A 57,671-nucleotide genomic window follows, 5' to 3' on the forward strand; every position below is an offset into this window, starting at 1 on the left:
ATAAAATTCTTCGTTGAGTTTTATCGTGTTATATATTGATATATAAGATTAAATTTTATTTTACCGTGAGTGAATTTACGTATTATAGCGTAAATTAAAGATGAGTTTCTTTTGATTTAGATCAGTTTAAATATCGAAGTAAGTCAGTGTATAAAATAATACATATCGAAAGTATTTTTGATAATCATATCAATGATAGAAAGAAGGGCAGCCCTAATGGATAGAACTACCTTTTTGTTTTAAACTTTTTTTAATTTTTTGAATAGTGAGATTATCGCAACAAGGATTAGACCTGTTACTAGCCCAAAAAATAAATTAATTATAGTTGGTAGGATAAACTGCATAGTACTACCAATGATCGGTGTTAAGGTCGCAGTAAACGATATTTCTGTAATCCACTCTGAAATATAGCTAATTCCATGCGTTAGAATACCACCACCGACCATAAACATCGCGGCTGTTCCAACAACAGATAATGTTTTCATCAGATAAGGTGTTGAATAAATTAAGGTATTACCGATTTTCTTTAATAAAGAAGACGTTTTCTTTTGTAAATAAAAGCCTAAGTCATCTAATTTTACAATACCTGCAACTAAGCCATATACACCGATAGTCATCACAAGAGCAATGATTGAGAGTACAGCGACTTGGTTGATAAAAGTGGTAGTGGAAACTATGCCTAATGTGATGGCAATAATTTCAGCTGATAAAACAAAATCAGTACGAATCGCCCCTTTGATTTTTTTACTTTCAAACTCCTTCAGTTGTTCTGCTGATAATTCAAGTTGGTTTTGGGGGATAGAGCCTTCTACGTTAGTAAAGAATAGCTTATGAGTAATTTTTTCTGCGCCTTCAAAGCAAAGGTAGGCCCCACCAATCATGAGCAGTGGTGTGATAGCCCAAGGAATAAATGCACTAATTAGCAATGCTAAGGGCACGAGTATTAATTTATTGATAAATGACCCTTTAGCAACAGCCCAAACAACGGGAATTTCTCTATCCGCGCGAACACCAGTAACTTGCTGGGCGTTTAGTGCGAGGTCATCACCTAAAACTCCAGAGGTTTTTTTGGCGGCCATTTTTGTCATGACGGAAACATCGTCTAGTACAGCGGCAATATCATCAAGTAATGTGAGTAAGCTACTTCCAGCCACAAGAATATCCTCAATATTTTTAAGGTGTCATTAATGATTATTAGGCCAATTAATGGATAATTAGTTCATTACAATATAAACCATACTTACAAATAAGATGATTCCAATAAGATAATGTCATTGCTGTTGATAAACCTGAATTTTGAATTATTAAATTTTTATGACAATGGAACCAATATGTTTTTTTAGTTTCTAAATTATTAATTTTAGTAAAGTAACATACAGTTATCTACTATTTTATTTTATATTTTTTTTATTTATTTGGTTTAATTATTTGTTTTATGAATAATTTTTAATGGATTGGTATAGGGTTAATACATGTCTTCTCAGCCAGTTTTGAGTATTGTTGTTGCTGTATATAATGGTGAAAAATTTTTACCTCAGTTTTTTGATAGCTTAATCGCTCAAAAGTTAGAAAATTGGGAATTGATTGTTGTTAATGATGGCTCTAAAGATAAAAGTGAAGACATCATTAAGTCTTATGCGGATAAATTTGCACATTTGAAAGTGCTTTACCAAGAGAATCAAGGGGTTTCAGTCGCTCGTAATACGGGGATGGTTGAGGCTACTGGAAAATACATTACATTCCCTGATATTGATGATGAAATTAGTCCGCAAATGTACGGGCGTTTATTAGAAATCGCACTATCAAATGACCTCGATGTTGCAACCTGTAATGGGACTTATGTTTACACTAATGGTGATGCACCAAAAGCAATTTTTCCGCCGAATAAAGTTCCATCAACTGGGGTGATTTCAGGCCCTGAGTGGCTTGAAATTGGCTTAAGTTCACGCAAGTTTTTGCATGTAACTTGGTTGAATTTATATCGTTTAGACATGTTGCGCCAACACAATTTTTTCTTTGAGCCCAAATTGCATCACCAAGACATACCTTGGACGACTGAAGTGTTACTCGTGGCGAACCGCGTACAATTTATTAATGAACAATACTACCGATATTTAATCCATAACCAATCTGTTTCACACTCATTGAGTGGTGATGAACGCGCAGTCCGCAAGATAAAAACCTATCTGAAGATTATTGATATGCTGTTAAATATTTACCAGCGGTATCCTGAGCAAGTAAAACAAGCACCAGCTTGTCTATGGCAGGTAGGAAAAGAAGGCTTAGGGGTGATTCAAGCGCTATTAGCTATCAAATCACCAGATGTACAGAAGGAAATGGTACAACTATTTTTTGATAAGGGTTATTGGCAAATAGTGTGGGCACATGCAACAACAGTAAAATTAAAATGGCGATTAATTAGGCGCTATACGAAGCTAAAAGAAATTATCAAATCATAATTTACTGAAAAGGTAGCTATTTTTATAGGCTACCTTTTTTGTTTCTATTTTTCTAATTGCTTTAGAGAAGCAATGAACATGTCCCATAACAAAGGGTTATTTAACTTTGTAGCGACTTGTGTATGGCATTCTGGTTTAGCGGGGTGGCGGAAGTCAGTCACCGTCATACCCGTTGTTAAAGCGCCTTGCAGTTCGATATCAATCGGAGCTTTAATCGTTTCCATTATGGATGGGTCGATAACATAAGCAACGGCACATAGATCGTGAACAGGAGCATGGTCGGTATAGCCATTACGTCTGCGGTAACCTGCAGTGTAGTAATTTAGGGATTCAACAACAAAATCACTTACAGGTGTGCTTAACGCGGCAATTGTTTCCATTATTTGGTCGTCTGGCCTTGCTTGATGTGTAAGATCTAGTCCAATCATAGTGATAGGCCAAGTTTCATTAAACACAATATGAGCTGCCTCAGGGTCTATAAGGATATTAAATTCAGCGACTGCAGTGCGATTACCGGTATGGTAGCCTCCTCCCATTAATACCACTTCTTTGACTAACTCTACAATTTCAGGTGCTTTTCTTACTGCCAAAGCAATATTTGTAAGCCCTCCAATCGGTACGAGAGTCACCGTTTTAGGGGGGTGTGACTTGAGCGTATCAATAATTAAGTCAACAGCATGGCGTGGATCAATAGGTAGTTTGGGTTCGGGGAGGTGAGTGCCGTCAAGGCCTGTTGTCCCATGAACTTCTGGAGCAGTTTGAATTGTTCTCACAAGTGGTCGAGCGCAACCCGCAGCGATAGGAATATTATTTATACTCGCGAATTCTATAATTGCGCGTGCATTATGGGTGACTTTATCTAAAGTTTGGTTTCCGACGACAGTCGTTACTGCAAGTAATTCTATATTTGAATTGCCTAATGCTAAGAAAATTGCCATTGCATCATCATGGCCAGGGTCACAATCGATAATAATTTTATTTTTAGACATTATTTATCCTTTTCTTAAATTATTCTCCTTTAATTAACATAATATAGGGATAAATTTATTTTTATGTGATGTAAGTTCTATTTTTATGAATGTTAATGTAATGAAATTATTCATCAGGGTAACTAACGAGGAGTGATGTGATTAACATATTAATAACAATCGTGTTGAGTTTATAAAGATAATGTGTTCTTTATGTAGTTTTAAGCAATATAAATGAAACCGCCTAGATGGTTTTTATTAACAAGTTAATGATTGAGGAGGCAGAATGGAGAACTATCTAGAAAGATTACCTGATGTTATTGATTCTGTTGCAACTAATCAGTTTTACCCTAATTTATTATCATGGTTGTCTTCACTTATTGCATTTGATAATGCGATTGTTTACTCCTTTGAAAAAGGATCTCCTCCCCGATTTCTTTCCAAAGTAGAGCGCCGTAATAGCGATAGTATTAACAGAATCTATCAACGAGGTGCTTATTTAATGGACCCATTCTACCAAGAAATCCAAAGAGGGGGGGCTTCCAAAGTGTTAACACTAAAAGAACTCGCGCCTAAAGGATTTTATCATACAGATTATTATCTCAATTTTTATCGTAAAACAGGGTGGTGTGATGAGGCTGGGTTGCTATTAGATATTTCAGATGATAGCCAATTAGGTATTTTTTTTGGTAATGAAAATAGACCTTTTTTCTCGGAAAAATATATGCAGGCACCACTTAAAGATGCTTTCGATATCATTCGTAGTATGGTCAAACTTCATAAAGATGTTTCTCCTTCTTCGGTGTCGAATTACCACCAAAATACAGACATGCAAACACGATTTGGGCTAACACCGAGAGAGTGTGAAGTTGTCGAGTTAATCCTAGCGGGTAAAGGTTCACCACAAATAGCACAGGCACTTTTCATTAGTTTAGGGACAGTGAAAAATCACCGTAAGAATATCTATCAAAAATTGAGTATTAACTCACAGGTTGAATTGTTTAACTTATTAATGAATAGGCTAAGTTAAATGCAATTAATCAATAATATATTGATTTAATAAGGTTTTGTGGGCATTTTCTTTTTTGTTACTATGTTATTTCTTTTGATTTTGTCTAAATAGTTTTAGTGAACTAAAATTAATAAATACGATTGTTAATATAAGAATGATTTTTCAATCTGTTGATTTTTAATGTTTTTTATATTTTATTGTAAATTTTGTTATTATTTAAATATTCTACTTGGCTCACAGTTGTTAACTTTATGTTTCGAATGTCCCTAAAGGGATATGTAATTGTTAATGCAAGGTTAAGATAATCGAGTTATCCAAAGATACTAAATAGGGTATCCATAATGAATAACCAAGTAGAATCATTAACTTACTATGCTGCAACTAAGAAGTATGACTTACGTTTTCCGACGCTAAAGGAAGATCTTGATGTTGATGTGGTGATTATTGGTGGTGGGTTTTCTGGGATCCATACCGCACTAGAGCTGTGTGAGAAAGGGATCACTAATATCGCAATTTTGGAAGGGCGGTATCTTGGTTACGGTGGTTCAGGGCGTAATGGCGGGCAAGTCATGGCAGGCATTGGTCATGACATCGATGCAATTAAAAAATATGTCGGGCCAGAGGGTTTAGAAACGATTTTTAAACTCAGCAATATGGGCGCGGGGATCATGCGTGACCGTATCGCTAAATATGATATTGATGCAGACTTTTGCCGTGGCTACGCATACTTAGGAAGTAATAAGCGCCAAGAAAAGACCTTACGTAGCTGGTTAAAAGACTTCAAATCAGTTGATCCTGATGAGGAAATTGAATTTTACAGTGGTTCAGAACTAAAACAGATTATTGGTTCTGATGCTTATACCTGTGGGATCAAACACATGGGTGGCGGGCATGTTCATTCATTGAACTTATTATTAGGTGAAGCGAAAGCGATTAGTGAAATATATGGCGCTAAAATATTTGAAAATAGCCAAGTATTAAATGTGGAGTATGGTAATACCATCAAAGTTAGAACTGCGATGGGAACTGTTAAAGCACAGAAAATGCTGTGGGCTTGCGATTCATTTTTAAATGGCCTTGAGCCGACGATTTACCCTAAAACGATTAATACTTGCGCATATCAATTAATGACGGAAGAGCTGCCTGATGAATTAATCAAGCAAATTAGCCCAATCCGTGGTGCTTATAGTGATATTCGTCCTGTAATAGATTACTACCGGGTGACGAATGAGAATCGCCTATTATTTGGCAGTTCCACTCATTTTCTTGAATACATTCCATCTGACCTTAAAGCATGGAATCGTAACTTAATGCTAAAAGTCTTTCCTTACCTCAAAGATGTCAAAATTGAATTAGCTTGGGGTGGACCAATGGCATGTAGCGCAAATTTATTTCCACAAATTGGCTCATTACCACAACATAAAAATGTGTTTTATGCACAGGGCTATTCAGGTTTCGGTGTTACGCCTAGCCAAATTGTGTGCAAAGTCCTTGCAGAGGGGATGGTAGAAGGTTCTCATCGTTATGATTTAATGAGTTCCATTCCTCACGCCAATATTATCGGTAAAGATAGCATGCGTAATATAATTGTTTCACTGGCAAAAATAATGCATCAGACATCCGGTTATTGGCAAGGTCGTCGCTAATTCGTTATCCACCTAACTAGTTTATTTAAATCGATTAAAGGTAAAAATTATGATCAGTCCATTATTGTTAAACAAACCACTGCCAGAACTATTAAATATTGGTAGCGTGACAAATTTAGGCTCTGTGGTTGTTGAAGGCGATCCTCAAGCGAGTGTTGCGATGATCCACGGTGAACCAACGGATAATCTAACCTGTGGTATTTTTGCTTGCACTAAAGGTAAGTTCAAAATGGTGTATCCATTTGATGAAATGGCGACAGTCCATGAAGGTTCGGTGAAGTTAACGGATGTGAAAACCGGTGTGACGGTTGAATACCATAAAGGTGATACATGGTTTGCTGCGAAAGGTACCGAAGTTTTATGGGAAATTGATGCACCACGCTTCGTAAAACATTACCTAGCTTGTGTAAATGCCTAATTAGTTTCTATTGAGTGGAGTGATAACAATGAGTGAGTTAACCCTATTACCAGAAGTCAGTGAGTTTTTGAAGCGCCAGCACGGCCATTTTATCAATGGGTTACCGGTTTCTGGCAAGGGCGATACTTTTTTTGATGTTGTTAACCCTGCCACTGAACAGGTTATCGCAAAAGTAAAAGAAGGGACTTTAGCGGAAGTGGATGCCGCAATGGATGCGGCTCATACCGCATTTAAAGGGGTTTGGGCAAATACCACACCAATGGAAAGAGGGAATTGCTTAAACCGCCTTGCTGACCTACTCGAAAAACACCTTGAAGAATTAGCTCAGCTAGAGACGCTATGTTCGGGGAAAACTATTCAGTTATCTCGTTTTCTTGAAGTGGGGTCATCTGCGCAATTTTTACGTTATTTTGCTGGCTGGGCGACAAAAATCAGCGGAGAAACGTTGAATGTTTCATTGCCTTCTTTTAATGGTGAGAAATATTCTGCATTTACCCAGCGTGAACCTGTTGGTGTTGTCGCTGGTATCATTCCTTGGAACTTTTCTATCATGATTTCCATTTGGAAATTAGCCGCGGCTTTAACATGCGGTTGTACGATTGTGTTGAAACCAAGTGAATTTACGCCACTAACCATGCTCAGAGTGGTGGAATTAGCAAAAGAGGCAGGGATCCCTGACGGTGTCATTAATATCGTGAATGGTGGTGGTCGTGAGGTTGGGCCTGCACTGATCCATCATCCACTTTGTTCTAAAGTGACATTTACGGGGTCTGTACCGACTGGGCTGGCGGTAGGGCGCTCAGCGATGGAAGGTAAATTAACCCGAGTCACACTTGAACTTGGTGGGAAAAACGGCGCTGCATTCTTAGCTGACCTCCCGGTTGAAAAAATTGTTAATGGGATTATTGAAGCGGGATATCTAAATCAAGGGCAAATTTGCGCAGCTGCTGAACGGTTCTATATTCCCTCTAAATTAATGGATGAAGTATTAGCGCAACTCAAAACACGTTTGTCTGCGATGAAAGTGGGTTCTCCATTAGATGAAACAACCGAGATGGGGCCGTTGGCCAATAAAGCGCATTATGAAAAAATCTTAGATTTGTTTGAAAAAGCTCGCCTAGATGGCAGTGAAATTATTTATGGTGGCCAGCCAGTTGCAGGCGCTGGGTACTTTGTGCCTCCGACCATCATTCGTGCTAATAGCCCAGATGATGTATTGATGAAAGAAGAAACTTTTGGGCCAATAGGGACTTTCTTGGGCTACGATGATGAAGAAGAACTTATTGAGATGATGAATAGTACTCCGTTTGGTTTAGCGGCGAGTCTATGGACAAATGATCTCAGTAAAGCAATGCGTATGATTTCGCGCATTGAAGCGGGAACGGTATGGGTGAATATGCATACTTTCCTTGACCCCGCCGTGCCATTTGGTGGCGTTAAGTCATCCGGTATTGGTCGTGAATTTGGTAGTGCCTTTATTGAGTATTACACAGAGTTAAAATCTGTCATGGTGCGTTATTAGTGTTCGATTTATATTTAATTAATCCACATTTCCCGGCCATCGTGCCGGGTTTTTTGTATTTTATAGCTACCGTTGCTTATTCGTGGTGAATGATAAACCCTGATGAAACAAGTTCGGTTCGGTTAGTTACATTCGCTTTAGTGAAAATATTACGTAAGTGAGTTTTTACTGTTGATAGCGAAACCCCCAGTAATAATGCAATTCGCTTGTTGCTCGCGCCTTCTCGTACTAAGTGGATAATCTCTTGTTCTTTAGGGGTATAAGCCACTAACGAATCGGGGAGTACATCGAATGTCATTAGTTCAGCGACAGGCAAGATAGCATTTAATCGCATGATTTCTTGCTGGCTAAATGGGCTGTCTCGCAGCACCGAAATCCCCGCAATAATTTTATTTTTACGACGAATAAATATTTCTGCCATATCAGTTATGTCATTCGGCTGCATAAAATCATGGAAAAAAGCCTGATTTTGCTGGCGTATTTCAGGATCCATTCTCACTAAGCGTAAGTCATCACTGCGAAAATGCTCAGGGTGCAAGGGATCAAATTGATGAAAGTAAGCCAGATACTCTTCATGCATTTTGGCCGGGATCCCATGAAGAACATAGTTACCTGGCTGGCAATGATCATTCACGAGGTAATACACCAAAGCAGAAACTGGAATAATATGTGCAATAGTATTTAGGCAGCAATCAATTAATGTTTGTTGATGAGGCTCGAATAATGGTGAAGTCATCATATTCCCTTGTGTACTAATTGAAATATTATCATGCTCCTTAATGCGTTTAACATAAAATAAACATATTAATAACGTGAGGTTGATAACAGTATTTAAAATGGATAAAGACGACGCAAATATTGATTAGTGGCTTTTTGGTATCTTTAGAGTGTTATTTGTTAATATATTAATGAGCTGGTTATTCGCTACATGTTGATATTACATTAATTATTTTTCTTTTCTCTCAGTGTGTGGGTACTTTTCGCGAGTTGTATTTTATTTCCCCCTCCCTCTGGGTATCGTTCTTTAGAACGATAGCAGCCTTCTTAGGGTTATTTCTATAGTGACTATGCAGTTACTTGGTATTTACAAAACATTCACATTCATGGCTGGGTAGAGAGTGAGAGGGATGTAAAATGAATTTATCCTCAAAATTGTCGACACATTTAGAAAAAGGGAAAGTTGGCTTTCCGACCACACTGGCAAGTTCTGCCGGCTTGATTATGGCCAGCCCTGTTATTTTAACTGTTACGAGTGGATTCGGTATTGGTGGCGATACATTCGCCCTAGCGGTGTTATTCAGCTTTATTATGATGCAAGCTCAGCTCACCACGTTTTCGGAGGCTGCGGCTATTCTACCAACCTCAGGATCGGTATATGACTATATATCGTGTGGAATGGGGCGTTTTTGGGCGATAACTGGCGCGCTTTCGGCTTATTTGATTGTGCATGTGTTTGCAGGAACTGCCGAGACCATTCTTTCAGGGATCATGGCGCTCGTTAACTTTGAGCATCTCAATACAGTTCTAGAGACCAGTAATTCATCTTGGATGGTCGGTGTTGGGCTGGTTGTCACGTTTGGTATCTTAAATGCATTTGGTATTGAAGCCTTTGGTAAGGTTGAGGTGGTACTGACATTTGCCATGTGGTCAACATTAGTGATTTTTAGTGTGAGCGGTTTGATGTTGCCGTTTCATGTCGATATGGAAGGCTGGTTTGGGCAGCCACTCAATACCGACCCAACATTGATTCTCAGCTTTGTGGGTATGGCGATGTTCATGTTTGTTGGGTGCGAGTTAGTCACGCCAATGGCGCCTGAAATTAAAAATTCCGCTAAGGTGATCCCTCGCGCAATGACAACGGGCCTATTCTGTGTCGCGCTCTGTATGGTGTTATTCGGTGCAGCGCTAGCGAACCAAGTGGAAAATGTGGTGGTTGACCCGCAGACAGGCACACGTTTATTGGAAACCCCGATGGCAATCCCTGCATTTGCCGAAATTGTTATGGGCGAGTTTGGTAAATACTGGATAGGTATTGCGCTATTACTCGCGGGTGGGGCGACCATCAATACACTCATGGCAGCGGTTCCCCGTATTCTCTATGGAATGGCGCTTGATGGGGCATTACCACGCATCTTTGCTTATTTACATCCACGCTTCAAAACCCCTGTATTCGGCATTTTAGTGGCCGTGATGATCCCGTGTTTGCATGCTTATGCTATTCAAGGCGACCTTGACCGTATCATTCCTTTGGTATTGGCGGCGGTGTGTTCTTGGGGGACGGCTTACTTGCTGGTGACCATTTCAGTGGTTTTATTACGTATCCGCCGTCCTGACTTACATCGTGCCTATCGTTCGCCTTTTTTTCCTATACCGCAAATTATTTCGAGTGTCGGGATTATTTTAGCGATTGTGTACATTACACCACCGGGTATGAATAAGTCGGATGTCTATATTCCCTTTGCCATTATGTTAGGTTTAACAGCAGGATATGCATTAATTTGGACTGTGTTCGTACAGAAAGTTAACCCATTTAAACCTGTAGATGTTGAATCCGTTTTATCAAATTCCTTTGCTGATGAAGAAATGGAAGGAGGCCAACTTGAGCCATTACGTCACCTCGCCTAAACCGTCTTTGCGGACAAGGCTCGGTAAGCTGACTCAGCAACGTTTGCCTGCCGGATATCAAGTAGGATTAACACTTAACTGCGTTGAAAAGGACATGGCACCTTATCCATGTGAGTGGGGAGCACCTGGAGTGCTCCTTGTACAACCTCAACCTGAATTAACCATTGAGGTGACAGAGCGGCCAAGAAAGTTGTTTCTCGCTTTTATTGTGTATAGCCGTTTTGCGGTGTCAGGCCAATGTGCAGATAATATCAATGCAAAAATTGAAGTAAAAACCCGTGGAAGTATAAAGAAAAAACATATCCATTTCGCCTCAAAACAAATGGATGGGCAGAAGGTTATTGAATGGCTGAATGAATACCCCATTATTAGACAAACATTAGAAGAGCTGGAATTTAATCATTGCGAGATAGCGTTTAGCCACGGTCGTTGGCGCTGTGAAATTGAGCCTTACACCGCATCAGAAATGGTAAGTCGTATTCCTGCGACTCGCCGTTATTTGAGATTAGTACAAAAACAACGCTATTATTTATTGAGTGCGCTGCAGTTAATTAACCAACTGATGGAAAAACGTGCTGTGAGCCATTGAGTTTAAAAGAGTTTTTTGATAGTAATAATTATTATCAATTGACTCATTGGAATTCGATGTGAAATCTTTGCCTCTTTTAGGTTGTATGTTGTTTTCTTCTACGGTAATGGCAACACACACTGACTGCACGCGTTTATCTGAGCTTTCCTTTGCTGAAGGGGTGCATGATAGTGAGGGTCATAGTTGCTTATCTTTTGAAGTATCACAGCAAGATTTTATAAAACAACGTGGTGAAGGCCTTTCCAAGGTCCTGTTATTGAATTCCAATAAACAGCCAGTGCGTGCATTGCAAGAGTATGGCTCGGTACAAGAACCCCATAGTGCGGATTATGTCGTATCAAAAAATGGGGTTTATTATCTTGCATTGAATGGTGAGCCGGGTAAACCTTGGCAATTAAAGTTTGATGTTAGCCCATACCAGCCTTTAGTCATTAAAAAGGAGAATGAACCCGTTAGCCCCAAGCTACAAAGTTTACTTGATGAACATTACCAAAAAGGGGATACAAGCGCATTTTGGCAAGCTGTCACCGCGCAAGGCACGCCATTGGTTGAAGATTTTTCAAATAGACAAAAACGGGTGACATTCCTTTGGCGTGGCGCGAAAGCAAATGCTTATATTCTAGGGGCACCATCTGGTAATCACGAAAGAATGGCTCACTTGGCGGGAACGGATATTTGGTATCGCTCTTTTATCATTCCTAATGATACGTTATCGCAATATAAAATTGCACCGGATATTCCTTCAGTGCCTGAAGGCGGTTTTGCTCAACGTAAGGCGATTTTAGTCACTGCGCAGTCTGATCCCTATAATTCACACGTTATTCCTTCTCTGAGCATAGATAAATATAACCGTTTTTCATTGTTATCATTGGTACCGAATATACGCCAATGTCATTTCTCTGATGTAGCAAACTGGCAGGTTAAAGGCCGTTTAGAAACATTTGTGTTAACGAGTGAAGTGCTAAAAAATGAAAGAAAAATAACGGTTTATCGGCCTAATATACCAATGGAAATCCCTGGGTTATTGGTGCTATTGGATGGGCAAATTTACTTGCAAAACTATCAAATGGATAAATTCTTTGATAAGTGGATGGCGCAGGGGAGTTTCCCAGCGATGAACATTGTGTTTGTCGATAGCATCAATTCAGCGCGCCGTGGCGATGAACTTCCTCCTAATGATGCGTTTCCTCAGTTGCTGGCGGATGAACTCATGCCTGAATTAGCGAAAATGGGAATTCAAGCACCAGCAAGCCATACGATTATTGCAGGTTCCAGTTATGGAGGGCTTGGGGCGACATGGAATGCGTTACAGCATCCTGAAATTTTTGGTAATGTTATTAGTATGTCAGGATCTTATTGGTGGGCTCCAAAAGATAAAGACCCTGAGTGGTTGATCCGTGAAATCGAAATCATGCCAACGCAACCGATCCGTTTTTTCCTTGAGGCTGGCTTATTCGAACAACGCGGTAGTTGGGGGGGAATTATTCAAAACCACTATCGGTTATTCGATGTTTTAAAACATAAAAATTATCAAGTTGATGCCATTGAGCTCCCTAGTGGGCACGACTACGTTTCTTGGTGTGAAACACTTTATGAGGGAACAAATCAACTTGTATCACAATGGTAAATCGCCATAACGCTAATTCACAAAAAGCAGCTGATATTTAGCTGCTTTTTCACATTTATGACAAACGTCTTCATTTCGCCATAAAAGCGTCATTCAACTGTCATCTGGCTCCTTTAGCATGCCTGTCATTATTTGAAATACACATTTTCTCTTTTCATTATTGATTGGCAAGGAAACTGTTATGACTGGTAATTTTATGAAATCCCTTTTAGCTGTCACGGTAAGTACTTTAATTTTAGGGAGTACAGTCCCTGCCTATGCAGCTGATAAAAATGATGCAGTGTCAGAAAATCGTGCCGCGCAAGGCGACATCACCAAATTTGGTGGTGCGCGTCGTTTAGCGACAGAACAAACTGATATCATGAAAGCAGCACTTCACAATGGCCAAGCCAAAAATGTGATCCTATTTATTGGTGATGGTATGGGTGACTCTGAGATAACCGTTGCTCGTAACTATGCAGAAGGCGCTTCAGGGTTCTTTAAAGGTATTGATGCCCTGCCAATCACTGGCCAATATACCCATTATGCGTTAGATAAAAAAACACAAAAACCTGACTATGTGACTGACTCTGCCGCATCTGCCACGGCGTGGTCTTCCGGTGTGAAAACCTACAATGGCGCATTGGGGATTGATGTATTTGGTAACGACCATGAAACATTAATTGAGATAGCTAAACGTAATGGTAAAGCGACGGGGAACGTCACGACTTCCGAGATCCAAGATGCAACACCTGCTGCACAGTTTTCGCATGTCAGTGCGCGTAAATGTTATGGCCCTGAGGAAACAACAGAAAAATGTGCGGCTAACGCGCTAGAAAATGGCGGTCGTGGTTCAATTTCAGAGCAACTGTTGGTAACTCGCCCTGATGTCACCCTTGGTGGTGGTGCTAAGAGCTTCAAGCAAGAAGCAAAGGCGGGTGACTACAAAGGTAAAACGTTGGAACAACAGGCAATTGAGCGTGGGTACAATATTGTACGTGATGCGAAGTCATTAGATAGCATTACAGTTGCAAATCAAGATAAACCTGTCCTGGGCTTATTCCATGATGGCAACATGACTGTTGCATGGGAAGGCCCGAAAGCGGTTCATTACGGTAATATCAACAATGCGCCGTTAGAATGTAAACCGAATGCTAAGTTAGACCCGAATGCACCAACATTAGCTCAAATGACGAAAAAAGCGATTGAGCTGTTAGAAGTCAATCCAAATGGTTTCTTCTTACAGGTGGAAAGCGCTTCTATCGATAAGCAAGATCATAAAGCAAACCCATGTGGCCAAATTGGTGAAACAGTTGCTCTCGACCAAGCGGTACAAGTCGGCTTAGATTTCGCTAAAAAGCATGGTGATACATTAGTTATCGTGACTGCTGACCATTCACATTCAAGCCAAATTATACCAGAAGGCACAAAATCAACGGGCTTAACGCAAGCGTTGATTACGAAAGACGGCTCCGTGATGGTCGTGAATTACGGTAACTCTGAAGAAGATGATTCTCAAGAGCACACTGGTGCTCAGTTACGTGTGGCGGCTTATGGCCCACATGCGGCAAACGTAATGGGTCTAACTGACCAAACTGATTTGTTCTTTACCATGCGCGATGCAATGGGATTGAAGCAATAAACCAACCCTGTAGTAAAAATTCTCCGCGATAGGATGTCGCGGGGGATTTTTTTATTTATGGCTCTTTTTCTCCTTATCTTTCAACCATTCCTCAATCAAATTATTAAATATTTGCACTTCTTTTTTTATTCGTTATCTTGAAAACTGATTTATTAGATAACAATAAATGTGCTTATTCATAGGCACAAATAATGAGAGTGACATAATGAGAGAAGTTCGCGAACTGCAACGAGAGGAAATTCCATCTGTTTGGTCTATCGACCGCACTGAATTAATTGAAAACCTTTATCTATATCAAAATGGCGAGTTGGTGCTATCCAAACAACGGTTTGATATGAAAGGTTGGCCAGAAGGTGAGCCTGAAGCCTATACCCCCCATTTGTTGGAAAGTTATGACCAAGGTGCGGTATTTCTTGGGGTTTTTGAGCTGGGCAAGTTAATTGCTGCTGCAAGTTTAGATAATGTGTGGCGGGGAGAGCAAAAAGATTTATTGCAATTATCTTTTTTGCATGTGAGCCACGCGTACCGTGGAGAAGGTTTGGCAGGAATGTTATTCCAACACTGTGTTGAAATGGCGATACAAAAAGGGGCAAAAGGCTTATATATTTCTGCGACGCCTTCAGAAAATACCGTGCATTTTTATCAACATCTAGGCTGTACTTTAATTGCACAACCTGACCCTGAATTATTTGCATTAGAGCCTGAAGATATTCACTTTATTTATCTATTTTAGTGAGTTTTTATTTTGTAAAATAAGTGTTAATTTATAGGAGGGTGGAATAAAAAAGCATTGAAATTTACTAAAAACTAGATATGATTGATAATCATTATCATTTAAGGGTGAGATCACTATGCCAACTAGCATATCAAAAACCACAGGTTTAAAGCGTATAGGCGCTGGCCTTTGGGGTGTCTTTGCTGTGATATTGTTGAGCATTGCTTACGTACTCAATAATATGGGCTTGGATAATATAAAAATCATTATGATTGTCATGATGGTCGCAACCGCAGGGATGTTGTTCAACCGTGGTTCTCGCCGCTTATTGATTATCCCCGCTGTGATTTCGCTCGCATGTTTTCTGATGGCCTTTGTACTACAAAGGTAGCTTTATAATTTAATAATTAAATAGAACAGAAGAAAGTGGTATCGAAAGATATTGATAATTAAAGGTATTCAATATAGCGGTTTATTTAAATGATTTACTATTGTTTTATAGTAAATAGGCAAATAAGACAGCATTAGTAGTACAGGAAAGGCCGAATGGGCAGGATATTATAAAATGACTGACCAGTGGTGCGAAAGGGGGGACTTGAACCCCCACGTCCGAAGGACACTAACACCTGAAGCTAGCGCGTCTACCAATTCCGCCACCCTCGCAATACTGTCTCGTCAATACTACATATTGTGTTTTGTACAAAGTTTTAGTGGTGCGAAAGGGGGGACTTGAACCCCCACGTCCATAGGACACTAACACCTGAAGCTAGCGCGTCTACCAATTCCGCCACCCTCGCAATACCTAACTAAACTTTGGCCATCAATGCCTTTCACCAGCAATAATGTGGTGCGGATTTTAGGCTAATTTCGACGAACGTCAATAATTTTTTTATGAAGTATTTTTTGATTGATGAAAAAATGGCCGGTGATGGGTCACTGGCCATTGAGCAGGACGAAAAATTGTATTTTAGTCTAATTTGGATGAGTGAATTAGCGTTTAACTGCTTGGTAAACCTTAAATTTCCCCGTTTTGGCGAGTACTTCATGGCTACCAAATGCTTTATCGAGTAAATCAGGATACGGTAAGAAAGCATTCGCGACGATCCGCAAGCGGCCCCCTTTTTTCAGGTATTTAGGGGCTTGATAAATCATATTTTCAACCGCTCGATAACTGGTGTTTAGGCCATCATGGAATGGTGGGTTAGAAATAATCCAATCAAACTTATCGTTAATATCTGAGTAGGCGTCACTAGCGATGACTTTACCAGTCAGTTTATTGGCTTCAAGAGTGGATGCTGCGGAATCTAGTGCAGACGCACTGACATCACTTAAGGTAAGTTTGATCTCTGGATTTTGTGAGCCGATCACCGCGGCAATCACCCCGTTACCGCAAGCGAGATCAAGCAGATCACCACTCATTGGATCGGTTAATGTTGATAATAGTAGGTCACTACCGATATCAAGCTCATTATGGCTAAATACCCCTGGCAGTGCGTTAATTCTAACATTATCAATCTGATAATGACGCCACCAGCGAGCAATATCAAAGGTTGTCGGTTGTTCTAATTCACCATAGTACAAGCCACAGCGGCGTGCTGAGTCAATTTTTTGTAAGCTAGCGATCCCTTCCATAATGGATTCGGCGCTTTTAACACCACTGCGATTCTCACCGACGATAAAAATTTGGCTACCCGCAGCAAGATGAGTACAAAGGTCATCGAGCTGGAAACAGGCTTCTTGCTTGTTTTTTTGCCAAAAATAAATGAGAGTATCGCAAGGCTGGATAAATTCCGCGGGCGTAGTGGCAGAGAATAACGCCATATCTCCCATTAACGGCTGTAAACGCTGCCAGTGGTGATACTGGTTGGTGATGACACGAACACTAGCCGCTTCTAAGGTTGCAGCGAGCTCATCCTGAATGTCACCGGCCAAAATGACATGACGATCTGTAAAATGTTCGAGATGGCGTTGAATAACTTCGCTGGCAGGTGTCAGTAATGACATATTCTGTCAATCTCCTAAAATAATAAAAAAAACCGATGACATCTTACCAAAGATAAGAGAAATAGCATTGCTCTGTTGGCGCTATTGATCCCCTTTGATAAGATGTGGTTGTAAAATTGCGACTGGAAAATCAAATGACACGACGTGACAGGCTTTTAGAACAACTGGGGATCACTCAATGGATGGTGAGAAATCCTGCCGTGTTACGTGGTGAGCGTGGTGTGAGGATCCCAGCGTCGACTAAGCTTATTATTATTACTGATGAGAACCTTGATTTAAATAGCCAATTGCTAAAAGATATTTTTCTTTCCATGAATATTGCACAGGATGATGTGGTTTGTGTAAATTCAGAGCAATTAGGTTTAATCCCAACACCAATAATAACACCATGTTGGGTATTAGGTGATGAAATTCAGCCTGAAGGTTCAAAAATCATATTTACTTCACCTGTTTTGTCTGAGCTAAGTACAAGCTGTAGCGCTAAACAGGCACTATGGAAACAAATTTATCAATATGATGAAAATTTCAACACTAAAGCAATCTGATCTCGCGACTGCGTACTTAATTGAGAAATTGAGCCATGATTTTCCATGGACTGAGCGTGTTTTTTATGGGAACCAAGGGGAAAAGTACCATAACATAAAAATATCTGTTAATAATCAAATTGTTGGTTATGCAATAACACAGTATGTTCTTGATGAAGCGACCTTATTTAATATTGCCATACACCCTGATTACCAAGGGAAAGGCTATGGCCGCTTGTTGTTAGAACAGCTCATTGAAGAACTCGTAAAGAAAGGCATTCTCACGTTATGGCTAGAGGTTAGGGAATCAAATGCATCTGCTTTGCATCTATATGATAAGCTGGGTTTTCACCAAGTGACGGTACGTAAAGATTACTATCCAGCTAAAAAAGGTAGAGAAGATGCTTTAGTTCTTGCTTTGACGCTATTTTCTGATTAATAAATTTAAGTAACAAATAATTTATTACTAATATAGTTAAAACCCCAATATGCGTCATAACATATTGGGGTTTTGTGTTTTTATGGACGACTATTTTTCAATTTCAGGAAGAATAGGTTTATTCATTATTTTGATATTATCTTTTAACGCTTTTTTTTCCGCAGCTTCTGCGTTAACTTCTTCATTGAGCCCTTTATATGTGGAATAACACATAATGAGCATCATGATGGATAGTGGTACTGCCATGGCGACCAGTGCGGATTGCAAACCGGATAATCCACCAGTCATAATTAGCACAATCGCGATTGCCGCAATAATGACTCCCCAAATGGTTTTCGTGACATGAGAAGGATTTGGGTTGCCATTTTCGCTGACCATTCCCAGCACAAATACCGCTGAGTTAGCTGATGTGATAAAGAAAATCAGCACCAAAACAATCGCCAAGACACTAATAAATGTTGATGCAGGGAAATAGTCTAAGAACTTAAATAATGCGGATGTTACATCCGTTTTTACAGCATCGGCTAGTGCTGTTTGGCCGAGATTTTGAATAATATGGATTGCTGATCCACCCATTACCGCAAACCAAGTAAAAGCACTTAATACAGGGATAAATACTGCGCCAATCATAAATTCTTTAATTGTTCTTCCTTTTGATATACGCGCTACAAAGCTACCCACTAATGGTGCCCATGCTATCCACCAGCCAAAGTAAAACAGTGTCCAGTTAGCAATCCAAGTGCCGTCATTATAGGGCTCAGTGCGAAATGACATACTGACAAAATTTTGGACGTAGTCACCAATACCTTGGAATAACACTTTTAAGATAGTTTGGGTTGGGCCAGATAAAAATATAAATGCCATCAATCCTAGGGCAAGTATGATATTTAAGTTTGATAGGTACTTTATCGCCCCTTGTAATCCAGAGATCGTCGAAGCAACATAAACAACGGTAATTATTGCGATCAATCCAACTTGTACATAAATACTAATAGGCAGTCCCCATAAGTAATTCATACCACTGTTAACTTGTAGTGTACCGAAGCCTAATGATGTGGCGATACCAATGACGACAGATAACATCACCAATATATTGATCCACTTCCCGACAGAGCCGTAAATCCGATCCCCGATTAAGGGATAAAAAACCGAGCTGAGTGAGGATGGTAGCTTTTTTCTAAATTGGAAATAGGCTAAAGCCACACCGACGAGCGCATAACATGCCCATGCGGAAACCCCCCAGTGCAGATAGACATATTGCATCGCTGCTTTGGCTGACTGTTCTGTTAAGCCTTGCCCAACGGGTGGGCTGATATAATAGGAAACTGGCTCTGCCACCCCCCAGAACATCAAGCTAATCCCAATCGAGGCACTGAATAACATCGCAATCCAAGTGACCGTGCTGTATTCCGGTTTGTCATTGTCATCGCCGAGGCGTATGTGACCAAATTTGGAAAAACCGAGAAACATACAGAAGCTGAAAAAGATAAAAACGGAACCTAGGATAAACCAACCTAGATTGTTATAGATAAAACTTAAGGCGGAATGTGAAAATGCTTCCAGTTTATCAGGAATAAATGCACCAAAACTGATTAACGCCAGACTAAAGGCTAGCGACACGTAAAATACGGATTTTTTGTGATTCATCATACCTCTTCTCCAGTTGCTCACTTATTTTTTGTTTTATGAGAGTTGGCTTGCAGGGAATACTCGTTTTGTTTTCAAGGGTACTTTTTTATTAATTGCTACTTTCGGTTTACAGAGAATAGCCATGCAAATATTGTGTAGTTAACAAGTAATTAACTAATTATTAACAGTTGAGATAATTGTAATGCATCTAACTTGTTGTTGTATATGTATTAAATGTTTTTGATTGAATTTTTATCAATATTTAGTTTGATCATTAATGGGATCTGCATTAACATTCTTAAAAAAGATGTTAACTATAAGTTTACGTAAGTGAGGGCAATTATGAGCAATGCAGCTAAAGTCATTTCGATTAATGATCACCTTGATATTGATAACGCATGGACAATCCCTGCACGTTATTACACGTCTAATGATATTTTTGAGTATGAAAAAGAAAAAATATTCGCTAACTCATGGGTTTGTGTCGCGCATATCAGTGAAGTAAAAGAAAAAAACTCCTATATCACTCGTGAGCTCATTGGCGAAAGCCTTGTGATTGTTCGTGGTCGTGATGATGTATTACGTGGTTTTTATAATGTATGTCCACACCGTGGACACCAGTTAATTAGCGGTGAAAGTGGCAAAGTCAAAAATGTGATTACTTGTCCTTACCATGCATGGGCATTCAAGTTAGATGGCCAATTAGCACATGCGACTAATTGTGAAAATGTGAACAATTTTGAAGCTGATGCAATGACATTAAGTAGCTTCCATGTTACTGAACATGCAGGGTTTATTTATGTAAATATGACCGTAGGCGAACCGCAACCTATTGAAGAGCAACTTCCAGGTCTAGCGGAAAAAATGCAAGAAGCTTGTGCAGTAATTAGCGACTTAAAATTGGCCGCTCGGTTTGTTAGCCATACACCAGCCAATTGGAAAACTATCGTTGATAACTATATTGAATGCTATCACTGCCCAACCAACCATGTGAGCTTCGCAAGCTCTGTGGATGTCAACGTATACGAACACCAATTATTGGATAATTGGACTGTTCAAATTGGTAAGGCAAAACCTTCCGAGTCCTCCTATCAATTTGATGAATCTGTTTTAGATCCGCGTTTCTTTGGTTTTTGGATTTGGCCTAGCACCATGTTCAATATGCCTCCAGGCGGCGATTTCATGACGGTCATTTATGAGTTTCCTGTGAGCGCAGGGGAAACCTTGCAGCACTATGATATTTATTTTCTCAATGAAGAGTTGACTGAATATCAGAAAAACTTAGTGGAATGGTATCGCACGGTATTCCGTCCAGAAGATTTACGGTTAGTAGAAAGTGTACAAAAAGGGTTGAGATCGCGTGGTTACCGAGGCCAAGGCCGTATCATGGCTGACAGGCAGCGCAGTGGGATTAGTGAACATGGCGTTGCGCATTTCCATAAAATCATCGCTGGCGCGCACACTGAGTAATTACGTTAACCATAAAAATAAAAGGAGAAGTCACAAATGCATCATTTAACTCACCCTGCACTATTTCGTCAGTCATGTTATATCAATGGGCAATGGGTTGATTCAGACAATAAAATCCCTGTGACTAATCCTTTTGATCAATCTGTGCTGGGAACGATCCCCAGTCTGTCGGCCACACAAGTAGATGGGGCGATTGAATCTGCACATTCTGCGATGGAAGGTTGGAGTAAGCAGACGGCGAAAGCACGTTCTATTATTTTACGCCGCTGGTTTGAGTTGATTGAAGCCCATGTTGACGATCTCGGGCGTTTAATGACTCTTGAACAAGGTAAGCCACTGCATGAGGCAAAAGGTGAAATTCGTTATGCCGCGTCATTTATTGAATGGTTTGCGGAAGAGGGAAAACGTGTTTATGGGGAAACCATTCCTCAAACAGTGGGTAGTAACCGCCTTTCGACAATCAAGCAACCCATTGGTGTTTGTAGTGCGATTACCCCGTGGAATTTTCCCGCAGCGATGATCACCCGTAAAGCGGCTCCAGCACTGGCTGCGGGTTGTAGTATTGTTATCAAGCCCGCGACAGAAACGCCTTTTACGGCGCTTGCATTAGCGCAGCTGGCGGATGAAGCCGGTATTCCTGCTGGGATATTCAACGTCATTACTGGGGACTCTCGTGTTCTTGGAGAACGTCTAACTAAACATGCGCTTATCAGTAAATTTTCGTTTACTGGTTCAACACAAGTTGGCCGAATATTGTCCGAGCAGTGCGCATCAACAATTAAGAAAACCTCACTCGAATTGGGGGGGAACGCGCCTTTTATTGTCTTTGATGATGCGGATATTGATAAAGCGGTAAAGAGTGCGGTTCAAGCGAAATTCCGTAATGGTGGGCAAACTTGTGTTTGTGTGAACCGTTTTTATGTTCAAGATGCGGTTTTCGATGAATTTCAGACCAAGTTCGTTGCTGAAGTCGCCAAATTGCAAGTCGGTAATGGTCTTGATGCCAGTACCGACATTGGGCCGATGATCACAACACGTGCTATCGATGGGATGAATGAGTTATTGCAAGATGCATTAGCGAAAGGCGCTCGCCAATTAACCTTAGGGAATGAAGTCACTGAGTGTGGCAATTTCTTTAATCCCAAAGTCCTTGTTGATGTTGATGACTCAATGAAGATTGTTCATGAGGAAATATTTGGTCCCATTGCAACATTGATTCGTTTTAGTGATGAAAATGAAGTGATTACTCGCGCCAACAATACGATTTATGGCTTAGCGGCTTATTTCTTTTCTCGTGATGTAGGTCGTGTATATCGTGTAGCTGAAAAGCTACAAAGTGGCATGGTCGGTATCAATACAGGCTTAATTTCTAATGAAGTTGCTCCCTTTGGTGGCGTGAAACAATCAGGTTTAGGAAAAGAAGGCTCTCGATATGGTATTGAGGATTATTTAAGTACTAAGTATCTGTGTTTAGATATTGAATAATAAGAGAGGCACTGTGATGAACCAACAAAAAATTGCAGTCAATATTAGTCGAATTGAGCAAATTAGCCCAAATATTAAAATGTTTGAATTCGTCGCGCAAGATGGTGCTTTTGTGCCTTTTAGTGCAGGTAGCCACGTTACCGTTCACATGGATGGGCAGACTGGTTTACAACGCGCTTATTCGTTAATCAGTGATCCACAGCAGTGTGGCAGTTATTGCATCTCTGTATTGCGTGATGAAAATTCGAAAGGCGGCTCTGCATTTATGCATGAGCAGCTATCGCCAGGGGATAGTTTGTACCTGTCCCCAGCGCAGAATTTTTTCTCGTTGGCACCGGATAACCAATGTAAGCATATTTTGATCGCTGGCGGGATTGGGATCACGCCTTTTCTCTCTTATCTCTATGAATTAGAAGAAAATGGAATGGATTTTGAGCTCCATTACTGTTTTCGTGATAGTGCAACAGCGGCATTTCTTGAACATTTGCAACAGCGTATTGGTTCTCGTTTATTTCTCTATGACGGCAGCCAAGGGCAACGAATGTCTGTTGAACAGCTGGTTCAAGCACAAGCGAGGAATAGCCATCTGTATGTATGTGGTCCCCAATCATTAATTAATGAGGTGATTGAAAAGGGTCATCAGCACCTTGGTGAATCACAGGTTCATTTTGAAAATTTTGGGGAAGTTGCCAGCGAAGGGGATTCATTTGAGGTCTATTTTCAACGTTCAGGCTTTAGTTTGGAAATCGGTAAAGATGAGTCTATTTTGCAGGTAATCGAAGCAGATAAGCGCATTAACGTGGAATGTTTATGCCGTAATGGGGTTTGTGGAACCTGCGAAACGGCAATACTTGAGGGAGAGGCTGATCATCGTGACCACTACCTCGATGATGATGAAAAAGCTGAGCAAAAAACCATGATGTTGTGTGTTTCGCGAGCTAAATCTAAACGGTTAGTCCTTGATTTATAATTAAATTTGCCCCGCTTAGACCACAAGTGGGGCAGAATACCTGTTTTAAATATCGTTTAATTCAAACATTAAAAAAGGCTGTTTTTCATCATTCAAGTGTTGATAAGCAGTAATTTGCTTGTCTTGAAATACGATTTGCCCCCGCCCAGTCCGAAAGACTTCATCTAACCATGGCTTATGGTTGATCACTAATTGATATAATAAACGTTGTAGTTCAAGGTAATCTATTTCTGTCGATTGATTGTGTAAGTTGCTGGCTAATATTTCGCCTGCTTTATCTGTGAATACGACTAAGTGATTGAAATGAGATAATAAAACATCAAAATAGCATTTTATTTTACGCAGGCGCAGTTCAGTATTTTTACGTTCCGTGTTGTCTAAGCTGATCCCAACCAGTTTTGTCACTTTGCCATTAGGGCCTTTGACTCCTGTGGCCCGGGATGTGATCCAACGGTAATCGCCTTCCCAGTTAATTTTAAAATCCATTTCATGGGCACCCCCTTCACGGATAATTTTGGAATATCCATTAACCAACTTTTCCTTGGAGTCATGGCTCATTAAGGCCCAGAAATCTTCATTACTGGTGATTTTGATGCCATATACGGCCTCAACGTTATCGGAGTAGTTCAATTCCCCCGTTAATAAGTCCCACTCCCAGGTCACGATGTCTGCGGATTCTTGAAGATGGACTTCATTGATATTGCGCATGACGCCTGAATGGCTAACAGTGATTTGGTTATTGGTATATTCACCGTATTTCAACCATATCTTGTCGACATCCAATAACGTGGCGAGCTTTTCAAGATTATCTTCATCAATCATGCCGCCTTTCGTCCACTTGTTGACTGCCGTTCGGGAAACACCAAGGGCTTCAGCTGCCTTTAATTGACTCATTTTTTTCTGTTTTAGCAATTTCAACAAACGTTCTTTGAATGTTTCTGTCTCTGTTTCTGCCATCAATTCATGTTTACCTTATAACTTATGGAGTTAACTAAAAGCCATGTGATAAGTGAGTCGCAAGGTATTGCTCTAGATTTTCGATAAAGACTCTAAGATTAGCACTCGTTCGGAGACTTCTCGAATATACAGCATAAACATCCGCGGTTTGATGCCATTGCGGTAATACTCGCACTAATTGGCCAGACTGCAACTCAGGCAGCACACTCCATTGGGAGCGCAATAAGATACCTTCGCCACTCAAGCACCACTGCTTGGCGACTTCACCATTATTGACGGTTAATTTGCTATTGGGGGTGACCGTCATACTTTCTTGCTGGTGTTCAAGCTTCCATACCGCGGGGGCTTGATTACGTTCTTTAATCGCAATACAAAAGTGCTTTTGTTCCAGTTCTTGTGGATATTTTGGGTAGCCGTGTGTTGCTAAGTAGCTCGGTGAAGCGCACAGGATACGTTGGTTTTGTGCTATCCGCCTAGCAATAAATTGCTCAGCTATCGTACCGCCAATACAGATATCAACATCAATGTTTTCACTAATAATATCGACAGACTTATCGGTTAAAGTGAGGTCAATGCCTAATAAAGGGTAACTTCCCCGCAATGTCAGTATAAACGGGTTAATATAAGCACTGCCAAACCCAGTGCTGCAGCTGATACGCAGAGAGCCGCGGATCTCTTCGCGACAGGCGTTGAGTTGCTGTTGCATCTGTTCCAACTCAGTTAGCATCACTTCACTGCTACGTAAAATAATTTGCCCTTCATGAGTGAGCTTAATTGCGCGAGCGGTTCTAAAAAATAAAGTTTGTCCTAAATTTTCTTCTAGCAACTTAATGCGTTTAGAAACATAAGCTGGGGATACCAACAGCTGTGAAGCGGCTTGAGAGAAACTCATCAAACGGGCAACCGTGACAAAAACCCGGATATCCTCTAACGAAGGAAGTTTGTTCATAGTTTGTAAACCTAAGGATTACACTTCATATCTATACTTTATCACAGCAACCCCTAAACTGGAGAACAAACAGACATAATTCAATTATCAGAGGTTTTCACAATGTCACAATTTAACATAGCAGTTATTCCTGGTGATGGTATTGGTACCGAAGTGATCCCTGAAGGGTTAAAAGTATTAGAAGCAGCGGCAAATAAGCACGGGATAAAATTGCAGTTTACCCATTTTGATTGGTCGTGCGAAACCTATCACCGCACGGGGCGTATGATGCCTGAAGATGGCTTAGAACAATTGAAAAAATTTGATGCGATTTTCTTAGGCGCAGTAGGGTTCCCGGGTGTTCCTGATCATATTTCATTATGGGGGCTGTTATTACCTATCCGCCGCGCTTTTAACCAATATGTAAATCTGCGCCCTGTCCGTTTGTTTGATGGCATTAAGTGTCCGTTAGCAGATAAAAAACCGGGAGATATTGATTTTTATGTGGTGCGTGAAAACGTAGAAGGGGAATATTCGGCGATTGGCGGTATTCAGTACGAAGGCACTGATGAAGAAATGGTGCTGCAACAAAGTATTTTTACCCGTAAGGGAACCGACCGTATTTTAAAATATGCTTTTGATTTGGCGCAGTCGCGTGAGAAAAAACATTTAAGTTCAGCGACGAAATCAAATGGACTATTTCATTCAATGCCTTATTGGGATAGCCGCGTAGCCGAAATGGCGAAGCAATACCCAGATATCAAAGTTGACCAATTCCATATTGATATCTTTGCAGCCAATTTAGTGAGAATGCCAGAGTTCTACGATGTGATTGTCGGGTCAAACCTGTTTGGCGATATTTTGTCTGATTTAGGGCCTGCTTGTACAGGAACGATTGCGATTGCGCCATCAGCCAATATTAACCCAGAAAAGCAATTTCCATCGATGTTTGAGCCGGTTCACGGGTCAGCACCGGATATCGCAGGGCTAAATATTGCCAACCCAATTGGCACGATTTGGGCGGCAGCGATGATGATGCAACATTTGGGGTGCCCTGAGATGCATGATTCGATTATGTCTGCGGTAGAAACGGCCATTAAGGAGCGCCAACATCTAACCCGTGATATGGGAGGAAATGCGAGTACTCAGGCGTTGGGGGATGAAATAGCCCGTTTGGTCAGTGCTTAGTTGATGCATAAAGACGCTGTTTATTGAGCCAATTTCGTGAGCCATCGAGGGACTGTTTTGCCTGTTCCTCGATGCTTTGCTTTTCAATGATTTTCAAGCGTGATTTCGGAAAGTGTGTACAAACTTAAGTACAAATTCCGTTTTAGGGGGCTCTGGCGAAAATTCCATGACACAAACCGTCTTATATCCCTTGTTATTCATAGGCTTGAGCTAAAAACTTCCATCTTCGGATGGGACTTGTTCTTTTATTACTTGATCTAGTAACTGTACAAAGCAAACACACCAAAACATTGCAGATATTACTCGCGGACTGGGCAAAGTAAGTTTTCTAAGGTTCGGTAGATTGGGTTTAAAAGTTCGAAATAATACGGCGATATTCGCCGTGAATAGAAAGAATAGTAAACCACGCCTTGTTGTGATAGTTTATTAAGGCTAGGTTTTACGGCGATATTCGCCGCGAAATAGCAAAGAGGTAAACTAGAAAAAGGTTTGGTGTTTAAAAATGGTTAGTCATTCCCAGCGCGAAACGGTGAAAGAGTCTTATAAGCAGTCTCTTAAAACTCTTTTACCTTATGGTATGTTAGCGACAAAAAAATGGCTTGCAGAGCAGGGCTTGAGTGCTCATGCGTTGGATAACGCTGTCAAAACCGATACGTTATTGCCGCTAGCTATAGGTGTTTACAGCCAGTATTCTCGAACAGTCACTTGGGAAGGCGTAGTCGCTTCTATGCAGCGTATGATGAACAAAAGTGCAGATGAACAACTTCCGCCTGTCGTAGTCGGTGGGTTGTCAGCGCTTTCCATATCTGGTTTGTCGCAATATTTGTCATTAGGAAGTACCCCTCATATTCATTTATATGCAACGGGAAAGCTGCCTTCCTGGCTTGAGAGGCTGTCATTGCCAATTAAGTTCGAAGGACATAGTACAAGTAAACTTTGGCCTGAGAGCTTATTCAAAGATAGAGCATTTGTTAAAGAGCATGAATGGGGAGAGCAATTACCACCTGTATATTTTTCATGTCCTGAAAAAGCCATATTGGAAGTGTTGGTGGATTTGCCTGAAAGTGTGTCATTTGAACATGCCGATGAGCTAATGCAGGGGTTGGTGAATTTATCTCCAAGAAAACTAGATTCGCTCTTAAAAGCGTGTAAAAGCGTAAAGGCCAAACGATTGTTCTTTTGGCTCGCAAAACGCCAAGCTTATCCTTGGTTTGATAAGTTAAATGTAGAAAATTACGATTTAGGCTCAGGTAAGCGTGTTGTTGCTAAAGGTGGAAAATTGGATACAGAGTATCTAATAACAGTACCCCAGCATATGGTGCTGGCAAGTAAAGGATAAGTTCAGCGATGGATAGAAACAGTATTTATTACAAGCAAGTACAGCTTTTGATACAGGTATTGCCTTTCGTTGCCAAACAGGAATGCTTTGCGCTCAAAGGTGGTACAGCAATCAATTTATTTGTCAGAGACTTTCCTCGTTTATCGGTCGATATTGATTTGGTGTATCTGCCAATGAAGAGCCGTGATGATGCCTTGCAGGAAATCTGTGATGCACTTGATGCTATTAGCGTGGATTTAAAAATAACATTTAAAGATGTCGAGCTAACGGAAGCTTATCGGTCAAAACGCGATGCTCTAAGGTTGATCATTGCTCGCAACGGTGTGCAAATCAAAGTCGAGTTATCACCTGTATTGCGCGGTACTGTTTATGAACCAAAGCTGATGGAAGTTTGCGCAGTCGTAGAAGACGAATTTGGTTATGTTGAAATGCCTGTTATTGATTTAGCTGATCTTTATGCTGGAAAGATATGTGCAGCATTGGATAGACAGCATCCAAGAGACTTATTTGATGTGAAGTTGCTTTTGGAGAATGAAGGGCTAACGGATGAAATTCGTAAAGCATTACTCGTTTATTTATCAAGCCATAATCGGCCAATGGCAGAATTGCTCAGTCCGCAATTTAAGGATATTACTGCCACCTATGAAGGTGAGTTTACTAACATGGCCGAGACGGATGTCCCGTTGGTGGAACTGGAAGCCGTAAGGGGACGCCTAGTAGACCTCATTCACCAAGGACTGACCGATGTTGAAAAGGCTTTTTTGCTATCCTTTAAAAATCGAGAGCCTGACTGGTCTTTACTCGGCCTGAATGGAGTCTGTGAGCTTCCTGCCATCAAATGGAAACAAATCAATTTAGCAAAAATGCCGAATGACAAACATACACAAGCCTTAGAAAAGCTGAAAGATGTTCTCAGTATGTGATTTCTAAAAAATAGATGTTTTGCTGCTTTGAGTTGTTGGTTCGTCACATTGGTATCATACAGCAGCTAATCAGCCAGATTTGCTCTGGTAAATCGACTAGGTCTCGTTACACCATGCAATACCGAACAACGGCAATTGCAGCATTATTGGCGTAGTACGACAAGCTATCATCGATTTTTGGTAGCGAAGGAATTTGTGGTTTAGAGACAGTTGTTTATGGGCTGAAGAAGCAATGATTACAAACAGCTACAACTGAGTATTGGCGCACACTGAGAGTAAATGGTAACAGATTAGATAGCCTTTGATTGTTAATACCCCCAAGATCTGCGAAAATAACCGCTAATTTTGATTAACAAGACGGATTTGCGACGCCAAGAGCCACATTGAGCCTCTTCGAATGCTTATACAAATCTGTATATAAACGAAAAGAACGGTTAAATGACAGATCAGAACTTTCTCCATGAAGTTAGCACACGCAGAACGTTTGCTATCATATCCCACCCCGATGCGGGTAAAACCACAATAACCGAAAAAGTGTTATTGTTTGGGCACGCTATTCAACGTGCAGGTACGGTAAAAGGCCGTGGCTCTAATCAACACGCTAAATCCGACTGGATGGAAATGGAAAAGCAGCGTGGTATTTCGATTACCACCTCTGTCATGCAGTTTCCTTATAATGATTGTCTTGTTAACTTACTGGATACCCCAGGTCACGAAGATTTCTCTGAAGATACTTACCGTACATTAACGGCAGTTGACTGCTGCTTGATGGTGATTGACTCGGGTAAAGGGGTTGAGGACCGGACACGTAAACTGATGGAAGTTACCCGCCTACGTGACACTCCAATCTTAACCTTCATGAATAAGTTGGACCGTGATATTCGTGATCCAATGGAGTTAATGGATGAAGTGGAAAATGAGCTAAAAATTGCTTGTTGTCCAATCACATGGCCTATCGGTTGTGGTAAGTTATTCAAAGGTGTTTATCATTTATTACGTGATGAAACGATCCTATACCAAACAGGTCAAGGGCATACAATTCAAGAAATCCGTATTATTAAAGGGCTAAATAACCCAGATCTCGATGCAGCGGTAGGCGATGAACTCGCTGCGCAGTTACGTGATGAGCTGGAATTGGTTAAAGGGGCATCCCATGAATTTGACCATGAGGCCTTCTTGCAGGGGGAATTAACCCCAGTCTTTTTCGGAACCGCGTTAGGTAACTTTGGTGTTGACCATATGCTAGATGGTTTAGTGGAGTGGGCTCCGCAGCCGCAACCACGCCAAACAGATTTGCGCCAAGTTAATGCGACAGAAGAAAAATTCACTGGCTTCGTGTTTAAAATTCAAGCCAATATGGACCCGAAACACCGTGACCGTGTTGCGTTTATGCGTATTGTTTCAGGTACTTATGAGAAAGGTATGAAACTGCGTCAAGTCCGTATCAAAAAAGACGTAGTAATTTCTGATGCGTTAACCTTTATGGCGGGCGATCGCTCTCAGGTCGAAAACGCCTATGCAGGGGATATCATTGGGTTGCACAACCATGGCACTATCCAAATCGGTGATACCTTCACACAAGGTGAAGAACTCAAATTTACGGGTATTCCAAACTTTGCCCCTGAATTGTTCCGTCGTATTCGCTTACGTGACCCGCTAAAACAAAAACAACTGCTAAAAGGCCTCGTTCAGTTATCTGAAGAGGGGGCGGTACAGGTTTTCCGTCCGTTAACTAACAATGATTTAATCGTTGGTGCGGTAGGGGTGTTGCAGTTTGACGTGGTCGTTTCGCGTTTGAAAAGCGAATATAACGTTGAAGCTATCTATGAAGCTGTTAACGTTTCTACTGCGCGTTGGGTTGAGTGTGATGATGCGAAGAAATTTGAAGAGTTTAAGCGTAAAAATGAGCAAAACTTAGCCCTCGATGGTGGCGATAACTTATCTTATATCGCACCTACAATGGTGAACCTTAACCTCACCAGTGAACGCTACCCTGACGTTAAATTCCGCAAAACACGCGAACACTAATTGTGTTTATGACCCACGGCTAACAGGGTTAGTAGTGGGTCATCTTATTTCGAACTTCATTTAAAGTTACTTTCCCTATTTTTTGGTGCTTCTCATCAAGAATATTCTGTGTTTATTACCTTTCTCTTTATTTTTTATGTTTTTTTACTTAGGCTATATTATTCGTTGTCCATTGCAGTGAAAGGAAGGTTTTTATGAAAAATGCAAAACTATTGAGTTTGTTAGGAGTTATTGGGTTGAGCTGGGCGCTTGCGGCTTGTAGCTCATCATCAGATAGCGCTTTGAAAAAACAAGCCTCAGAAACCTGGGACAGTGCATCTAAGACCGTTGAAATGGCTGGTAAAGATACTGGAAATGCTATTTCGAGTGGCGCTAAAAACACCGGTGATTATATTGATGACTCAGCGATTACTGCCGATGTAAAAGGGAAATTACTGGGTACGAAAGGTATTTCGAGTAACAGTGTATCAGTAAAAACCGTCAATGGTGTTGTTTACTTATCAGGTTTTGTTAAATCAGCCGATCAAATGGATAAAATTACCCAAGTGGCATCGCAAGTTAATGGGGTCAAATCGGTACAAAATGGTTTAGTGATTGCGAACTAAACGGTAAATAAATGCCTCAATAGCTCATATTGCTGAATATTTATTGTACAATGTCGATAGAATGGGCTTTCTGTGGGAGGCTCATTCTGTTTTTGAGCTATTTAAAGTGAATTAAAGAGAACTTCTGTCATTCAGGGGCATTATGGGAAAACACGTTTCAGTTACACTCGGCACGATTGAGCCGCTTGCATTCTTTGATAATATCAACTCGGGAAAAACGGCTCTGATATGTGAAGGAGGCGGTCAACGAGGGATTTTTACTGCCGGGGTACTGGATGAGTTTCTTATTTCTGATTTTAACCCTTTTGATCTGATGATTGGTACTTCTGCTGGCGCCCAGAACCTTTCTGCGTATATTTGTGGGCAAGCGGGCTATGCTCGTCGCGTGATCACTCGCTATACAACCAATTCAGCATTTTTCAATCCCTTACGCTTTATTCGAGGTGGCCATCTGATTGATTTAGATTGGCTAGTCGAAACCACTGCAAAAGAATTTCCATTACGTATACAAGCAGGGCTCGATTTATTAGATTCAGGCCGTGAATTCTATATGGGAGCAAGCCGCAGTGATGATTTTTCTGCGGCCTTCTTACAGCCAGATGCCGACACTTGGTTGGATATCATTCGTGCGTCCAGCGCTATTCCCGGTTTTTATCGGGAAGGCGTTGAACTCGATGGCACTTTATATCAGGATGGCGGTATTAGTGCTGCGATCCCAGTTGAAGAGGCATACCGCCGCGGTGCTGAGACTATTGTGGTGATCCGTACCGTTCCTTCCCAAATGTATTTTACCCCTGAATGGGTGAAAAGAATGACTCGGTGGCTGGAAGGGGAAAAGAATGGCTTACAACGTATGGCTGCCATGCTTAAAGTTCATCTGAAAAGTTACCGTAGAACACAAGAATTTATTGAAAACCCACCAGAAGATGTACAGGTCTTTGAGATTTATCCACCTGTTCCACTGAAAAGTAGTGCGCTGGGTAGTAAAGTATCTTCGCTTAATCAAGATTACCATACGGGCCGTCGGTGTGGCCGCTATTTTATTGCAGCACTGGGTGGTGCATTTGACCACAATACAAATCGCTTTAGACATACCTTGGCTCAGAAAATTGAGTCGAACCCATTAGACATTCAGCTTGAGCCTCAAGTACCGAGCGAACTCATTCCTGAATTGGTGACTGAGCCTGTCACTTCAGTGCCTTTGGCAGCGATACCAGCAAATGAGACTCGTGATGGCTAAATGTCAATTTATTGATACTCATTGCCATTTTGATTTCCCACCTTTTAGTGACTCTTTGACTGAAAGTTTGCAGCTTGCCCAGCAAAGTGGCGTGAGCGATATTGTCATTCCGACAGTGAGTGTGGATAATTTTGAGCGGGTTTGGCAATTGGCACAGCAGTACCCGCAGCTCCATGCTGCTATGGGGTTTCATCCATTATATTTAAGTCAGTTTCAAGAGCAACATATTGATATATTGACTGATTATCTAACTAAAAAAAATAAAAAATGTGTGGCGATAGGCGAAATTGGGCTTGATCTCTATATGCAAAACCCGCAATTTGAACGCCAGCAAGAGGTGTTGTCTGCACAATTAAAGTTAGCGAAACAGTTTGATTTACCGGTTATTTTACATTCACGAAAAAGCCATGACCCATTAGCTGCAATGCTACGTCGTTTTGAGGTCCCTGCTCGTGGCGTCGTACATGGCTTTGCTGGCAGCCTATCTCAAGCACAAGCCTTTGTTAAACTTGGTTATTATATTGGTGTGGGGGGAACCATTACTTATGAAAGAGCGAATAAAACTCGCCATGTGATATCCCAACTTCCTTTGGCTTCATTATTATTCGAAACGGATGCCCCCGATATGCCTGTTTCAGGTTTCCAAGGCGAGCCAAATCGGCCTGAACGTATTGAGTGGGTTTTTCGTTCATTATGTGAGCTTCGCCACGAATCCCCTGAAGAAATAGCCCAACAACTTTACAACAATAGCTTGTCGTTATTTAATCTCACCAAATAAAACCGCATGCCAATTCATAAATTATATTTATATAATTTCGCAAATTAGCTATTTAAATCTATTTAGTTTTTATTGTGATGAATTGGGTCTTTAGTCCCTTTCCAGATTAAACCGAGTTAATTTTGTGACTTTTATCACATTGTGTGAATTTTTGTTGTTTATTGCACTCAGTATTTGTGATGAGTATTGCGGGTTATTGGTGATGACTAGGTATAATCATAAGATCAAAAATCAAGGTGACTTACACGTTTCCTTATATATCAACCTAAAATAAAGTGAACAGGGATCCTTCCATGCAGCTCATTATGAGTATTATCGGAATGGCGGTACTTATCGGGATAGCTATTCTATTTTCCAGCAATCGCCGAGCTATTAAACTACGCACAGTGGGTGGTGCATTTTTAATACAACTAGCCATTGGCGCGTTTGTTCTTTATGTTCCTGCGGGGCGTAGTGTGCTCCAAGGGATGTCTGATGCGGTTTCTAAAGTTATTGGATATGGCCAAGATGGGATGAATTTCATCTTCGGTGGCCTTGTTTCCGATAAAATGTTTGAACTGTTTGGCGGCGGTGGTTTTATTTTCGCTTTCCGTGTTCTGCCTATTATCGTTTTCTTCTCTTCATTAATTGCGGTGCTTTATTATTTAGGCATTATGCAGTTAGTGATTAAAATTCTTGGTGGTGGCCTGCAAAAAGTATTGGGAACCTCAAGAACCGAATCCTTATCTGCGACAGCGAATATTTTCGTAGGGCAAACAGAGGCCCCTTTGGTTGTTCGCCCTTATATTGCAACAATGACCACATCAGAGCTGTTTGCCATCATGTGTGGTGGTTTAGCCTCTGTTGCGGGATCAGTTTTGGCGGGCTATGCGCAAATGGGCGTGCCAATGGAATACCTGATTGCCGCCTCCTTTATGGCCGCTCCAGGTGGTTTATTATTCGCTAAACTGATGGTTCCAGAAACGGAAGATGTGAACGATCGGGTTGATGCAACCGATTTAGTTGCTGAAGATGAGCGCCCTGCCAACATCATTGATGCAGCAGCCTCTGGCGCATCATCAGGGATGCAACTGGCGCTGAATGTGGGTGCAATGTTATTGGCATTTATCGCATTGATTGCATTGATCAATGGTATCTTAGGTGGTATTGGTGGTTGGTTTGACTATCCACAATTATCACTTGAATTATTATTAGGTTGGTTGTTTGCACCGATTGCCTTCTTAATTGGTGTGCCGTGGAGTGAAGCGACAGTCGCGGGTTCTTTTATCGGCCAAAAAATTGTTGTGAATGAGTTTGTTGCATTCATGAATTTTGGTGAATACATGAAAGCGGATGCTGAAGTACTGGCGGCAGGCAAACAAGTGCTTTCTGACCATACTAAAGCGATTATTTCGTTTGCATTATGTGGGTTTGCTAACTTATCATCCGTTGCTATTTTACTCGGTGGTTTAGGGGGAATGGCCCCAAGTCGTCGTAGTGAGGTTGCTCGTTTAGGTATGAAAGCGGTTATGGCGGGTACACTGTCTAACTTAATGAGTGCAACCATTGCCGGCTTTTTCTTGACGTTAGGCGCAGCCGCAGTCATTTAGTTTATGTGTCTGATGGTTAAATTTATACCATCTCAAATAAGTCAATCGGAAGGGCAATAGTCCTTCCGTTTTCATTTTAATTCGTTATATTCTTTTATGATTTTTTATATTAATCGTAAATTTTCAACTATTCTTAACTTAGTCGATTAATGATGAAGAATATATTGAATTGAAAAGCCATTTGAGAGAAGAATTGATGGTAATTGATGTTATAGTTTGAATTGGATCACATTTTTTATTTTAATAATGTAACATTCAGTCGATTAATGTGATTTGTAGCACATAAAAAGGCATCATTCCATGGTCAAATAGGCATTAGTAAGCTGCTATGGAACTGCTAGTTCTCAGAGTCTAGGACTCTAGGGCATGATGCGGTGAGAAGGATCTCAGCTGCTCAGTTCGGAAAGCATCCGACTAGCATCTTTAAGGAACCAAGCCCGCTCGCCAACAAAGAACGTGTCGTTCTGAAGAAATAACAACGTTGGAGAGTTATATGACTGATTTAAAAGCGGCCGCACAACGCGCGCTGTCCCTTATGGATTTAACCACTTTAAATGATGACGATACCGATGCGAAAGTCATTGCATTATGTCATCAGGCGAAAAGCCCAGCAGGCAATACGGCTGCAATCTGTATTTATCCTCGTTTTATTCCAATTGCACGTAAAACATTACGTGAACAAGGCACTCCAGATGTGCGTATTGCGACGGTCACAAATTTCCCACACGGTAACGATGATATTGATATCGCATTAGCTGAAACTAAAGCGGCGATTGCTTACGGTGCCGATGAAGTTGACGTCGTTTTCCCTTATCGCGCACTGATTGCGGGTAATGAGAAAATTGGTTTTGACTTAGTGAAAGCCTGTAAAGACGCCTGTGCAGCTGCCAATGTTTTGTTGAAAGTGATCATTGAAACAGGTGAATTAAAAGATGCAGCGTTAATCCGTAAAGCGTCTGAAATTTCGATTAAAGCAGGCGCTGATTTTATTAAAACCTCTACGGGTAAAGTGCCTGTTAATGCAACTTTAGAAAGTGCAGAAATCATGATGCAAGTCATCCGTGATATGGGCGTTGAAAAAACAGTCGGTTTTAAACCGGCTGGTGGCGTCCGTACCGCAGAAGAAGCCGCAGAATACTTAGCATTAGCGGGACGAATTTTAGGTGACAATTGGGCTGATAGCCGCCACTTCCGTTTTGGGGCTTCTAGCTTATTAGCCAATTTATTAAATACGCTGGGTTTTGACGTTAAAAAATCAAGCAGCAGCTATTAATTTTCGCAATATTGTTAGCCGATAAATTCGACTTTAAAGGAGCATATTGTGTTTCTGGCACAAGAAATTATCCGTAAAAAACGCGATGGTAAGCCATTAAGTGAAGAAGAAATTCGTTTCTTTATCAATGGAGTTCGTGATAACTCAGTTTCAGAAGGTCAAATTGCTGCATTGGCAATGACTATCTATTTTAATGATATGACCATGCCTGAGCGTGTTGCATTAACATTAGCAATGCGTGATTCAGGAACGGTTCTGAACTGGAAATCACTTAACCTCAACGGCCCATTAGTTGATAAACATTCAACGGGCGGCGTGGGTGATGTGACTTCACTGATGCTTGGTCCAATGGTTGCAGCGTGTGGCGGTTATGTACCGATGATCTCAGGCCGTGGTCTAGGCCACACCGGTGGGACATTAGATAAGCTTGAAGCGATCCCTAATTTCGATATCTTCCCAGATGATGCCCGTTTTCGTGACATTATCAAAGATGTCGGGGTGGCAATTATTGGGCAAACTAATTCATTGGCACCTGCTGATAAACGTTTTTATGCAACTCGTGATATTACTGCGACAGTGGACTCAATTCCGCTAATTACGGCTTCAATTTTAGGTAAAAAACTGGCTGAAGGCCTTGATGCTCTAGTGATGGACGTTAAAGTCGGCTCTGGTGCATTTATGCCAACGTATGAGAAGTCAGAACAGCTAGCAGAGTCTATTGTTAAAGTGGCCAATGGGGCTGGCTGTAAAACGACCGCATTATTGACTGACATGAATGAAGTGTTGGCATCCAGTGCAGGTAACGCGGTTGAAGTTCGTGAAGCCGTTCAATTCTTAACGGGTGAATACCGTAATCCACGTCTTTATGAAGTTACCATGGCATTGTGCGTAGAAATGTTAGTGTCTGCTTCATTAGCTGCAAACCGTGAAGAAGCACGCCAAAAATTACAGGCGGTGTTGGATAATGGTAAAGCGGCAGAAGTGTTTGGTCGCATGGTTGCCGCTCAAAAAGGGCCTGTTGATTTTGTTGAAAACTACAACAAATATCTGCCAACAGCGGTGCTGAGCAAAGCTGTTTATGCGCCACAAGACGGTATTATCACGCAAATGGATACACGTGCGCTGGGAATGTCTGTCGTCACTTTAGGTGGTGGTCGCCGTAAAGCAACAGATCCAATTGATTATAGCGTTGGTTTAAGTGATATCGCTGCATTAGGTGCCAAAGTGGATACTCAGACGCCACTGGCCATTATCCATGCAAATAGTGAAAAAGCGTGGGAAGAAGCGGCGAAAGAAGTGCGTGAAGCGATGGTGATTGGCGACAAGGCACCTGAAGCGACACCTATGGTTTATCGCCAAATCAGCGAATAATACAAATAGATTTTAGTGGTATATCGTATTTAAAAATACCGCAGGAGAAAAATATGAAACGCACATTTATTATGGTTTTGGATTCCTTTGGGATCGGAGCTGCACACGATGCACATAAATTCGGTGATGAGGGCTCAAATACGTTGGGTCACATCGCAGATGCTTGCGCACGCGGCGAAGCGGATATTGGCCGTAAAGGGCCTCTGCATTTACCGAATTTAACAAAATTAGGTTTAGGTAAAGCAGGAGAGGAATCAAGCGGTTCATTCCCTGCGGGTCTTGATCCTAATGCAGAAATTATTGGCGCATATGGTTATGCGAGCGAAATTTCTTCGGGCAAAGATACGCCATCAGGCCATTGGGAAATTGCGGGTGTGCCTGTGCTATTCGATTGGGGTTATTTCTCTGATGAAGAAAATAGCTTCCCACAAGAACTGTTGGACACTTTAGTTGAGAAAGCTAACTTGCCAGGCTATTTAGGTAACTGCCATTCATCAGGTACAGTTATCCTTGACCAACTGGGTGAAGAGCACATGAAAACAGGGAAACCGATTTTCTATACCTCAGCAGACTCCGTCTTCCAAATTGCGTGTCACGAAGAAACTTACGGCTTAGATAAACTGTATGAGTTGTGTGAAATTGCGCGTGAAGAGTTAACTAAAGGCGGCTATAACATTGGTCGTGTTATCGCACGCCCATTCGTCGGTGATAAAGCGGGTAATTTCACACGTACAGGTAACCGTCATGACTTAGCGGTAGAGCCACCAGCACCAACGGTATTGAAAAAATTAGTTGATGAAAAACAAGGTGAAGTCGTTTCTATCGGTAAAATTGCGGATATTTATGCTCACGTTGGTATCACTAAGAAAATCAAAGCGACTGGTATTGATGCCCTATTCGACGCCACAGTTGAAGAAATGAAACTGGCGGGTGATAACACTATCGTTTTCACTAACTTTGTCGATTTTGACTCTGCATACGGCCACCGCCGTGATGTAGCGGGCTATGCCGCGGCGTTAGAATTATTCGACCGCCGTTTACCCGAGTTGATGAAATTAGTTAAAGAAGACGACATTCTAATTTTAACGGCTGACCACGGTTGTGACCCAACTTGGCCAGGTACTGACCATACCCGTGAGCACATCCCAGTATTGATCTATGGTCCAAAAGTGAAACCCGGTTCATTAGGTCATCGTGAAACCTTCGCAGACATTGGGCAAACAGTCGCTAAGTATTTTGATTTGTCGCCGATGGATTATGGTAAACCAATGCTCTAACACCCATTACCCGTCATACTTTGAGCTGTAGCGGTGTTGGCTGCACAAAATCACCCTAATCACATACTTATGTATGCTCATAGGGATGATTTTCTTTGCCGCCTAGCGACAACTCGAATTATTTAGGGTAATGGCGGGGAATTAAAAGTAATGGGCAAGGCTTTGCCGTCATACTTTTTTAATAATAAGGTGGGAAACCACCTTATTAACTTAAAAATATTTAATCGTTTAAAGGGAAATAATCATGGCAACTCCACATATTAATGCAGAAATGGGTGATTTCGCTGATGTCGTTCTGATGCCAGGCGACCCATTACGTGCAAAATACATCGCTGAAACTTTCCTTCAGGATGTTCGCCAAGTGAATAATGTGCGTGGCATGTTAGGTTTTACAGGGACTTATAAAGGTCGTAAGATTTCTGTTATGGGTCACGGTATGGGTATCCCTTCATGCTCAATTTACGCGAAAGAGCTGATCACTGACTTCGGTGTGAAAGTGATTATTCGTGTTGGTTCATGTGGCGCAGTGATGGATGACGTAAAATTGCGTGATGTTGTGATTGGTATGGGCGCTTGTACTGATTCACGTGTTAACCGTCAACGTTTTAAAGAAAATGATTTTGCAGCGATTGCAGACTATGACTTAGTCCATAATGCGGTTGAAGCGGCAAAAGCAAGAAACGTGAATGTCCGTGTGGGTAACCTGTTCTCAGCAGACCTATTTTACTCACCAGATCCTGATATGTTCAAAGTGATGGAAAAATACGGCATTCTAGGTGTTGAAATGGAAGCAGCGGGTATTTATGGTGTTGCGGCTGAGTTTGGTGCGCGTGCATTAACGATTTGTACCGTTTCTGACCATATCAAAACTGGCGAACAAACGACGTCAGAAGAGCGTCAAACGACGTTCAATGAGATGATTGAAATTGCATTGGATTCCGTACTGTTAGGCGACAAATAGTCGTTAGATGTTTTCATGATGCGCTAAAATGCCACCTATTGTGTGGCATTTTTTATCGCTATTTTTTGATCCTACTCATCACCACCGCATCAACGTATTCCCCATCACGAAATGCATAATCTCTCATACGGCCTTCTAGTTCAAAGCCAAACTTTTCATATAGGCCAACGCCACTGCCATTTGCTGCAAACACTTCTAGCTCGATACGGCGTACATTCAACCAGTTATCGCAGTAATCCACCATCACTTGCATCAGTTTGGAACCAATACCTTTACCTTGATGAGCTTCACTGACGGTAATACCGAAGGTAGCCACATGGCGGCGGCGTATTTGGCTTGGTTGGTTAATTACAAGTAAGCCCACAACGTCCTTATTGATGGTAGCAACAAATTGAGTGACGAGTGGATCATTTTCCCCAAGGCGAGCTTCCCATGTTTTTTCTGTTGGGTAAGGCAATTGTAAGGTGTTGGCATACGCAGAATAGTCAGCGTGCATTTGGGTGATTGCAGGCACATCGTCCAGCGTTGCTCTACGGATAGTTACGTTGTTCATTACTTTACTCATCATTGTCGTTTCTAGAATATATTAATCACATTAAAAATATATTATGTCAATGAGAAATAAGAGTTATCACATAAAAAACGATGGAATAAATTGAGTGTTTTGCAATCGCTATTTGATATAAAAAACTAATGAGATTCTATACGCTATTTTATGATTTTTTACTTCGAAATAAAATAGAAACTAGAGCGAGGTTTATATGCTGGGTGTAGGTAAAAAAAATTTTGATGAACAGAAATATTCATCTATGTCATTGAATGACATGGTAATAGCAATAACCAAAAATCCAAAGGTTTTCGAAGGGAAAAGCTATATCATCATCGACAAAATAAAAACAACCAAAAACAAAGGCGAGGATGGCTGGGCAGAAATAAATAAATCATGGGGTATTGTTACGAGCGGGAAAGCGAAAGAAAAAATTGATAAGTATTTTAAGAAAGGATTGAAAGTTGATAGAGACCCTTCAATAAATAAAAATGTAAAGATAAATATTAGTGATAAAGAGACAACTCTCCAACCTATAGATGTTAAAGATAAGGAAATATCTAGCGCTAAAAATGAATATGAAAGTAGTAAATCTAATGGGAAAATAGGAAAAAAGCTTAAAAATGTTGTAAAGAAAGTGGTGAAAAATATTGAAAGTGAAATGGAGTTAAAAAAAAGTAAGAGGGATGAAGAGAGTGAAAAAATAAATAAGGTTGAATGTGACAGTTTTGATGATTTAATTAATGATTTTAAAACAGGAGAGGCTTTATCTAAGAATGAATTGAGTCATATAAAATTTTTGATGAGTTACATTAGAACAAAAGAACCGATTGAGAATGAAGATAATATAAGAAAGGAACTTGAGGATGTTTTTGTGAAAATTACTAATTCCTCGATGAATATTGATGATAAGTATAAGGTTCTTCACTTGTATCGAGAACAGCGCTTCCTATCTATATATAACTCATCCTGTCGAGTTGCAAGCTACGCGATAGAAAGTTTACTTGAAAAGCAAAATTTTCCTAGAGAAATAATCACTAAAGTTAAAGATTGTCTTATTGATTATTCGAATGAATATTTATCTGAAATGAAATCAAATGAATCTGAGTATAATGAATGCATTAAAAATATAAAGAAATATTCGGATTTTTCAGTTTTTAAAGGGGGTGAAAGCATTGAGAAAATTAAATTAATTAAAGGTATTTTATCTGAAAGCAAATATACAAGTGAAAATAGAAAGTTTTTAACTGAGCTGAGTCATAATTTAACGGATGAAAGAATTATTGATTTTGTAAAAGAAAAAATCAATTCTAACATTAAATTGTTAAAAGATGAGTTTAGAGAGAAGTGTGATGAGGAAAAAATCACATATGATAAGTACACTAAAGAAAAAAATGAAATTATAGATACTGCTATTAATAGAATTAAATCAATTTTAATAGTCAGGAAAATGCCTAAAAGTATTGTGGACTCTGTGATTGAAGTTATTAATAAAAAAAGAAGTAATACAGAGATAGAGCTATTTTTATTTAAAATTGATTTGATTATCAATATTCTCCAGTATAAGGGAATTAAAAGTAATAAAATTACTAATGATATTGAACACTATCTGGATGTTTCAATGGACAAACTAAAATTAGAGGTTGAAATAGCGAAATCTAAAAAAATATCATTTCAAGAACGTCTATCTTCATTATTAAATAACTTAAATAATCGAGTGTTAAATTTTATTTATTACGTAAGGCATTCATTTAAATAAGAGCACGGTTAATGTGGCAAAGAAAACCAACAGTCTAATTGTAATTAAACTGTTGGTTTTGCTTATATCAAGGCGTCATCATAAATACTTTTGAATTTTGCCCTAAGTATTGACGAGCCAAGCGGTTAATATCTTCAACCGTTAACTGGCGAATAATATCTTGCTCTTGGTTTAAACGCTGATATTGCCCATCATCGCTGGCAATCTGTGCTAGAGCCTCAGTCCAATAGCTTGAACTATCAGTGACTTGCGCATTTTCTGTTAGCCAAATATTTTTTGCTTCGGTTAGCTCTTTTTCACTCACACCTGTTTGACGAATTTGCCCTATTGTTTTTTGGGCGATTTGCGTCATTTCTTTAGCTCGCTCAGGTGAGGTGGTGAAATTTAAGCGAGCGAGGTAATAAGGTTGAGGTTTCTTGGCTAACATTTGAGAGAAACCTAATGCGTAAATGCCGCTGGCTTTTTCACGTAGTTCACCGCGCAAACGCTGACTCACAATGGTATCAATAAGTTGGATCCCTAAGCTGTCTTGCTGGTTCCACACCGCAGGTGAAGCGAATTGAATGCTCACCATACTTTTATCACTGCTACTGATGGGATAAGTTTTATTAAAGCTGGCCATTTTTGGCATGATCCCTTGATTGCGGGATACCAGTTTTTGGTTACTTTGTGGCAGTGATGCAACCCATTGCTCTAACAGCGGCTTTAGCTCACGGCTATTCATTGCACCAGTAATGACCAGTGTCATATCTGCTGTTGAGGTGAGTAATTGACGGTTGGCTTGTTGCAGCTGTTGAGCAGTAAATTGTTGCCAGCTGCCTTGTGGGTTAATCACTAGGAATTCACCGTGGGTATAGCTTTCCTGATTAATATTATCGAGAAAAGTGCGTTCTACGGGGGTTTTGGATAAGTTTAAAGCAAAGGATTGTTTTTGTTGCTCTAACTTTGCGCCGCTAAACTGAGGCGCTGTTAGCTTCAAGTTGAGTAGCTGTAGCGCTGTTTCGAGGTTATCGACAGGGGCTTTTCCACGAAAACCATGTGTGAGCAATTCACTGTATGGGCGAACGCTAATTTGGTTTTGTTTTGCTAGCAAAGCTAGATCGCGTGCGCTGTAGTTTCCATAACCGCTACTTTCCGGGAGTTTTAACGCCCAGTCGGTTAAACCTGCTGTTTGCAGCGTTTCTAACGAGCGGCCGCCCGGCAATTGCAAATTAAATTGAATATCATCTTTCAGGTTTTTATCTGTTTTAACAATCACCTGAATGCCATTGCTTAATGTCCAATGTTCCGTTTTTTCAACGGGCAGCTTAGATCGCTCAACAATATTGCCTTTAGGAACTTGAGGTAGCTGTAATTGAATCGCTTTGGAGCGCAGTGTAAATGGCCCCGGTGTGCTTTGGCGTATTTTTAGCCATTGTTGATTAAATGCCGATTTATCAATTGCCGTGGCATCAGTATCAGGTCCAATTAATGCTAAACGTGGGGACGCGGTTTGTAGGAATTTAGCGACATGCTGTTGTAAGTCCTGCGGCTTAACGGATTTCATCAACTGATAGCTGCTATCTAACTGTTGGCGTTTATTCCACATCGGCATGTCGTATTCAAGTGCCGTCGTCAGTTGTCCGGCTAAATATTCATTACTATAGCGTTGTTCTGAAGCGGCTTGCAGGCTGAATTTTTTCAACATCGCTTGCTTTGCTGAATCAAGTTCTTCTTGGGTAACTGGCTTAGTGGCAAGGCGCTGTAGCTCTGTGAATAAAATCTCGGTGGCACCTTGGTAGTCATTGCCTTTCGGGTGGATGATCATCAGCTGCTGCAAGCGTTGGTTATCTAACATTGCCCCTTGTTCGTTGATGCTAATCGACGGTAAAACGCCGTTATCTACCATGACGGAAAAACGTTGGTTCAAAATGGCTAGCCAGAGGTTATCCAGTAAATCGTCGGACTGCCCTAAGCGCGTATTTAGTGGCGCACTAACATCTTTTTGTAAGGCAAATTGCACATAACGCGCCCCTTGCTCTTTATCAAACACACCTTGCACTAACATATTGGTTGAATGGGCAAATTGTTTCCATTGCGGGTTATCTTCTGCCACTTTTTCGGGCTTAGGGAGTGCAAATAAATTATCAACCTGATTGCGTACTGATGAACTATTGAAGTCACCAATAATCAATAGTGACATCCGCTGAGGTTGGTACCAGGTTTGATAATAATCTCTGGCCTGCTCAATCGGGGCATTACGTACCACATCTAATGAACCAATGGGGTTGCGATCGACATAACGGCTACCGTGGTAGCGTAGCTTTTCTAAACTATCATTGATGCGATAGCCCATTCCTTGGCGTAAGCGCCACTCTTCGACAATGACAGGGCGTTCTTTTTCAAAGGCTTCTTGGTCAAATGTCATATTTGACGCCCAATCAGCCATCACTTGTAAGCCAGTGGCGACTTGTGCTGCTGTCGCTTCAGGGAGTGATAACTTATACAGCGTGGAATTTAAACTCGTAATGGCATTCACATGGCTACCGAGTTTTAGCCCTTGGTGTTCAAGCTGTTTAAACCCAGTCGTTCCCGGAAAATGTTTGGTGCCTTTAAACGCCATATGTTCTGTAAAGTGCGCGAGACCAAGTTGTTGTTCATTTTCTTGTAATGAACCGCTACTGACCAATAAACGCAATTCAACTCCGGGTTGATTACGTTGTAGAAGGTAAACTTGCAACCCATTGTCGAGTTGATAGTGTTGAAGGTCACCACGCACGGGTAACAATGAGGCTGATTTTTGGCTCACAGATGTGCTGCCTGTGCAGCCACCGAGCAGAATACCAATCAGTGTGGCGAAGGTAATTTTACGAAGCATATTCAGGCGTTCCTGTATTTAAGGATTTTTCACTCGCAGGCTCTACGAGCAATATGTGTTGTTCCGCAAATTGAGTCACGAAGCTCTGATGACTCACCAAAACAATGGCGCTGTCATGTAATTCAGCTTTCAATAGCGCGAGCAACTCGAGTGAGCTAGTTTCATCGAGGGCTGAGGTCGTTTCGTCTAATAAAAGCAGTTTTGGTCGGTTGAGCAATAAACGCGCAAACATAATGCGCTGCTGTTCCCCGCCAGATAAACGGTTATTCCAATCGGTTTCGAGTGTTAATTGATGATGCAGTTTTTCTAAACCGACTAACGTCAAGGCATATTGAAAATCTTGCTGACTGAATTTTGAGGCCGCTTTAGGGTAAGCCAATAGGCTATCTAAACGGCTAATGGGCAAGTATAGGCGCTGTGGGATCCACATGACGTTTTCTGTTCGGCGGATAGTCCCGTTGAAATATGGCCAATGCCCACTTAGCGTGCGTAATAAGGTGGATTTACCAACACCAGAACGGCCACTAATCAAGGTTAATTCGCCTTGTTTGGCGGTTATATTCACGGAATTAATTAAGCAGCGGTTGTCTGCGGTAGAAACGGATAATTTAGCGATCAGAGGTGGCGATTTTTCGTCGATAGTAACCACCGCTTTGTTATCGTTTTCCAATAAAACCACAAAGTTGTATAAACGGGAGACTGTGGCTTGCCATGCGGCGATTTCTTTATAGGCAAAAATAAACCAGCCGAGTGAAGTGGCAACACTGGTAAAGGCTTGGCGCAATTGCATTAAGCCACCCAACATGATTTCACCCGCAAGGAATTTAGGTAATGCGAGTAATACAGGCGCTAAGGCGGTAACTTGTTGGTAACCCACTGTGTAGAAAGATAAGTTTCGTTCACAGCGGATCAAGCGGTTCCAGTTGGCGATGATTTCCCCAAATCGTCCCATTAACTCTTTTCTATCTTGAGTTTCACCACGTTGCCCTGCGATGGCATCACCGTGTTGGCGGCAATTAATTAGCGAGCTACGGTAATCCGCTTCGCGGCGCTGCTTATCCATATGCAAGCGACGTAGTGGAAAACCTATCCATTGGGTGAGGGCGATACCAATCAAGGTGTAAATGATACAGGCCCAGAACATATAGCCGGGTATGGTCCAGTCGCTATCGGCAAAATTAAACGACAGGCTACCGGAAAGTGTCCAAAGGATGGCCGCAAATGAAATCAGCGTTAGCATTGAGTGGAGGAATGTCACCACTAAATTTAATGTCGATTCAATCAGTAAACGAATATCTTCGGCAATACGTTGGTCTGGGTTATCGGGTTCTTGAGACGTTAATCTTAAGAGGTAATGTTTGCTGTTGGGCGATAACCAACGGCTGAGTACTTGCTCAGTCATGCCTTTGCGCCAGCGGATAATGAGCATTTGTTTTAGGTAATTACCCATAACGACGACAAATATCAGCCCACTGACTAAGACAACAAAGTATTGCAATAAGCCATACAGCGCTTGGCCGTCGAGTTTTTGTAGGGCGTTATAGAAATCCCCATTCCACATGTTCATTTTGACGTTGAACCAGACGGATGACAACGTGAGCCCCAGTGAGGCAAACAGCAGTATCCAGCACAAAAGGGCAGCACGCTGCCCCCAAAAAGGTTTTACTAAATAGAAAAATTGTTTCAGTGTCTTCATGACGTTTTATTCATTTGTTGTTTTAATTGCTTAACGAGTTTCATTGCTCACATTGCGTTATGGATTACAGGTCGTAATTGACTTGTAACCAGAACTGACGGCCCGGGTCGTAGGATTTCAATACACGGTCTTCAAAGACAAAGCGGTCAGCAACGTTTTTATTATTGAGGATGTTATTTACTTCAACGGAGAAACCAAACCCGTAAGCAAAATCAGGCTTCCAGCCAAGACGGGTGTCCCACGTATATTTACTGGAGAAATGTTGCTTGGTGTATTTGCGAACTTGTCCATATTCAGGGTCGACTGCGTAGGCATTGTCGTAGCGAACCGCTTGGTCACGAGCCCCCCACCATTGTAGGCGGTTGTACCACGTTAGATCATAATCATCCCAAACACTGGTCAGTTCTAAGTTAAATTTGAACGGAGAGTTAAAGCTAGTTGATGGCAATTTCGATGCGTCAATAATTTTGCCGTCATACCAAACCTTGTTGAGGTTAACCTTATTGGCGGGGTCGAATGAGTTATAGCCAGAATCTTTTGGCGTATTACTTTCACTTTGTTGCCATGTGAGTGATGCTGTCATGACATGGGAAGCTTCCGCCCACTCCCAAGGTTGGCTGTTATTAACGGAAAGGGTCACCGTATCATGTGAGCTACGACCGCCATTGTCATACATGCGAATACTGCGTTTATCGGCATCACGGGTGTCATATTTTGTACGAGTTCTGACTTCGTCATACCCTTCACGGTGTACATATTGTAAACGCCATGTGGTTGAAAGGATTTCTTGTTGCAAAGCAAGGGTAAGTTCATCGTTATACGGTGTTTTTAGTGAATCGATACCTTCGTAATCTTTTTTATTATCCCAATCATTTAAACTTGGATCTAATGAACAGCCCCAATTACAGTTTTGCATACCTGCATTCTGTGCACCATATAAGGCATAGGTTAGCATTGAACGGCCATAATAACGGTTAGCACCAGCAATCAATAACGTTGAGTTGTCGCCAAAAATGTCATATGAACCGGAAAGTCGAGGGGCAATATTTGTGCGGCTCACAAAGTCATCACGATCTAAACGAATGCCAGGGCGCAGTGTCAATTTGCCATATTGCAAGTTGTCATCGAGAAATAATGCGTAGTTAGTATAATCTGCGGAGTGCTTACCAGCTTGGAACCGAGTGATATTAGTAAGTTGACCATTCCAATAATCATTTTTGTCAATGACACCTGAATAGTTATAACGATAAAAATCACTATCTCGTTTATATGTCCCTTTAGTATAGCTGAGCTCACTACCAATAGTTGGGTTATGCGTAATACCTAAGCCATCTTCCATTGAGGTGAATCTCATAACTGCTTTTGCTGTTTGGCTATTTTGTTCAGAGATTAAATCACCTTGTCCGCCACTACGTAGGTATTTCCGGTTATCCCAGTTATAGTCAGAGTCCATTGCGAGAACTTCGACATAATAGTTTTGGTCATTGGCTCGCTCATCTTTTAGCTGCTGAGTACTTGCTGTTAGCTCTAACTGACCAACTTCAAATTGGTGTTTGAAAACGCCTGTAAAACCTAAACCTTTATGTGTGCTGTCATAACCTGAATTCATGATAGTAGAAGTAAATAAGCGGCTATCATAGTCAGCATAGTTTGCCGAAAGATCCAAGGAGCTTTTATCAGAGAGATCAATGGTATATTTCAAAAAGTAGTTATCAGAAGTCCTTTTTTGATCTTTTTTTCCAGTTAGACCGTCTGTCATTTCCAATTCGCCATCGCCATTTATCATTGCGGCACCATCATTGGCGAGCGTCATTGGAATAGTCGAACTACGGCGTGAGGCAGAGAACACAACTCCTGAGTTTTCACTCACCCCTAATTCAAACCAGCCGCCAAAGTCATTTTTATCATAGCGGTTTTGGAAGCGAGCGGGGTTGGCGGTATCATTTTTAGTGGTATCAATCCCTTGCGATGAATCGTGGAACAAATTATTCCAACCGGAACGGGTTAAGCGGTAATAGGCGTGAGCGCTATTTTCCCCTTGCCAGCGACGGCTATTGACTTCTACCGTTCCCCCCGTAAATCCGCCAAATTCGACTGGAATATTATTGTCATACACCGTCATGCTGTCGATCAGGCGGCTATCGATGTAAATCCCTTGGTCGCTACTGCTCAAACGGGTTGTGGTTTCACCGAGACCGTTGTCTGCAGGGTCAAAATCGTTGTTAAAGCTTACGCCATCAAGGCGATAGGCGTTTTGGTAGCTGCTTGAGCCGTGAATAGAAATACGGGAAGGTTTGATTTCCCCTTGGTTCATTGAGTTGCTGTCATTATTGGCAAATTGGACAGCAGGGTTAGTTTTCATCAAATCCGTAATATTGCCATCACCCGTATTTCTTTGGCTAATTTCTTCAGACGTCACGTATTGCGGTGCTGATATCACATCTGTCGCGGGGTGGTTCTGAACAACGCCAGAGACTTGGGTTTCTGGTAATACCAATGTGCCTTGGCTTAAATTTTGCTGACGAATAACGAAAACACCATTTTCATTGATTAACTCTAATCCGCTACCGATGAGTATTTTTTGTAATGCGGTTTGTGCGGAGTAGTTGCCAGACAATGCAGGTGCGCGTAAGCCACTTAATTGGCCTTTATCATAGAGCAATTGGATTTGCCCTTGGCGGCTAATTTCAGCGACAGAGGTAGCAAGTGATTGTTCTGGTAATGAAAAATTCATTTCTTGCGCGAAGGCAACTTGACAAGTAATAGCACTACTGACCGCCACAGCAAGGGCGAGCGGCCTTAATCGGCGTTGAGTAAACTGAATAGACATGGATATCCCTTATTCTTAAGCTGCACAAAAAGCGTGCGAAAATAGGTCAGCAAAATGATGACTAATTAAGAAGAGGGGGAAATGAGAATTATCCTCACCTGCAAATGAAAATATTTTTCATTTATTTTTTTTATTTTGGATAATCAATACGTTATTTTTGTCTCGATAGACGACTTGTACGGGAAGTAAAGAGGGAAGGGCCTGAAAAAACTGTTCTGGCTGGTGGGTATTGATGCGACCTGAGATTTTACTCTTCGCCAATTGAGTGGGGGAAAGCTCGATATTTATCGACGAATAGTTTTTAAGTTCGTCGAGTACCTCTGAAAGCGGTTTATCAACAAAAATTAACTCACCAAAGCGCCAACGAGCCACATCTAGCGGGTTAATTTGTTGGCGAGTGATTGGGCTATTTGGTGATTGACTGACTGCGCTGTCTCCGGCAAGTAAGAACACGGGCTGTTTGCTTGCTATATCTTCAAAGCTAACAATGCCTTGGCTGACATTCACGGCAACTTGCTGAGCCACTTTGTTAATTTCAAATTCTGTCCCTACCACTTGGATACGCCGGTTATCAGCTTGAACAACAAAAGGCCGATAAGGGTTGGATTTGACTTTGAAGTAAACATTTCCCTGTTCTAGATACAGGTTACGCACTGGGGTTTCATAGGCAACATGAATGCGTGTATTGTGGTTGAGAAATAGCTGGGAGCCATCAGGCAACGTGACTTCTTTAGGCGTATTCGTTGCCACTAAAGTCATATTATTGAGCAACATTGCAGGCAAGTGGCTGTATGGCAAAAACAAAATAGCCGCAATAAAAAATGCCGCTAAGGTATTGCCCAACGGGCGCCATAAGCGAAAAAAAGGGCGTTTTTCCTTGGGGAGTGTTGTGCTAGCAGGGCGTGGCATGTGATCAAAATCGCGCCATAGCCCAGCGATGGCATCATAAGCTCTTGCATGTTCAGGTGACGCTGAAATCCATTGTTTGAATTGCTCAGTTTCAAGGGCACTGATCCGTTGGCTGTGCATGCGGGTAAACCACAGCGCAGCCTCTTCATCAATGCGACTTTCATCATCTGCTGTTTGCAAAGAGTCGTGTGTCATTACAAATTATTGCCCTGATTATCAAGGTGTTTTTTACAGTGAACAAGTGCTGCTGCAATATGTTTTTCCACCATACTGATTGAAATTTCCATTCGCTCAGCAATCTCACTTTGTGATAAACCATCAAAACGATAAAGCAAAAAAGCTTCTCGTCGACGGGGTGGTAACGTTTCAAGTGCTTCGCTTAGCCGTTGGATCCGTTGCTGATGTTCCAATATTTCACTGGGATCAGCTTGGCTCTGTTCAAAATGAGACTCATGAGTAATATCATCAATGGATGTTTCTGATCTAGTTTGGCGTTGGTTACGTCGCCAATGGTCAATCAAAACATGATTCGCAATTTTAAACAGGTAAGCGCGGCTCTCTTTAACAGGCGTTTGTTCTTTACGGTTTAGCCATAGTGTAAACACATCCTGTGATAAATCATCAGCATCATTGCTGTTATCTAGCCGATTGCGGAAAAAGCGCACAAGTTGGCTATATGTTGACTGATACGCACCGCTAATTTTACGGGCAAGAGATTTATCAATAGTCATTTTACTGGTGTTAATGTCATAAAAGAGCACAATCGTGCTGATTAATAATCTGCTCAGATTACTTTATTATTTAAATCAATAAGTTGTTTTAATAATTGTGTTTTTACTAATAATAATGAATATCATTTTTGTTTGTATTATGCCTATAATCTGCAAAAAATAAAGTCGTGAGGCAGAATATGAGCAGTATGACGGGTCAGTTAGAGCGCCCGATTTTCCGTCCACTAGGCGGTTTGGTTTTAAGTTGTTTTTTCCATGGAACACTGGCAATCATTTTTATCGGGTGGTTCACCTCTTCAATTCCGAAGACTGGGGTATTACCTCCGGCAATCTCGTTGCAGCTGGGGGTTTATCAGCTTGAACAACAGGCAGAGCCTGAGATTAATCATGCACCGAAACAACAGATGACAACGCGAGAGGAGTCATTGCCTGAAGTTGTTGAAAAGGTAGATAAATTACCTGAGACTGCGATCGTCGATAATGGCACGTTAACAAAAGTTAGCGAGAAAAAACGCCCACCGAAAAAGAAAATTCCGCAAGAGAAAAGAATCATCGAAGAAGCCCCTGTTACCACGCAGGAGTCGACCGTTACTTCAGCCCCTGCATCTGGAAGTGAATCTAGCAGTAGTGCGAATTTTTCCAGTAATGCGTCTGCGGCAGTAAGTGGGCACCAAGGTTGGCAAAGTGAGGTGCATCAGCGGATAGCCAAAACTAAGCGCTACCCGCGTGCAGCACTGCGTTACCGTTCAACAGGGGTCTCTCATATCAAAGTGATTTTGGATAGCCGGGGTGAAGTGATTGCCGCCAGTTTATTGAATTCATCCGGTACAAAAATATTGGATAAAGAAGCATTGGCAACCATCTCACGAGCTGCGCCTTTCCCGATCCCTCCAGAGACATTATTGGTCGATGGCCAAGTTGAGTTTGTCGCGCCAATCGTGTTTGATACAACTTCTATTTAAATTCAATCAAATAGCCCTTTTTAGGGCTATTTATCAGACGAATTTGGTTTGTTTTTTTGTGTCGGCCGCTTAGGGCGATAAGGCCGCTGTTCTTTTTTTCGTTTTAAACGTGCTGGTTTCGTTTTTGGGGACGTTTTGCTTTCTTGATCGTCTTCATTGCTTTCATCGTCTCCATTATCATCTTGATTTTCCTCTGTATTAACGACGAGCGGTGGGGCTTGCTTATGGCCTTTCTTTTTCTTTAAACGCAGTAATGTATTAGCTAAAACGAAGCCAATACATAAGGCGAGCAGAATAAAGATTCGCAATACATTGGTGCTGTTATCGGCTTGTTGAATTTCAGCGGAAAGAAGCTCTGTATCAATAGTTAAACGCAAATAGCCTTTGGGTTCTTTTGTGCCTTGGATGGGAACGACAAGTTGGTATTGAAAATTTTGCAGTGATGCGTTGTCATCTATCGCAAGCCGTTCTTTTACCGTTGCAGGCTCACCGACTTGAGTGATCAGTGTGCCACTGGCCGTATAGATGCTAGCATCTAAAATATACCTGTCTTTTACCACGTTATTTAAATTGGCATTAATTCGTTCTAAATTAAAATCTTTACTGCCGGGAACAATATAATCAGATAAGCTGAAAGCAACTTGCTTAGCAAGAACATAAGTCAGTTGTTTAAATTGCTCAATTCTGCCTTGGTTTTGGCTATTTCCTAAATAAGAAATACCATGCATAAGTAAGGTTACCAGCGCAACGCAGATAACGATAATGACTGTTTTGTGGAGCTTAAAGGTAAGTTTCATTGCTTTATTGGTGCTCTCGACTTATTTTGAGTATAAAGGTGTCGTTATACTTCAGCGAATATAGGGTTATCTTCCGTTTTAACAGTAAATACATAAGGTCATAAAGCCTTAAAATTTAGTATAGTGGCTTCGTTCGGCTGCTCGCAACTTATCATTATAAAAAAGTTACATCGATTACAGGAGCTAATTTTCATGTCAACGAGCTTGACCTATTGTTACCTACCCGACGAAATCCAAAAATGGCCAGGGTTGCCATTGTCATTAAGTGGTGAAGAAGTGATGCCATTGGATTATCGTGCTGGGGACAGTGGGTGGTTACTATATGGCCGCGGCTTAGATAAAGCGCGGATCAGTAATTTCCAACAGCGATTAGGGATCGCTATCGTAATTGTCTCTTCGTGGCGTATTGATGACTACCAAGTGGTCAGAATCGCTGGGAGTATTACACCTCGAATTAAAAAACTCGCTGACGAATGTTTATTAGATGTCGTGCCATTAGGGCAAATTCCACGTTTGCGTTCACCGGGCCTATTACTGATGGATATGGACTCGACAGCGATTCAAATTGAATGTATCGATGAAATTGCTCGCTTAGCAGGGGTAGGGGAGCAGGTTGCTGAAGTGACCGAGCGAGCCATGCTAGGGGAACTCGATTTTACGGAAAGTTTACGAGCACGGGTTAGCTTACTTGAAGGTGCCGACGCCGCTATTCTTGACCAAGTGATGGAAACACTGCCTTTGATGCCAGGTTTAACGAACCTTGTGCGCAAGTTACAAGCGATGAATTGGCACATAGCGATAGCATCCGGTGGTTTTACTTTTTTTGCGGATAATTTACGTCAACGGCTCAAACTCGTGGCCGCTGTTGCTAACCAATTAGAAGTTAAGAACGGTAAGTTAACAGGCAAAGTGAAAGGCCCAATTGTGGATGCAAAATATAAAGCACAAACCTTGGTGAAGCTGGCGGAAAAACTGGAAATTCCTATTGAGCAAACTGTTGCCATCGGTGATGGGGCAAATGACCTGAAAATGATCCGTAAAGCAGGGCTGGGTATTGCGTATCATGCGAAGCCAAAGGTGTATGCAAGGGCGAAGGTTGCGATCCGTCATGCAGATCTGATGGGTGTGATGTGTGTGTTGAGCGGGGGCCTCAAACACGAAGAACGCTAAATATTCTTCATATTTCGTGCTGTGGCGGTGTTGGCTGCACTCGGCTGCTTGGGTCACATACTTGTGTATGCTCCCCAAGACATCCTCTTTTGCCGCCTAGCCACAACCCGAACTATTTTGAATATTGATATCGATATTTTATGGTTTGTGCTGTGGCAGTGTTGGCTGCACTTAATCACCCTAGTCACATACTGATGTATGCTCCTAGGGCTTAGCTTTACTTGCCGCCTTGCTACAACACCATCCATTTTGAAGATTAAGCCAAATTAGTATTCAAAATTTTAAGATCATTTTGAGTGCTGTGGTTCGTCGGTTGTAATACAGAATAATTTTAAGAGGAGTTTGCTGTGGCAAAAGGGGTTAAAAGGGCATTTGTCTGTAATGATTGCGGGGCGGACTATCCGCGTTGGCAAGGGCAGTGTAGTGCTTGCCATGCATGGAATACGATTACGGAAGTGCGTCTGGCCTCAACAAGCTCTTCATCACGTACTGACCGCTTAACGGGGTATGCAGGGAATGCGGCTGGGGTGAGCAAAGTCCAGAAATTATCTGACATTAGCCTCGAAGAATTGCCTCGTTTTACTACAGGGTTTAAAGAGTTTGACCGCGTGCTCGGTGGGGGAGTCGTACCGGGCAGTGCCATCCTCATTGGGGGGAACCCGGGAGCCGGTAAAAGTACCTTATTGCTGCAAACCATGTGCTTATTGTCACGTGAAATGAAAACCCTGTACGTCACAGGGGAAGAATCACTTCAACAAGTGGCGATGCGAGCACACCGTTTAGGGCTACCGACTGACTCACTCAATATGCTGTCAGAAACCAGTATTGAGCAAATTTGCTTAACCGCAGAGCAAGAACAACCCAAACTGATGGTGATTGACTCCATCCAAGTGATGCATATGGCTGACATTCAATCATCACCGGGGAGTGTGGCACAAGTGAGGGAAACCGCGGCTTATCTCACTCGCTTCGCAAAAACGCGCGGTGTGGCCATCATAATGGTTGGTCACGTCACCAAAGATGGCTCACTGGCTGGGCCAAAAGTCCTCGAACACTGTATTGACTGCTCTATTATGTTAGATGGCGATGCGGATAACCGCTTCCGTACTTTGCGCAGTCATAAAAACCGTTTCGGTGCAGTGAATGAATTAGGCGTGTTTGCCATGACAGAACAAGGGCTTAAAGAAGTGAGTAACCCTTCTGCAATCTTTTTAAGTCGTGGTGATGAAATTACCTCTGGAAGCTCCGTGATGGTAGTTTGGGAAGGAACCCGGCCGTTGCTGGTGGAAATCCAAGCGCTTGTGGATCATTCGATGATGTCGAACCCACGACGTGTTGCGGTTGGGCTTGAACAAAACCGTTTAGCCATTTTATTGGCAGTGCTACATCGCCATGGTGGGCTGCAAATGTCAGACCAAGACGTTTTTGTCAACGTCGTGGGTGGGGTAAAAGTGACTGAAACCAGTGCGGATTTAGCCTTATTGCTTTCTTTGGTTTCCAGTTTTCGTGATCGTCCATTGCCTAGAGATCTGGTCGTATTTGGTGAAGTTGGGCTGGCAGGGGAAATTCGCCCTGTACCGAGTGGGCAGGAACGTATCTCTGAAGCAGCAAAACATGGCTTTAAACGTGCCATTGTACCCCATGCGAATATGCCCAAAAAATCACCGCCAGATATGAAAGTGTATGGCGTGAAAAAATTAGCGGACGCATTAAGTATTTTGGATGAACTATAAGCTTTTAATTTAGGTAAAAGGAAAATACATGGCTGAATTTGACTATCTCAAAAACGCAATCAAACGAGCGGGTTACACGCTCCAGCAAGTTGCGGATGCGACAGATATGACCAAAGGCTATCTCAGCCAGTTAATCAACAACAAAATTAAAAGCCCCAGCGCGCAAAAAATCGCGGCATTACACCGTTTTTTAGGCCTTGAATACCCTAATCAGCAAAAAACCATTGGAGTGGTATTTGGCAAATTTTATCCATTGCATACTGGGCATATTTATTTGATTCAACGCGCATGCAGCCAAGTGGATGAACTCCACGTCATTCTTTGCCATGATGAACCTCGCGATAAAGAGTTGTTTGTTAACAGTTCTATGTCTCAGCAACCCACTGTGAGCGACCGCTTACGATGGTTGTTACAAACCTTTAAATATCAAAAAAATATTCATATTCATTCGTTTGATGAAAATGGTATAGAGCCTTATCCACACGGTTGGGAAGTGTGGAGTGACGGAATGAAAGGCTTTTTGAAAAAGCATAATATTAATCCGAGTTTTATCTATTCAGGGGAAGCGAATGACGCTCCGCGCTATAAAAAATACTTAGGTATCGAAACCATTTTGATCGACCCTGAACGCACGTTTATGAATATCAGCGGTAACCAAATTCGCCAAGCGCCATTTCGTTATTGGGAATATATCCCCACAGAAGTGAAACCCTTCTTTGTGCGTAAAGTGGCTATTTTAGGCGGTGAATCGAGTGGTAAATCGACGTTAGTCAATAAGTTAGCCAATATTTTTAACACATCCAGTGCGTGGGAGTATGGCCGTGACTATGTGTTTAGCCACCTTGGTGGTGATGAGATGGCATTGCAATATTCTGACTACGACAAAATTGCCTTAGGGCATGCACAGTACATTGATTTCGCAGTAAAATATGCCAATAAAGTGGCATTTATTGATACCGATTTTGTCACGACCCAAGCCTTCTGTTTGCGCTATGAAGGTAAAGAACACCCATTTGTTCAGGCTCTGATTGATGAGTATCGATTCGATTTGGTGATAGTTTTGGAAAACAACACCCCTTGGGTGGCTGATGGGTTACGCAGTTTAGGAAGTGATAAAGACAGGAAAGCGTTCCAAAACTTACTTATTGAAATGCTTAAGAAAAATAATATTGAGTTTGTACGCGTCGAATCTTCCGATTACGACACGCGTTTCTTAGAGTGTGTCACCCTCGTTCAACAGCTATTGATGTTAGATGACTTATAAAATTACTCAATAAAAAGCGGCATCTAATGATGCCGCCATGGTGATTCTATCTATATGATATCGTTATGATATCGGTCCCTGCAATCCGAAGAATGAAGAATATTACTTCGTCATTCTTTTGTATTTCATCCGATGCGGTTGCAACGCTTCTGCACCTAACGTCCGTTTTTTGTAATCTTCATATTCAGAGAAGTTACCTTCGAAGAACGTAATATTACCTTCGTCTTGGTAATCAA

The 57,671-nt window shown here is 41.4% G+C and carries 48 protein-coding genes and 2 tRNA genes (1 of these 50 cut by a window edge); 33 read left to right on the plus strand and 17 right to left on the minus strand.

Going from position 1 to position 57,671, the window contains the following annotated elements:
- Positions 1-239: 239 nt before the first annotated feature.
- Positions 240-1,154 (minus strand): DUF808 domain-containing protein, encoded by a 915-nt coding sequence (locus M1E86_RS02960; RefSeq protein WP_213913008.1) that lies wholly within the window; start codon positions 1,152-1,154, stop codon positions 240-242.
- 318 nt (positions 1,155-1,472) lie between these two features.
- On the opposite strand from M1E86_RS02960, the gene M1E86_RS02965 reads away from it, so the two are divergent.
- Positions 1,473-2,459, plus strand: coding sequence for a glycosyltransferase (locus M1E86_RS02965; RefSeq protein WP_125891852.1), 987 nt, complete (start codon positions 1,473-1,475; stop codon positions 2,457-2,459).
- Positions 2,460-2,503: 44 nt separating this feature from the next.
- Here the strand turns inward: M1E86_RS02965 and M1E86_RS02970 are convergent, their stop codons facing one another.
- Positions 2,504-3,448 (minus strand): nucleoside hydrolase, encoded by a 945-nt coding sequence (locus tag M1E86_RS02970; protein WP_213913007.1) that lies wholly within the window; start codon positions 3,446-3,448, stop codon positions 2,504-2,506.
- 265 nt (positions 3,449-3,713) lie between these two features.
- Here M1E86_RS02970 and M1E86_RS02975 point away from each other — a divergent pair, with 265 nt between their 5' ends.
- From M1E86_RS02975 to M1E86_RS02990, 4 genes are all read left to right on the plus strand, one after another.
- Positions 3,714-4,457, plus strand: a complete 744-nt coding sequence (locus tag M1E86_RS02975) for a helix-turn-helix transcriptional regulator (RefSeq protein ID WP_125891854.1) — start codon at positions 3,714-3,716, stop codon at positions 4,455-4,457.
- A 323-nt stretch (positions 4,458-4,780) separates the two neighbouring features.
- A complete protein-coding gene (locus M1E86_RS02980) occupies positions 4,781-6,085 on the plus strand; it encodes an NAD(P)/FAD-dependent oxidoreductase (protein WP_426099244.1) in 1,305 nt (434 codons plus the stop codon).
- A 49-nt stretch (positions 6,086-6,134) separates the two neighbouring features.
- Positions 6,135-6,503: a cupin domain-containing protein gene (locus M1E86_RS02985; RefSeq protein WP_094962713.1), complete on the plus strand. Its 369-nt coding sequence runs from the start codon at positions 6,135-6,137 to the stop codon at positions 6,501-6,503.
- A 28-nt stretch (positions 6,504-6,531) separates the two neighbouring features.
- On the plus strand, positions 6,532-8,025 hold the full coding sequence (locus M1E86_RS02990) for an aldehyde dehydrogenase family protein (RefSeq protein WP_213913005.1): 1,494 nt from the start codon (positions 6,532-6,534) through the stop codon (positions 8,023-8,025).
- A gap of 76 nt (positions 8,026-8,101) precedes the next feature.
- Here the strand turns inward: M1E86_RS02990 and M1E86_RS02995 are convergent, their stop codons facing one another.
- On the minus strand, positions 8,102-8,761 hold the full coding sequence (locus M1E86_RS02995; protein ID WP_213913004.1) for a helix-turn-helix transcriptional regulator: 660 nt from the start codon (positions 8,759-8,761) through the stop codon (positions 8,102-8,104).
- A 398-nt stretch (positions 8,762-9,159) separates the two neighbouring features.
- Here M1E86_RS02995 and M1E86_RS03000 point away from each other — a divergent pair, with 398 nt between their 5' ends.
- The 6 genes from M1E86_RS03000 to M1E86_RS03025 all read left to right on the plus strand — a co-directional run bounded on the left by M1E86_RS03000 (position 9,160) and on the right by M1E86_RS03025 (position 15,593).
- Complete coding sequence (locus M1E86_RS03000) at positions 9,160-10,650, plus strand: APC family permease (RefSeq protein WP_125891857.1); 1,491 nt, start codon at positions 9,160-9,162, stop codon at positions 10,648-10,650.
- The gene (locus M1E86_RS03005; RefSeq protein ID WP_248467578.1) at positions 10,625-11,239 is read left to right on the plus strand and encodes a DUF3156 family protein; all 615 of its coding nucleotides are present in this window, start codon (positions 10,625-10,627) and stop codon (positions 11,237-11,239) included. Before M1E86_RS03000 ends, M1E86_RS03005 begins: the two co-directional genes overlap by 26 nt.
- A 58-nt stretch (positions 11,240-11,297) precedes the next feature.
- On the plus strand, positions 11,298-12,866 hold the full coding sequence (locus tag M1E86_RS03010) for an alpha/beta hydrolase-fold protein (protein ID WP_248467580.1): 1,569 nt from the start codon (positions 11,298-11,300) through the stop codon (positions 12,864-12,866).
- A gap of 181 nt (positions 12,867-13,047) precedes the next feature.
- Positions 13,048-14,487 carry an alkaline phosphatase gene (gene phoA, locus M1E86_RS03015; RefSeq protein ID WP_213913003.1) on the plus strand — a complete coding sequence of 480 codons (1,440 nt, stop codon included), beginning with the start codon at positions 13,048-13,050 and terminating at the stop codon, positions 14,485-14,487.
- A 205-nt stretch (positions 14,488-14,692) separates the two neighbouring features.
- Positions 14,693-15,220, plus strand: coding sequence for a GNAT family N-acetyltransferase (locus M1E86_RS03020; RefSeq protein ID WP_213913002.1), 528 nt, complete (start codon positions 14,693-14,695; stop codon positions 15,218-15,220).
- A 118-nt stretch (positions 15,221-15,338) separates the two neighbouring features.
- Entirely contained in the window at positions 15,339-15,593 is a 255-nt protein-coding gene (locus M1E86_RS03025) for a DUF1435 family protein (RefSeq protein ID WP_125891861.1), read from the plus strand.
- Between the two features lie 186 nt (positions 15,594-15,779).
- Here the strand turns inward: M1E86_RS03025 and M1E86_RS03030 are convergent.
- The 3 genes from M1E86_RS03030 to rsmC all read right to left on the minus strand — a co-directional run bounded on the left by M1E86_RS03030 (position 15,780) and on the right by rsmC (position 17,206).
- A tRNA-Leu gene (locus M1E86_RS03030) sits at positions 15,780-15,865 on the minus strand.
- A 48-nt stretch (positions 15,866-15,913) separates the two neighbouring features.
- Positions 15,914-15,999, minus strand: a tRNA-Leu gene (locus M1E86_RS03035).
- Positions 16,000-16,192: 193 nt separating this feature from the next.
- Complete coding sequence (gene rsmC / locus M1E86_RS03040; RefSeq protein WP_125891862.1) at positions 16,193-17,206, minus strand: 16S rRNA (guanine(1207)-N(2))-methyltransferase RsmC; 1,014 nt, start codon at positions 17,204-17,206, stop codon at positions 16,193-16,195.
- A gap of 134 nt (positions 17,207-17,340) precedes the next feature.
- Between rsmC and M1E86_RS03045 the strand changes: the two genes are divergently transcribed.
- A complete protein-coding gene (locus M1E86_RS03045) occupies positions 17,341-17,751 on the plus strand; it encodes a DNA polymerase III subunit psi (RefSeq protein ID WP_125891863.1) in 411 nt (136 codons plus the stop codon).
- Entirely contained in the window at positions 17,720-18,169 is a 450-nt protein-coding gene (gene rimI, locus M1E86_RS03050) for a ribosomal protein S18-alanine N-acetyltransferase (RefSeq protein WP_213913001.1), read from the plus strand. The genes M1E86_RS03045 and rimI overlap by 32 nt, the downstream gene beginning before the upstream one ends.
- A gap of 90 nt (positions 18,170-18,259) precedes the next feature.
- Here the strand turns inward: rimI and M1E86_RS03055 are convergent, their stop codons facing one another.
- Positions 18,260-19,819 (minus strand): BCCT family transporter, encoded by a 1,560-nt coding sequence (locus tag M1E86_RS03055; RefSeq protein WP_213913000.1) that lies wholly within the window; start codon positions 19,817-19,819, stop codon positions 18,260-18,262.
- A 321-nt stretch (positions 19,820-20,140) separates the two neighbouring features.
- On the opposite strand from M1E86_RS03055, the gene M1E86_RS03060 reads away from it, so the two are divergent.
- The 3 genes from M1E86_RS03060 to M1E86_RS03070 are packed head-to-tail and all read left to right on the plus strand — an operon-like array spanning position 20,141 to position 23,723.
- Positions 20,141-21,268 carry an aromatic ring-hydroxylating oxygenase subunit alpha gene (locus tag M1E86_RS03060; protein ID WP_213912999.1) on the plus strand — a complete coding sequence of 376 codons (1,128 nt, stop codon included), beginning with the start codon at positions 20,141-20,143 and terminating at the stop codon, positions 21,266-21,268.
- A gap of 36 nt (positions 21,269-21,304) precedes the next feature.
- Positions 21,305-22,753, plus strand: coding sequence for a succinate-semialdehyde dehydrogenase (locus M1E86_RS03065; protein ID WP_213912998.1), 1,449 nt, complete (start codon positions 21,305-21,307; stop codon positions 22,751-22,753).
- A 16-nt stretch (positions 22,754-22,769) separates the two neighbouring features.
- Complete coding sequence (locus M1E86_RS03070) at positions 22,770-23,723, plus strand: PDR/VanB family oxidoreductase (protein WP_213912997.1); 954 nt, start codon at positions 22,770-22,772, stop codon at positions 23,721-23,723.
- 45 nt (positions 23,724-23,768) lie between these two features.
- Here M1E86_RS03070 and M1E86_RS03075 read toward each other — a convergent pair whose 3' ends face one another.
- Positions 23,769-24,680, minus strand: a complete 912-nt coding sequence (locus tag M1E86_RS03075; RefSeq protein ID WP_125891868.1) for a helix-turn-helix domain-containing protein — start codon at positions 24,678-24,680, stop codon at positions 23,769-23,771.
- Between the two features lie 34 nt (positions 24,681-24,714).
- A complete protein-coding gene (locus M1E86_RS03080) occupies positions 24,715-25,629 on the minus strand; it encodes a LysR substrate-binding domain-containing protein (protein ID WP_125891869.1) in 915 nt (304 codons plus the stop codon).
- Positions 25,630-25,731: 102 nt separating this feature from the next.
- Between M1E86_RS03080 and M1E86_RS03085 the strand changes: the two genes are divergently transcribed.
- The 12 genes from M1E86_RS03085 (at position 25,732) to deoD (ending at position 40,180) form a co-directional block, all read left to right on the plus strand.
- Entirely contained in the window at positions 25,732-26,796 is a 1,065-nt protein-coding gene (locus M1E86_RS03085) for a tartrate dehydrogenase (RefSeq protein ID WP_213912996.1), read from the plus strand.
- Between the two features lie 502 nt (positions 26,797-27,298).
- On the plus strand, positions 27,299-28,135 hold the full coding sequence (locus tag M1E86_RS03090) for a type IV toxin-antitoxin system AbiEi family antitoxin (protein WP_125891871.1): 837 nt from the start codon (positions 27,299-27,301) through the stop codon (positions 28,133-28,135).
- Between the two features lie 8 nt (positions 28,136-28,143).
- A complete protein-coding gene (locus M1E86_RS03095; protein ID WP_213912995.1) occupies positions 28,144-29,058 on the plus strand; it encodes a nucleotidyl transferase AbiEii/AbiGii toxin family protein in 915 nt (304 codons plus the stop codon).
- A 438-nt stretch (positions 29,059-29,496) separates the two neighbouring features.
- On the plus strand, positions 29,497-31,086 hold the full coding sequence (gene prfC, locus M1E86_RS03100; protein ID WP_125891873.1) for a peptide chain release factor 3: 1,590 nt from the start codon (positions 29,497-29,499) through the stop codon (positions 31,084-31,086).
- A 194-nt stretch (positions 31,087-31,280) separates the two neighbouring features.
- On the plus strand, positions 31,281-31,691 hold the full coding sequence (locus M1E86_RS03105) for a BON domain-containing protein (RefSeq protein WP_213912994.1): 411 nt from the start codon (positions 31,281-31,283) through the stop codon (positions 31,689-31,691).
- 142 nt (positions 31,692-31,833) lie between these two features.
- Complete coding sequence (locus M1E86_RS03110; protein WP_213912993.1) at positions 31,834-32,931, plus strand: patatin-like phospholipase family protein; 1,098 nt, start codon at positions 31,834-31,836, stop codon at positions 32,929-32,931.
- On the plus strand, positions 32,924-33,709 hold the full coding sequence (locus M1E86_RS03115) for a TatD family hydrolase (RefSeq protein WP_248467632.1): 786 nt from the start codon (positions 32,924-32,926) through the stop codon (positions 33,707-33,709). Before M1E86_RS03110 ends, M1E86_RS03115 begins: the two co-directional genes overlap by 8 nt.
- A gap of 305 nt (positions 33,710-34,014) precedes the next feature.
- Positions 34,015-35,298, plus strand: coding sequence for a NupC/NupG family nucleoside CNT transporter (locus M1E86_RS03120; RefSeq protein ID WP_185746900.1), 1,284 nt, complete (start codon positions 34,015-34,017; stop codon positions 35,296-35,298).
- A 493-nt stretch (positions 35,299-35,791) separates the two neighbouring features.
- A complete protein-coding gene (gene deoC, locus M1E86_RS03125) occupies positions 35,792-36,571 on the plus strand; it encodes a deoxyribose-phosphate aldolase (protein WP_213912991.1) in 780 nt (259 codons plus the stop codon).
- A gap of 48 nt (positions 36,572-36,619) precedes the next feature.
- Positions 36,620-37,942: a thymidine phosphorylase gene (gene deoA / locus M1E86_RS03130; protein ID WP_125891879.1), complete on the plus strand. Its 1,323-nt coding sequence runs from the start codon at positions 36,620-36,622 to the stop codon at positions 37,940-37,942.
- 53 nt (positions 37,943-37,995) lie between these two features.
- Entirely contained in the window at positions 37,996-39,219 is a 1,224-nt protein-coding gene (gene deoB / locus M1E86_RS03135) for a phosphopentomutase (protein ID WP_004905728.1), read from the plus strand.
- 244 nt (positions 39,220-39,463) lie between these two features.
- Entirely contained in the window at positions 39,464-40,180 is a 717-nt protein-coding gene (deoD, locus tag M1E86_RS03140; protein ID WP_004914779.1) for a purine-nucleoside phosphorylase, read from the plus strand.
- Positions 40,181-40,238: 58 nt separating this feature from the next.
- On the opposite strand, the gene M1E86_RS03145 is transcribed toward deoD, so the two are convergent.
- On the minus strand, positions 40,239-40,733 hold the full coding sequence (locus tag M1E86_RS03145; protein ID WP_185746901.1) for a GNAT family N-acetyltransferase: 495 nt from the start codon (positions 40,731-40,733) through the stop codon (positions 40,239-40,241).
- A 208-nt stretch (positions 40,734-40,941) separates the two neighbouring features.
- Between M1E86_RS03145 and M1E86_RS03150 the strand changes: the two genes are divergently transcribed.
- A complete protein-coding gene (locus M1E86_RS03150; protein ID WP_213912990.1) occupies positions 40,942-42,486 on the plus strand; it encodes a hypothetical protein in 1,545 nt (514 codons plus the stop codon).
- Between the two features lie 67 nt (positions 42,487-42,553).
- Here the strand turns inward: M1E86_RS03150 and M1E86_RS03155 are convergent, their stop codons facing one another.
- The 5 genes from M1E86_RS03155 to M1E86_RS03175 form a co-directional block, all read right to left on the minus strand.
- Complete coding sequence (locus M1E86_RS03155) at positions 42,554-45,343, minus strand: M16 family metallopeptidase (protein WP_213912989.1); 2,790 nt, start codon at positions 45,341-45,343, stop codon at positions 42,554-42,556.
- Positions 45,333-47,039 (minus strand): ABC transporter ATP-binding protein/permease, encoded by a 1,707-nt coding sequence (locus tag M1E86_RS03160; protein ID WP_426099245.1) that lies wholly within the window; start codon positions 47,037-47,039, stop codon positions 45,333-45,335. The genes M1E86_RS03155 and M1E86_RS03160 overlap by 11 nt, the downstream gene beginning before the upstream one ends.
- 64 nt (positions 47,040-47,103) lie before the next feature.
- Positions 47,104-49,869, minus strand: a complete 2,766-nt coding sequence (locus M1E86_RS03165; protein WP_213912987.1) for a secretin and TonB N-terminal domain-containing protein — start codon at positions 49,867-49,869, stop codon at positions 47,104-47,106.
- A 117-nt stretch (positions 49,870-49,986) separates the two neighbouring features.
- Positions 49,987-50,973: a FecR family protein gene (locus tag M1E86_RS03170; protein WP_213912986.1), complete on the minus strand. Its 987-nt coding sequence runs from the start codon at positions 50,971-50,973 to the stop codon at positions 49,987-49,989.
- Positions 50,973-51,509, minus strand: a complete 537-nt coding sequence (locus M1E86_RS03175) for an RNA polymerase sigma factor (RefSeq protein WP_426099246.1) — start codon at positions 51,507-51,509, stop codon at positions 50,973-50,975. Before M1E86_RS03175 ends, M1E86_RS03170 begins: the two co-directional genes overlap by 1 nt.
- Before the next feature lie 179 nt (positions 51,510-51,688).
- Here M1E86_RS03175 and M1E86_RS03180 point away from each other — a divergent pair, with 179 nt between their 5' ends.
- The gene (locus M1E86_RS03180) at positions 51,689-52,471 is read left to right on the plus strand and encodes an energy transducer TonB family protein (RefSeq protein WP_213912985.1); all 783 of its coding nucleotides are present in this window, start codon (positions 51,689-51,691) and stop codon (positions 52,469-52,471) included.
- Positions 52,472-52,497: 26 nt separating this feature from the next.
- On the opposite strand, the gene M1E86_RS03185 is transcribed toward M1E86_RS03180, so the two are convergent.
- Complete coding sequence (locus M1E86_RS03185) at positions 52,498-53,268, minus strand: AhpA/YtjB family protein (protein ID WP_213912984.1); 771 nt, start codon at positions 53,266-53,268, stop codon at positions 52,498-52,500.
- A 192-nt stretch (positions 53,269-53,460) separates the two neighbouring features.
- Here M1E86_RS03185 and serB point away from each other — a divergent pair, with 192 nt between their 5' ends.
- The 3 genes from serB to nadR all read left to right on the plus strand — a co-directional run bounded on the left by serB (position 53,461) and on the right by nadR (position 57,435).
- Positions 53,461-54,438, plus strand: coding sequence for a phosphoserine phosphatase (serB, locus tag M1E86_RS03190; protein ID WP_213912983.1), 978 nt, complete (start codon positions 53,461-53,463; stop codon positions 54,436-54,438).
- Positions 54,439-54,785: 347 nt separating this feature from the next.
- Entirely contained in the window at positions 54,786-56,171 is a 1,386-nt protein-coding gene (radA, locus tag M1E86_RS03195; protein ID WP_213912982.1) for a DNA repair protein RadA, read from the plus strand.
- A gap of 28 nt (positions 56,172-56,199) precedes the next feature.
- Positions 56,200-57,435: a multifunctional transcriptional regulator/nicotinamide-nucleotide adenylyltransferase/ribosylnicotinamide kinase NadR gene (gene nadR, locus M1E86_RS03200; protein ID WP_125891891.1), complete on the plus strand. Its 1,236-nt coding sequence runs from the start codon at positions 56,200-56,202 to the stop codon at positions 57,433-57,435.
- A gap of 102 nt (positions 57,436-57,537) precedes the next feature.
- On the opposite strand, the gene ettA is transcribed toward nadR, so the two are convergent.
- On the minus strand, positions 57,538-57,671 hold the 3' portion of the coding sequence (gene ettA / locus M1E86_RS03205) for an energy-dependent translational throttle protein EttA (RefSeq protein WP_004914750.1). It continues 1,534 nt past the right edge of the window; 134 of the gene's 1,668 nt are visible here — the last part of the coding sequence; the start codon falls outside the window, past its right edge; the stop codon is at positions 57,538-57,540.

Origin of the sequence: Providencia sp. PROV200, from assembly GCF_049901995.1 — a bacterium.
Lineage (GTDB): Bacteria > Pseudomonadota > Gammaproteobacteria > Enterobacterales > Enterobacteriaceae > Providencia > Providencia rettgeri_E.

Coding starts and splice junctions, on each gene's coding strand:
- M1E86_RS03055 (WP_213913000.1), bottom strand. CDS start 19,819: ATGATGAATCACAAAAAATCCGTATTTTACGTGTCGCTAGCCTTTAGT.
- M1E86_RS03155 (WP_213912989.1), bottom strand. CDS start 45,343: ATGCTTCGTAAAATTACCTTCGCCACACTGATTGGTATTCTGCTCGGT.
- rimI (WP_213913001.1), top strand. CDS start 17,720: ATGATGAAAATTTCAACACTAAAGCAATCTGATCTCGCGACTGCGTAC.
- M1E86_RS03095 (WP_213912995.1), top strand. CDS start 28,144: ATGGATAGAAACAGTATTTATTACAAGCAAGTACAGCTTTTGATACAG.
- M1E86_RS03165 (WP_213912987.1), bottom strand. CDS start 49,869: ATGTCTATTCAGTTTACTCAACGCCGATTAAGGCCGCTCGCCCTTGCT.
- M1E86_RS03065 (WP_213912998.1), top strand. CDS start 21,305: ATGCATCATTTAACTCACCCTGCACTATTTCGTCAGTCATGTTATATC.
- M1E86_RS03020 (WP_213913002.1), top strand. CDS start 14,693: ATGAGAGAAGTTCGCGAACTGCAACGAGAGGAAATTCCATCTGTTTGG.
- M1E86_RS03090 (WP_125891871.1), top strand. CDS start 27,299: ATGGTTAGTCATTCCCAGCGCGAAACGGTGAAAGAGTCTTATAAGCAG.
- M1E86_RS02965 (WP_125891852.1), top strand. CDS start 1,473: ATGTCTTCTCAGCCAGTTTTGAGTATTGTTGTTGCTGTATATAATGGT.
- M1E86_RS03105 (WP_213912994.1), top strand. CDS start 31,281: ATGAAAAATGCAAAACTATTGAGTTTGTTAGGAGTTATTGGGTTGAGC.
- M1E86_RS03080 (WP_125891869.1), bottom strand. CDS start 25,629: ATGAACAAACTTCCTTCGTTAGAGGATATCCGGGTTTTTGTCACGGTT.
- M1E86_RS02990 (WP_213913005.1), top strand. CDS start 6,532: ATGAGTGAGTTAACCCTATTACCAGAAGTCAGTGAGTTTTTGAAGCGC.
- M1E86_RS03150 (WP_213912990.1), top strand. CDS start 40,942: ATGCTGGGTGTAGGTAAAAAAAATTTTGATGAACAGAAATATTCATCT.
- M1E86_RS03185 (WP_213912984.1), bottom strand. CDS start 53,268: ATGAAACTTACCTTTAAGCTCCACAAAACAGTCATTATCGTTATCTGC.
- M1E86_RS03085 (WP_213912996.1), top strand. CDS start 25,732: ATGTCACAATTTAACATAGCAGTTATTCCTGGTGATGGTATTGGTACC.
- M1E86_RS03160 (WP_426099245.1), bottom strand. CDS start 47,039: ATGAAGACACTGAAACAATTTTTCTATTTAGTAAAACCTTTTTGGGGG.
- M1E86_RS03170 (WP_213912986.1), bottom strand. CDS start 50,973: ATGACACACGACTCTTTGCAAACAGCAGATGATGAAAGTCGCATTGAT.
- deoC (WP_213912991.1), top strand. CDS start 35,792: ATGACTGATTTAAAAGCGGCCGCACAACGCGCGCTGTCCCTTATGGAT.
- M1E86_RS03120 (WP_185746900.1), top strand. CDS start 34,015: ATGAGTATTATCGGAATGGCGGTACTTATCGGGATAGCTATTCTATTT.
- M1E86_RS03175 (WP_426099246.1), bottom strand. CDS start 51,509: ATGACTATTGATAAATCTCTTGCCCGTAAAATTAGCGGTGCGTATCAG.
- M1E86_RS03000 (WP_125891857.1), top strand. CDS start 9,160: ATGAATTTATCCTCAAAATTGTCGACACATTTAGAAAAAGGGAAAGTT.
- M1E86_RS02980 (WP_426099244.1), top strand. CDS start 4,781: ATGAATAACCAAGTAGAATCATTAACTTACTATGCTGCAACTAAGAAG.
- serB (WP_213912983.1), top strand. CDS start 53,461: ATGTCAACGAGCTTGACCTATTGTTACCTACCCGACGAAATCCAAAAA.
- M1E86_RS03180 (WP_213912985.1), top strand. CDS start 51,689: ATGAGCAGTATGACGGGTCAGTTAGAGCGCCCGATTTTCCGTCCACTA.
- M1E86_RS02975 (WP_125891854.1), top strand. CDS start 3,714: ATGGAGAACTATCTAGAAAGATTACCTGATGTTATTGATTCTGTTGCA.
- phoA (WP_213913003.1), top strand. CDS start 13,048: ATGACTGGTAATTTTATGAAATCCCTTTTAGCTGTCACGGTAAGTACT.
- M1E86_RS03145 (WP_185746901.1), bottom strand. CDS start 40,733: ATGAACAACGTAACTATCCGTAGAGCAACGCTGGACGATGTGCCTGCA.
- M1E86_RS03045 (WP_125891863.1), top strand. CDS start 17,341: ATGACACGACGTGACAGGCTTTTAGAACAACTGGGGATCACTCAATGG.
- deoB (WP_004905728.1), top strand. CDS start 37,996: ATGAAACGCACATTTATTATGGTTTTGGATTCCTTTGGGATCGGAGCT.
- M1E86_RS03070 (WP_213912997.1), top strand. CDS start 22,770: ATGAACCAACAAAAAATTGCAGTCAATATTAGTCGAATTGAGCAAATT.
- rsmC (WP_125891862.1), bottom strand. CDS start 17,206: ATGTCATTACTGACACCTGCCAGCGAAGTTATTCAACGCCATCTCGAA.
- prfC (WP_125891873.1), top strand. CDS start 29,497: ATGACAGATCAGAACTTTCTCCATGAAGTTAGCACACGCAGAACGTTT.
- M1E86_RS03115 (WP_248467632.1), top strand. CDS start 32,924: ATGGCTAAATGTCAATTTATTGATACTCATTGCCATTTTGATTTCCCA.
- M1E86_RS03060 (WP_213912999.1), top strand. CDS start 20,141: ATGAGCAATGCAGCTAAAGTCATTTCGATTAATGATCACCTTGATATT.
- deoD (WP_004914779.1), top strand. CDS start 39,464: ATGGCAACTCCACATATTAATGCAGAAATGGGTGATTTCGCTGATGTC.
- nadR (WP_125891891.1), top strand. CDS start 56,200: ATGGCTGAATTTGACTATCTCAAAAACGCAATCAAACGAGCGGGTTAC.
- M1E86_RS03075 (WP_125891868.1), bottom strand. CDS start 24,680: ATGGCAGAAACAGAGACAGAAACATTCAAAGAACGTTTGTTGAAATTG.
- M1E86_RS02995 (WP_213913004.1), bottom strand. CDS start 8,761: ATGACTTCACCATTATTCGAGCCTCATCAACAAACATTAATTGATTGC.
- M1E86_RS03025 (WP_125891861.1), top strand. CDS start 15,339: ATGCCAACTAGCATATCAAAAACCACAGGTTTAAAGCGTATAGGCGCT.
- M1E86_RS03110 (WP_213912993.1), top strand. CDS start 31,834: ATGGGAAAACACGTTTCAGTTACACTCGGCACGATTGAGCCGCTTGCA.
- M1E86_RS02970 (WP_213913007.1), bottom strand. CDS start 3,448: ATGTCTAAAAATAAAATTATTATCGATTGTGACCCTGGCCATGATGAT.
- M1E86_RS02985 (WP_094962713.1), top strand. CDS start 6,135: ATGATCAGTCCATTATTGTTAAACAAACCACTGCCAGAACTATTAAAT.